At 66.6% G+C, this 54728-nt stretch carries 56 protein-coding genes; 37 read left to right on the forward strand and 19 right to left on the reverse strand.

All coding sequences use genetic code 11. The features are described from left to right. Positions 1 to 340: 340 nt before the first annotated feature. The gene (gene nikR / locus AC07YH_RS19880; RefSeq protein WP_494748690.1) at positions 341 to 799 is read right to left on the reverse strand and encodes a nickel-responsive transcriptional regulator NikR; all 459 of its coding nucleotides are present in this window, start codon (positions 797 to 799) and stop codon (positions 341 to 343) included. Between the two features lie 147 nt (positions 800 to 946). Here nikR and AC07YH_RS19885 point away from each other — a divergent pair, with 147 nt between their 5' ends. After that, complete coding sequence (locus AC07YH_RS19885) at positions 947 to 2998, forward strand: TonB-dependent receptor (protein WP_494748691.1); 2052 nt, start codon at positions 947 to 949, stop codon at positions 2996 to 2998. On the opposite strand, the gene AC07YH_RS19890 is transcribed toward AC07YH_RS19885, so the two are convergent. Together AC07YH_RS19890 and AC07YH_RS19895 are read right to left on the reverse strand one after the other, a co-directional pair. Beyond that, positions 2995 to 3630, reverse strand: a complete 636-nt coding sequence (locus AC07YH_RS19890) for a ChrR family anti-sigma-E factor (protein ID WP_494748692.1) — start codon at positions 3628 to 3630, stop codon at positions 2995 to 2997. The two genes, AC07YH_RS19885 and AC07YH_RS19890, sit on opposite strands and share 4 nt — an antisense overlap. Before the next feature lie 2 nt (positions 3631 to 3632). After that, entirely contained in the window at positions 3633 to 4193 is a 561-nt protein-coding gene (locus AC07YH_RS19895; protein ID WP_494748693.1) for a sigma-70 family RNA polymerase sigma factor, read from the reverse strand. Between the two features lie 1646 nt (positions 4194 to 5839). On the opposite strand from AC07YH_RS19895, the gene AC07YH_RS19900 reads away from it, so the two are divergent. The 3 genes from AC07YH_RS19900 to AC07YH_RS19910 all read left to right on the forward strand — a co-directional run bounded on the left by AC07YH_RS19900 (position 5840) and on the right by AC07YH_RS19910 (position 7216). Continuing rightward, positions 5840 to 6268, forward strand: a complete 429-nt coding sequence (locus AC07YH_RS19900; protein WP_494748694.1) for a hypothetical protein — start codon at positions 5840 to 5842, stop codon at positions 6266 to 6268. Between the two features lie 67 nt (positions 6269 to 6335). Beyond that, on the forward strand, positions 6336 to 6521 hold the full coding sequence (locus AC07YH_RS19905) for a DUF3008 family protein (protein ID WP_494748695.1): 186 nt from the start codon (positions 6336 to 6338) through the stop codon (positions 6519 to 6521). Positions 6522 to 6553: 32 nt separating this feature from the next. Next, complete coding sequence (locus AC07YH_RS19910) at positions 6554 to 7216, forward strand: extensin family protein (protein ID WP_494748696.1); 663 nt, start codon at positions 6554 to 6556, stop codon at positions 7214 to 7216. 12 nt (positions 7217 to 7228) lie between these two features. Here AC07YH_RS19910 and AC07YH_RS19915 read toward each other — a convergent pair whose 3' ends face one another. Next, positions 7229 to 8179: an NADP-dependent oxidoreductase gene (locus AC07YH_RS19915; protein WP_494748697.1), complete on the reverse strand. Its 951-nt coding sequence runs from the start codon at positions 8177 to 8179 to the stop codon at positions 7229 to 7231. Positions 8180 to 8308: 129 nt separating this feature from the next. Between AC07YH_RS19915 and AC07YH_RS19920 the strand changes: the two genes are divergently transcribed. Further along, complete coding sequence (locus tag AC07YH_RS19920; protein ID WP_494748698.1) at positions 8309 to 10363, forward strand: ATP-binding protein; 2055 nt, start codon at positions 8309 to 8311, stop codon at positions 10361 to 10363. A gap of 18 nt (positions 10364 to 10381) precedes the next feature. Here AC07YH_RS19920 and AC07YH_RS19925 read toward each other — a convergent pair whose 3' ends face one another. Continuing rightward, positions 10382 to 11059, reverse strand: coding sequence for a ferritin-like domain-containing protein (locus tag AC07YH_RS19925; protein ID WP_494748699.1), 678 nt, complete (start codon positions 11057 to 11059; stop codon positions 10382 to 10384). Between the two features lie 182 nt (positions 11060 to 11241). Here AC07YH_RS19925 and AC07YH_RS19930 point away from each other — a divergent pair, with 182 nt between their 5' ends. After that, a complete protein-coding gene (locus tag AC07YH_RS19930; RefSeq protein ID WP_494748700.1) occupies positions 11242 to 12186 on the forward strand; it encodes a cation diffusion facilitator family transporter in 945 nt (314 codons plus the stop codon). A 10-nt stretch (positions 12187 to 12196) separates the two neighbouring features. Here the strand turns inward: AC07YH_RS19930 and AC07YH_RS19935 are convergent, their stop codons facing one another. After that, the gene (locus AC07YH_RS19935; protein ID WP_494748701.1) at positions 12197 to 12475 is read right to left on the reverse strand and encodes a hypothetical protein; all 279 of its coding nucleotides are present in this window, start codon (positions 12473 to 12475) and stop codon (positions 12197 to 12199) included. Between the two features lie 283 nt (positions 12476 to 12758). On the opposite strand from AC07YH_RS19935, the gene AC07YH_RS19940 reads away from it, so the two are divergent. Both AC07YH_RS19940 and AC07YH_RS19945 read left to right on the forward strand, forming a co-directional pair. Beyond that, positions 12759 to 13166, forward strand: a complete 408-nt coding sequence (locus tag AC07YH_RS19940; protein WP_494748702.1) for a DUF2231 domain-containing protein — start codon at positions 12759 to 12761, stop codon at positions 13164 to 13166. After that, positions 13163 to 14461, forward strand: coding sequence for a PQQ-dependent sugar dehydrogenase (locus AC07YH_RS19945; RefSeq protein ID WP_494748703.1), 1299 nt, complete (start codon positions 13163 to 13165; stop codon positions 14459 to 14461). The genes AC07YH_RS19940 and AC07YH_RS19945 overlap by 4 nt, the downstream gene beginning before the upstream one ends. A gap of 132 nt (positions 14462 to 14593) precedes the next feature. Here AC07YH_RS19945 and AC07YH_RS19950 read toward each other — a convergent pair whose 3' ends face one another. Further along, positions 14594 to 15103 carry a pyridoxamine 5'-phosphate oxidase family protein gene (locus AC07YH_RS19950; RefSeq protein ID WP_494748704.1) on the reverse strand — a complete coding sequence of 170 codons (510 nt, stop codon included), beginning with the start codon at positions 15101 to 15103 and terminating at the stop codon, positions 14594 to 14596. A 60-nt stretch (positions 15104 to 15163) separates the two neighbouring features. Continuing rightward, on the reverse strand, positions 15164 to 16378 hold the full coding sequence (locus AC07YH_RS19955) for an NAD(P)/FAD-dependent oxidoreductase (protein ID WP_494748705.1): 1215 nt from the start codon (positions 16376 to 16378) through the stop codon (positions 15164 to 15166). 171 nt (positions 16379 to 16549) lie between these two features. Here AC07YH_RS19955 and AC07YH_RS19960 point away from each other — a divergent pair, with 171 nt between their 5' ends. From AC07YH_RS19960 to AC07YH_RS19975, 4 genes are all read left to right on the forward strand, one after another. Continuing rightward, positions 16550 to 17176 carry a chemotaxis protein CheC gene (locus AC07YH_RS19960; protein WP_494748706.1) on the forward strand — a complete coding sequence of 209 codons (627 nt, stop codon included), beginning with the start codon at positions 16550 to 16552 and terminating at the stop codon, positions 17174 to 17176. 117 nt (positions 17177 to 17293) lie between these two features. Next, positions 17294 to 17815: a hemerythrin domain-containing protein gene (locus AC07YH_RS19965; RefSeq protein ID WP_494748707.1), complete on the forward strand. Its 522-nt coding sequence runs from the start codon at positions 17294 to 17296 to the stop codon at positions 17813 to 17815. Beyond that, positions 17815 to 18225 (forward strand): low affinity iron permease family protein, encoded by a 411-nt coding sequence (locus tag AC07YH_RS19970; protein WP_494748708.1) that lies wholly within the window; start codon positions 17815 to 17817, stop codon positions 18223 to 18225. Before AC07YH_RS19965 ends, AC07YH_RS19970 begins: the two co-directional genes overlap by 1 nt. Further along, positions 18222 to 18773 (forward strand): DUF1003 domain-containing protein, encoded by a 552-nt coding sequence (locus AC07YH_RS19975; RefSeq protein WP_494748709.1) that lies wholly within the window; start codon positions 18222 to 18224, stop codon positions 18771 to 18773. Before AC07YH_RS19970 ends, AC07YH_RS19975 begins: the two co-directional genes overlap by 4 nt. 8 nt (positions 18774 to 18781) lie before the next feature. On the opposite strand, the gene AC07YH_RS19980 is transcribed toward AC07YH_RS19975, so the two are convergent. Then, positions 18782 to 19153 carry a response regulator gene (locus tag AC07YH_RS19980; RefSeq protein ID WP_494748710.1) on the reverse strand — a complete coding sequence of 124 codons (372 nt, stop codon included), beginning with the start codon at positions 19151 to 19153 and terminating at the stop codon, positions 18782 to 18784. Positions 19154 to 19299: 146 nt separating this feature from the next. On the opposite strand from AC07YH_RS19980, the gene AC07YH_RS19985 reads away from it, so the two are divergent. From AC07YH_RS19985 to AC07YH_RS20010, 6 genes are all read left to right on the forward strand, one after another. Beyond that, the gene (locus AC07YH_RS19985) at positions 19300 to 19644 is read left to right on the forward strand and encodes a hypothetical protein (RefSeq protein WP_494748711.1); all 345 of its coding nucleotides are present in this window, start codon (positions 19300 to 19302) and stop codon (positions 19642 to 19644) included. Between the two features lie 48 nt (positions 19645 to 19692). After that, a complete protein-coding gene (locus tag AC07YH_RS19990; protein ID WP_494748712.1) occupies positions 19693 to 20400 on the forward strand; it encodes a hypothetical protein in 708 nt (235 codons plus the stop codon). Positions 20401 to 20557: 157 nt separating this feature from the next. Continuing rightward, positions 20558 to 21655, forward strand: a complete 1098-nt coding sequence (locus AC07YH_RS19995) for an extracellular catalytic domain type 1 short-chain-length polyhydroxyalkanoate depolymerase (protein WP_494748713.1) — start codon at positions 20558 to 20560, stop codon at positions 21653 to 21655. An 83-nt stretch (positions 21656 to 21738) separates the two neighbouring features. After that, positions 21739 to 22005, forward strand: a complete 267-nt coding sequence (locus tag AC07YH_RS20000) for a hypothetical protein (RefSeq protein ID WP_494748714.1) — start codon at positions 21739 to 21741, stop codon at positions 22003 to 22005. A 32-nt stretch (positions 22006 to 22037) separates the two neighbouring features. Then, entirely contained in the window at positions 22038 to 22241 is a 204-nt protein-coding gene (locus AC07YH_RS20005; protein ID WP_494748715.1) for a hypothetical protein, read from the forward strand. Then, positions 22238 to 22534, forward strand: coding sequence for a hypothetical protein (locus AC07YH_RS20010; protein ID WP_494748716.1), 297 nt, complete (start codon positions 22238 to 22240; stop codon positions 22532 to 22534). The genes AC07YH_RS20005 and AC07YH_RS20010 overlap by 4 nt, the downstream gene beginning before the upstream one ends. A gap of 69 nt (positions 22535 to 22603) precedes the next feature. Here AC07YH_RS20010 and AC07YH_RS20015 read toward each other — a convergent pair whose 3' ends face one another. Both AC07YH_RS20015 and AC07YH_RS20020 read right to left on the reverse strand, forming a co-directional pair. After that, the gene (locus AC07YH_RS20015; protein WP_494748717.1) at positions 22604 to 23695 is read right to left on the reverse strand and encodes an alpha/beta hydrolase; all 1092 of its coding nucleotides are present in this window, start codon (positions 23693 to 23695) and stop codon (positions 22604 to 22606) included. Positions 23696 to 23795: 100 nt separating this feature from the next. Next, positions 23796 to 27131 (reverse strand): DEAD/DEAH box helicase, encoded by a 3336-nt coding sequence (locus AC07YH_RS20020; protein WP_494748718.1) that lies wholly within the window; start codon positions 27129 to 27131, stop codon positions 23796 to 23798. Between the two features lie 184 nt (positions 27132 to 27315). Between AC07YH_RS20020 and AC07YH_RS20025 the strand changes: the two genes are divergently transcribed. Then, entirely contained in the window at positions 27316 to 28533 is a 1218-nt protein-coding gene (locus tag AC07YH_RS20025; protein WP_494748719.1) for a DUF2252 family protein, read from the forward strand. A gap of 38 nt (positions 28534 to 28571) precedes the next feature. Next, complete coding sequence (locus AC07YH_RS20030; RefSeq protein WP_494748720.1) at positions 28572 to 28814, forward strand: hypothetical protein; 243 nt, start codon at positions 28572 to 28574, stop codon at positions 28812 to 28814. Positions 28815 to 28844: 30 nt separating this feature from the next. Here the strand turns inward: AC07YH_RS20030 and AC07YH_RS20035 are convergent, their stop codons facing one another. The 4 genes from AC07YH_RS20035 to AC07YH_RS20050 form a co-directional block, all read right to left on the reverse strand. Next, on the reverse strand, positions 28845 to 29861 hold the full coding sequence (locus tag AC07YH_RS20035; RefSeq protein WP_494748721.1) for a glycine zipper 2TM domain-containing protein: 1017 nt from the start codon (positions 29859 to 29861) through the stop codon (positions 28845 to 28847). A 422-nt stretch (positions 29862 to 30283) separates the two neighbouring features. Further along, positions 30284 to 31189, reverse strand: a complete 906-nt coding sequence (locus AC07YH_RS20040) for an NAD(P)/FAD-dependent oxidoreductase (RefSeq protein ID WP_494748722.1) — start codon at positions 31187 to 31189, stop codon at positions 30284 to 30286. A 19-nt stretch (positions 31190 to 31208) separates the two neighbouring features. Next, complete coding sequence (locus tag AC07YH_RS20045; RefSeq protein WP_494748723.1) at positions 31209 to 31601, reverse strand: DUF3597 family protein; 393 nt, start codon at positions 31599 to 31601, stop codon at positions 31209 to 31211. Positions 31602 to 31669: 68 nt separating this feature from the next. Continuing rightward, entirely contained in the window at positions 31670 to 33856 is a 2187-nt protein-coding gene (locus AC07YH_RS20050; RefSeq protein ID WP_494748724.1) for a catalase, read from the reverse strand. 261 nt (positions 33857 to 34117) lie between these two features. On the opposite strand from AC07YH_RS20050, the gene AC07YH_RS20055 reads away from it, so the two are divergent. From AC07YH_RS20055 to AC07YH_RS20095, 9 genes are read left to right on the forward strand one after another with little or no spacing between them, the layout of a single operon-like run. After that, entirely contained in the window at positions 34118 to 36040 is a 1923-nt protein-coding gene (locus AC07YH_RS20055) for a methyl-accepting chemotaxis protein (RefSeq protein WP_494748725.1), read from the forward strand. Then, positions 36037 to 37461, forward strand: coding sequence for a chemotaxis protein CheW (locus AC07YH_RS20060; RefSeq protein ID WP_494748726.1), 1425 nt, complete (start codon positions 36037 to 36039; stop codon positions 37459 to 37461). The genes AC07YH_RS20055 and AC07YH_RS20060 overlap by 4 nt, the downstream gene beginning before the upstream one ends. Beyond that, positions 37458 to 38549 carry a chemotaxis-specific protein-glutamate methyltransferase CheB gene (gene cheB, locus AC07YH_RS20065; RefSeq protein WP_494748727.1) on the forward strand — a complete coding sequence of 364 codons (1092 nt, stop codon included), beginning with the start codon at positions 37458 to 37460 and terminating at the stop codon, positions 38547 to 38549. The genes AC07YH_RS20060 and cheB overlap by 4 nt, the downstream gene beginning before the upstream one ends. Beyond that, on the forward strand, positions 38546 to 39379 hold the full coding sequence (locus AC07YH_RS20070) for a CheR family methyltransferase (protein WP_494748728.1): 834 nt from the start codon (positions 38546 to 38548) through the stop codon (positions 39377 to 39379). The genes cheB and AC07YH_RS20070 overlap by 4 nt, the downstream gene beginning before the upstream one ends. Further along, positions 39376 to 41259: a chemotaxis protein CheA gene (locus AC07YH_RS20075; RefSeq protein ID WP_494748729.1), complete on the forward strand. Its 1884-nt coding sequence runs from the start codon at positions 39376 to 39378 to the stop codon at positions 41257 to 41259. Before AC07YH_RS20070 ends, AC07YH_RS20075 begins: the two co-directional genes overlap by 4 nt. Then, a complete protein-coding gene (locus AC07YH_RS20080; protein ID WP_494748730.1) occupies positions 41256 to 41501 on the forward strand; it encodes a hypothetical protein in 246 nt (81 codons plus the stop codon). The genes AC07YH_RS20075 and AC07YH_RS20080 overlap by 4 nt, the downstream gene beginning before the upstream one ends. Positions 41502 to 41555: 54 nt before the next feature. Continuing rightward, positions 41556 to 41939, forward strand: a complete 384-nt coding sequence (locus AC07YH_RS20085; protein ID WP_494748731.1) for a response regulator transcription factor — start codon at positions 41556 to 41558, stop codon at positions 41937 to 41939. Continuing rightward, entirely contained in the window at positions 41936 to 42574 is a 639-nt protein-coding gene (locus AC07YH_RS20090) for a chemotaxis protein CheC (protein ID WP_494748732.1), read from the forward strand. The genes AC07YH_RS20085 and AC07YH_RS20090 overlap by 4 nt, the downstream gene beginning before the upstream one ends. Positions 42575 to 42619: 45 nt before the next feature. Continuing rightward, complete coding sequence (locus AC07YH_RS20095; RefSeq protein WP_494748733.1) at positions 42620 to 45397, forward strand: PAS domain-containing protein; 2778 nt, start codon at positions 42620 to 42622, stop codon at positions 45395 to 45397. Between the two features lie 90 nt (positions 45398 to 45487). On the opposite strand, the gene AC07YH_RS20100 is transcribed toward AC07YH_RS20095, so the two are convergent. Continuing rightward, positions 45488 to 46111: a TetR/AcrR family transcriptional regulator gene (locus tag AC07YH_RS20100; RefSeq protein ID WP_494748734.1), complete on the reverse strand. Its 624-nt coding sequence runs from the start codon at positions 46109 to 46111 to the stop codon at positions 45488 to 45490. Positions 46112 to 46166: 55 nt separating this feature from the next. Here AC07YH_RS20100 and AC07YH_RS20105 point away from each other — a divergent pair, with 55 nt between their 5' ends. The 3 genes from AC07YH_RS20105 to dusA all read left to right on the forward strand — a co-directional run bounded on the left by AC07YH_RS20105 (position 46167) and on the right by dusA (position 48771). Continuing rightward, the gene (locus tag AC07YH_RS20105; RefSeq protein WP_494748735.1) at positions 46167 to 46976 is read left to right on the forward strand and encodes an SDR family NAD(P)-dependent oxidoreductase; all 810 of its coding nucleotides are present in this window, start codon (positions 46167 to 46169) and stop codon (positions 46974 to 46976) included. A gap of 371 nt (positions 46977 to 47347) precedes the next feature. Continuing rightward, positions 47348 to 47596 carry a helix-turn-helix transcriptional regulator gene (locus tag AC07YH_RS20110; RefSeq protein WP_494748736.1) on the forward strand — a complete coding sequence of 83 codons (249 nt, stop codon included), beginning with the start codon at positions 47348 to 47350 and terminating at the stop codon, positions 47594 to 47596. 170 nt (positions 47597 to 47766) lie between these two features. Continuing rightward, entirely contained in the window at positions 47767 to 48771 is a 1005-nt protein-coding gene (gene dusA / locus AC07YH_RS20115; protein WP_494748737.1) for a tRNA dihydrouridine(20/20a) synthase DusA, read from the forward strand. A gap of 4 nt (positions 48772 to 48775) precedes the next feature. Here the strand turns inward: dusA and AC07YH_RS20120 are convergent, their stop codons facing one another. Next, a complete protein-coding gene (locus tag AC07YH_RS20120) occupies positions 48776 to 49285 on the reverse strand; it encodes a TIGR02281 family clan AA aspartic protease (RefSeq protein WP_494748738.1) in 510 nt (169 codons plus the stop codon). A gap of 279 nt (positions 49286 to 49564) precedes the next feature. On the opposite strand from AC07YH_RS20120, the gene AC07YH_RS20125 reads away from it, so the two are divergent. Next, positions 49565 to 49897 (forward strand): hypothetical protein, encoded by a 333-nt coding sequence (locus AC07YH_RS20125; RefSeq protein ID WP_494748739.1) that lies wholly within the window; start codon positions 49565 to 49567, stop codon positions 49895 to 49897. A 3-nt stretch (positions 49898 to 49900) separates the two neighbouring features. Here AC07YH_RS20125 and AC07YH_RS20130 read toward each other — a convergent pair whose 3' ends face one another. Continuing rightward, the gene (locus AC07YH_RS20130; RefSeq protein ID WP_494617752.1) at positions 49901 to 50125 is read right to left on the reverse strand and encodes a DUF1289 domain-containing protein; all 225 of its coding nucleotides are present in this window, start codon (positions 50123 to 50125) and stop codon (positions 49901 to 49903) included. Positions 50126 to 50212: 87 nt separating this feature from the next. Between AC07YH_RS20130 and AC07YH_RS20135 the strand changes: the two genes are divergently transcribed. From AC07YH_RS20135 to AC07YH_RS20150, 4 genes are all read left to right on the forward strand, one after another. Then, positions 50213 to 51094, forward strand: coding sequence for a nicotinate-nucleotide--dimethylbenzimidazole phosphoribosyltransferase (locus AC07YH_RS20135; RefSeq protein WP_494748740.1), 882 nt, complete (start codon positions 50213 to 50215; stop codon positions 51092 to 51094). A gap of 150 nt (positions 51095 to 51244) precedes the next feature. Further along, positions 51245 to 52459 carry an acyl-CoA dehydrogenase family protein gene (locus AC07YH_RS20140; protein ID WP_494748741.1) on the forward strand — a complete coding sequence of 405 codons (1215 nt, stop codon included), beginning with the start codon at positions 51245 to 51247 and terminating at the stop codon, positions 52457 to 52459. Positions 52460 to 52588: 129 nt separating this feature from the next. Further along, positions 52589 to 53728 carry an acyl-CoA dehydrogenase family protein gene (locus AC07YH_RS20145; RefSeq protein ID WP_494748742.1) on the forward strand — a complete coding sequence of 380 codons (1140 nt, stop codon included), beginning with the start codon at positions 52589 to 52591 and terminating at the stop codon, positions 53726 to 53728. A gap of 368 nt (positions 53729 to 54096) precedes the next feature. After that, positions 54097 to 54234, forward strand: coding sequence for a hypothetical protein (locus AC07YH_RS20150; protein ID WP_143324462.1), 138 nt, complete (start codon positions 54097 to 54099; stop codon positions 54232 to 54234). Between the two features lie 84 nt (positions 54235 to 54318). Here the strand turns inward: AC07YH_RS20150 and AC07YH_RS20155 are convergent, their stop codons facing one another. Continuing rightward, a complete protein-coding gene (locus AC07YH_RS20155; RefSeq protein WP_494748743.1) occupies positions 54319 to 54633 on the reverse strand; it encodes a CC_3452 family protein in 315 nt (104 codons plus the stop codon). Positions 54634 to 54728: the final 95 nt, after the last annotated feature.

The following is a 54728-nucleotide window of genomic DNA, read 5'->3' on the forward strand; positions in this document are numbered from 1 at the left end:
GTGGGGGCGGCGGCTTGGCCGAAGCGGGGGTCTCCGAGGCGATCGCGGCGGCGGTCGAGGCCGGACCATCGATCAGCGACACATAGGTGACCGGCGGTTCGGTCAAGGCGACGGCGGGGGCGCGGGCGTAGACGAAAATCACCAGAAAGGCGGCGTGCAGCAGAAGGCTGATCGCCACCACCATCGCCTGTCGTCGCCAGCTTTTCATGCCGCGACCTAATCACCTGATGAAAAACCAGGGAAGCCGGTGATCTAAAAACTTCGCGGATCCGTATTCGTTTTTTGACGGAAGGAACGCGAATTATTCGCGCGCTTCATTGCGCCTATTTCTTTGAGATATTCAGGCTGACGTCTCGCTCTGCACTTCATCGTGAGAGTGATGGTGATGGGCTCCGTCGCTCGGATTGAGCGCGATCAGGTTCAGTTCGCCGAAATGGACGCCGCGCTCGGCCCAGAGGTTTTCGGCGAAGGCGCGCACCTTGGCCCTGTCGCCTTTCAGGACGGCCGTTTCCAGGCAGGTCTCATGGTCCAGATGGACATGCATCGTCGAGACCAGCAACTCATGGTGATCATGGCCGATCTCGGTTATCCGCTGAGCCAGCGCCCGGGTGTGGTGATTGTACACATAGGACAGGCTAGCGACGCACGGACCGTCGATCTCATCCGAGGCGCGCGCTTGCACGGCCTTGCGCATCACGTCGCGGATCGCCTCCGACCGGCTCGTATAGCCCTGCTCGGCGATCAGGGCGTCGAAGGCCTCGGCCAGTTCCTCTTCCAGCGAAATCGTTACGCGTTGCATCGAACTCTCCTGTCGGCGCGCCGATAGGAGCCCAGCCCTCCGGGAAAAGAAACCCGTTCTCCGGTGATCCGCGACCGGCGTGTGAACGTAGTGGGAATTGTTCATACGCAGCGGCGCCCCAAGCGATCGCGGTTGGAGGGGGAAGTCATGAGCCAGCGTTATTGGGTGAGCCTTGTCTGTGGCCTGACGATCGCGTCCCCTACGAGCGCCGCCGTGGCCGCCGAGCGGGCGGACGACGACGCGCCGGTCGCCACGGCGACGATGGACGCCGAGGTTGCTCCGCTTTATGTCTGGGGCAAGCGCGAAGGGCTGATCGGGAAGGCCAACTCGGCCAGCGAGGGCGAGGTGTCCTTCGCCGCCTATGCCGACCGTCCCATGCTGCGGCCTGGCGAACTGGCCGAAGTCATTCCGGGCCTGGCCGTGACCCAGCACTCCGGGACGGGCAAGGCCAACCAGTACTTCCTGCGCGGCTTCAACCTGGACCACGGCACCGACTTCTCGGTCAGCTTCGACGGCGTGCCGCTGAACCTGCGGACCCACGCCCACGGCCAGGGTTACCTGGACCTGAACGGGATCACGCCGGAATTCGTCGAGACCATCGACTACCGAAAGGGACCCTATTCGGCGCAGGTCGGCGACTTCTCCGCCGCCGGGGCGGCGGACTTTCGCGCCTTCGCGACGCTGCCGGACAGTTTTCTAGAAGCACAGGGCGGCCAGCACGGTTTTGGCCGGCTGGTCGGCGGGCTCAATCTCCCCGAGGAGATGGGCATGATCGGCGTCGATCTGCAGGCCGGCGACGGCCCCTGGGTCAATGACGAGCGCCTGCGCCGCGCCAGCGTCTTGGCCAGGGCAGGGAAGGGCGCCTGGTCGATCAGCGCTCTGGCTTATGGCGCCCGCTGGCGTTCGACGGATCAGGTCCCCCAGCGGGCCATCGATGCGGGGGTGATTTCGCGTCTGGGAACGATCGACGATACGGACGGCGGCAAGACCAGCCGCTTCATCGTGGCCGCGCATTGGCGCCCGGACACCGACACCCAAGCCATGGTCTATGCCCAGAAATACCGGGTGAACCTGTGGTCGAACTTCACCTACTTCCTCGACGACCCGGTCCATGGCGACCAGTTCGAGCAGGCCGAGGACCGCTGGGTCCTGGGCGGCTCGGCCTCGCGGGCCTGGACGCTGAGCGACGATTGGACGGTCAAGGTCGGCGGCGAAGCCCGCTACGACCGCATAGGCAAAATCGGGCTCTACCGCACCCAGGCCCGACGGCGCCTTTCCACCGATCGCGAGGATCGTGTCGACGAGCTTTCCGGCGGGGTGTGGAGCGAGGCGACCTGGTCGTCGGGGCCAGTGCGCGCGACCTTCGGTCTCCGCGCCGACGCGATCGGCGTGGATGTCCAGTCCGATACACCGGCCAACTCCGGGTCGCGGGCCCAGGCCTTCGTCAGTCCCAAGCTCGCCCTAGCCTATCGAGTCTCGCCGACGCTGGAGCTCTATGCCGACGCCGGGCGGGGCTACCATTCCAACGACGCGCGGGGAGCCGTCGCCACCGTGGCGCCCGTCACCCTGGACCCGATCGATCCGGTGTCCCTGTTCGCGGCCGCGACCGGCGGCGAGGTCGGCGCGCGCTATGAGCGTGGTGGGCTGAACGCCAGCCTCGCGGTCTGGACGCTGAACCTGAAATCGGAGCTGGTCTATTCCGGCGACGGCGGCGACACCGAGGCAACAGATGGGACCCGACGCCTTGGCGTCGAGGCGCTGATGAACTGGGTCGTACGCCCGGGGCTCAATCTCGATATCAGCGGGGCGTTGACGCGTGCGCGTTACAGGAACGCCGCGGGCGGCGCCGATCGGATCCCCAACGCGCTCGACTATGTGCTGACCGCCGGCGCCACGGTCGCGCTGACCGCCGCCAGCAGCGTCCAGGTCACGGTCCGAAGGCTGGGACCCGCCGCGCTCATCGAGGACAACAGCGCCCGATCAAAGCCGGCCACGGTGGCCAACCTGTCCTACGGCTATCGCCTTTCCCGCGCCAAGCTTTCCCTGGAGGTGCTCAACGTCTTTGACAGCGGCGACAACGACATCACCTATTTCTACGCATCGCGCCTGCCTGGCGAGCCCGCCGAGGGCGTCGAGGACTATCACCTGCATCCGATGGAGCCGCGCCAGGTGCGCGCCTCGGTGCGCTACGCCTTCTAAATCCCCAGAAGAGGGCGGATCATTCGCGACCAACCACGCCATTGGACCCGGCCCTGCATGGCGATCAGGCAGGCGCACGGCCCATCGGCGGACACGCGCAGTTCATGCTCGGAGTGCGCGACGCTCTCGACGAAATCACCGGCGCTATAGAGCTCGCCGTCCATGAAGCTGCCGGAGAGCACAGCGATCAGTTCCCCACCGCGGTGTCCGTGCGTGGGGACCACCGATCGCGCCGGCGCCCGCAGCAGAAAGGTCCGCCATCCATCGTGAACCGCTGCGTTGACGGGCGCGGCCCAAAGGCCGGGGCCCAGCCATCGGCGCGGGCCAAGGCCCGCCCGCGCGGCTGCGAGGGGAATTTCTACGTCCCCGACGGTTGTCTTCGAGATGATCGGCGCATCGGGGCCGGGATCGTCCATGCGCGCCATGACGCGCTCCAGAGCGTCGGGGGCCATTTCGCTCGGCGGCAGGGCCGCGAGCATGCGGCCTTCAGCTTCCTCGATTTTGGAAACGAGCGCTCGGCACGCCTGACAGGTCTCCAGGTGCGCCGCGACCACGATCGAAGCGGCGAGCGGGAGTTCACCCGTGGCGTAGCTTGCGAGGCGGTGAGGGGAAACGTGATGCGAGGTACGCAAACTCAATCATCCAGGAGCGACCGAAGATAGGCGGCCGCGAGCCTGATACGCGATTTCACAGTTCCTAGGGGTAAGCCAAGATGGTGAGCGATCTGTGGATGCGTTTTTTCCTCGAAGAATGATAATCGAAGCACAGTCGACTGCTCGACGGACAAAGTCCCCATCGCTGCCTGCAGTCTCATTTCGCCCTGTTTGGCGCGAAGCTCTTCCTCGGGTGTGCTGGGCTGGTCGGGGTCGTTGTCCGCGGGCCGGTCGTCTGGATGGCGTTCCCGCCTCAGATAGTCGACGCGCAGATTGCGAGCGATCGTATAGATCCAGGCCGAGGCGGTCGCCCTCTGCGGATCGAATTGATCGGCTTTGCGCCAGACGTTCAGGAAGGTTTCCTGAGTGAGCTCCTCGGCGATCGCGTTGCTCATGCCGTGGCGGACCAGATAGGTCTTTATCTTTGGCGCGAAGTAGCGATAGAGCGCCACGAAGCTCCCGCGATTACGGTCTTGCGCGATCGCGACGATCCAGGCCTCGGGAGAAACGGCTAAGGGCAATAAAACCACGACCTCACTCATCAAGGTTCGCCTCCGAATGAGAGGTCCTTGGAACGGCGGGCCAGGAAGCCAAGGCGTCCAGCCCTCGCCGAAAGGTACGTTGCCAGGGTCGCGAGCGGATGCAGCTGTAGGGCGTTCGGTTTGTCGCTTTAAAAGTCATAAAGATCCGCCGCCCCGCTCGATATCCGAACGCGGTGGTGGGCGCTTTGTTGCCACAATAGGATTAGTTACCGCCGCGAACTTCGCGCGCAGACGCAATTGACCAACCTATCGCAAACTGGGCGGTAGGGTCGTCTATGCCATCGCGGATTTGCAGGCTTGGGCCGACGCAGGAACGAAGCGCCATACGGCTGACCCCCACGGTGGACATTCAGCGCCGCTAAGCTCGACGAGTAAGCGTCCCCGTCCTGTTCGCAAATAGACGCCTGGCGTGTACACTGCGTGTACAGTGAGGGTGGCTTTGGGCGTGTTTTTCGCACCTCGGACTCAGCTAACTCATTGAAATCATTGAATCGGATTTCTGTCGGTCCAATTATCCAATAGGGCAATTGGCGTAGAAATTATTGAATAAAATCAGAGACTTATGACGAAATTTTCCGTAGCGCCCATGATGGATTGGGGTGATTCTGTATAAAATCCAATAACTTATGATTTGTCGTGTGCGCAAATTGCACACGAAATTGCCATTCCTTTCCGTTCCTTTTCCATTCTTAGTGTGCGCGGAAATGCATCGGACCGGCAGTCGCAAGCGGTTGCTTAAGGTCCGTGAGGCTCTGATCCATTTCATACGATAGGTTGAGTGGACTTGAGCGAGGCGGCTCTAGCCGCAAGATTTGCCTAATCGCCTCCGTTCGGTTTGCTTCCTGGAAACCCCTCGGGGCATTAGGGCCCGTAGGGGCGGGAGCTCATCTTGAGTGATCGCCGCTACGACGACATCGTGGCTGATCTCTAAGGCCACGCCGCGCGCATAAAGCTTCAAGCCAACGAGCAAAGGCTCGGAAGGCGCTTCATTGTATCGGCCCGGCTTGCCTTCGAGGTCATCGAGGGACAGGCCTCGACCTTAGCCTGGGCTGAGGTTAGCCATCGGTCATGGAGTTCTGTCGAGAAGGCTCGACTATCTGCGCTGGGCGCCTGCGCTCTCACTAAGCGTTTAGACGACTATCTTGCGCTTTGCGTGGAGATGGACCGGACACTGCACCGGGAGTATGTGCGTCTGGAGCCTGAGGCTCGCGAATATAGCGTCGCATTTCGTAGCCGTAGCTTCCAACTGGCCTATTACGGCTTTGGTGCAAAAGCGCTGGGCTTCGACTATATGGGTCATTCGAATGGGCGATCTCGCGATCGCAGCTTGGCTTCTGGCGGTCGAATCAAGGAGGTCGAAGCCCTAAGCTCTGGCCAATTGCATTTTGTGCTTGAGAACCGGTACGCGCTTTACCCTCAAGAACACGGGGAAGTCTTCGGAACCAATAGGCTTTGGCGTGGCGAAGCCGCCTCGATCCGACGTCTTATGCTTAAATTCTGGCTGGTAGCTGCATGCCCACCACAAGCGCTCCGGTTTCCGTGCTGAACCCGGCGCCGCCCTTTGGTGTTGTCATTGGATGACATCATCCTCGCTTCTCCCCTCGGCCTTGATCGGCGCTGTCGCATCGGCCCGTTCCATGACGCCCATGGCGGCTCTCGCCACGGCGCGCTTGGCGGGCCGCGCCACGCCTGGGCGGCTCGTGCTGCTGGATCATCCGCTTTTCAAGTTCGGCGCGCTCGCGATGGGCGTTGGAGAGCTGTTCGGCGACAAGATGAAGACGGCGCCCGACCGGACCGTCTTCCTGGGCTTGCTGGCCCGGGTGATGAGCGCCGGCATCGCTGGCGCGGCGCTGGCGCCGAAGGGCAAGGAACGCGCGGGCGCGGTGGTCGCTGTGGGCGCCGCGGTGCCGCTCGCCTACCTCACCCTGGCCGGACGCAAGCGTGGCATGGCACGCGTCGGCCAGACGCGGAGCGGGCTTATCGAGGACGCGATCATCGTCGCCGCCGGAGCCGCCGTCGTGGCCTTGGCTGTCGGCCGGCGGCCTCTCGGTTCGGTGGGGCCGTTCCTGCGCTGAGTGGCGGGCCGTCCCTAGACACCAATTTGGCGATGGCGCGTTGACTGGCGAGCAGAGGAGTTTTGCCATGCCCGCCAAGTCAGCCGCCCAGCAGAAAGCCGCTGGAGCCGCCCTGTCCGCCAAGCGCGGCGACACGCCCAAGAGCAAGCTGAAGGGCGCGTCCAAATCGATGCTGTCGATGAGCGAGAAACAGCTCGAGGAATTCGCCCACACCAAGCGCAACGGTAAGCCCGAGCACGTCGGGGAACGGTGAGGCCACCGCGTCTTCATCTCGCTGCGCTGACATTGCTGACGGCCTGCGCGGCCTGCCAGCCGCTGTCCGAACTCGGCTTCGATCGGCGTCCCGTCCATATCACCGAGCCCATCGACGGTACGACCCGTGGCCGTCTGCTGAATGCGGTCGAGACGTCCCCGGCCTGCGCGGCTTGGCTGGCCGGCGCGGGCCTGACCTTCCGGCCGGTCGCCGACCGGACCGAGGACACCTATTGCCAGGTGACCGGAGCCGGGAACTTGGTCGACGCCACGCCCAGGATTGATCCGGCCTTGTCGCCGGCGCGGCCGATGATGGCCTGTGATCTCGCCGCCGCCGTGGCGGTCTGGCGCCGACAGTCGGTGGGACCGGCCGCTCGCGAGCTCCTAGGAACAGACGTGCGGCAGATCGACCATCTGGGCGTCTATGCCTGTCGCGGCGTCGGCGATCCGGTCACGGGCCGGCCCAGCGCCCACGCGCGCGCCGAGGCCATCGACATCGCCGGCTTCCGGCTGGCCAATGGCCGGCGCATCTCTGTCGAGAAGGACTGGAACGGGCAGGGGACCGAGGCGGCCTTCCTGCGCCGCGTGCGCGACGACGCCTGCCGCGTGTTCGGCGTGACCCTGTCGCCGGACTACAACGCCGCCCACGCCAACCACCTGCATCTGGAGACGGGGCGTGGCGGGCTATGCAGTTAAGGCATCAGAACGTTAGTCGATGGTCAGCACGATCTTGCCGCGCACATGGGCTTCTTCAAGCTGCTGGTGGGCGGTCTTGATCTCGTCGATCGGATAGGTCTCCGATACCACGACCTTGACCTTCCCGGCGTCGATCAGATCGGCGATCTCTTTCAGCTGGGCGGCATTCGGCTGGGCGGTATAGCGCGGCGCGGTGCGGGCCTTGTGGGCGGCGGCCTTAGCCTTGTCGGGTTCCTGCAGGGTGGAGACCATGATTCCGCCTTCGCGCAAGACAGCCCAGGAGCGCTCCTGGGTTTCGCCGGCAATGAGGTCGAAGACCACGTCGATGTCGCTGGTGACGTCCTCGAAGCGCTCGTTCTTGTAGTCGATGGCCATGTCGGCCCCGAGCTCGCGGACGAAGTCCAGATCGTGCTCCGAGGCGGTGGTGAAGACGCTCGCCCCCTTGGCCTTGGCCAGCTGGATGGCGAAGTGGCCGACCCCGCCGGCGCCGCCATGGATCAGCACCTTCTGGCCGGCCTGGAGGCCGCCGTAGTCGAAGAGGCCTTGCCAGGCGGTGATCGCCGCCAGCGGGACGCCCGCGGCGTGGATCAGGTCGATGGATGTCGGCGCGGCGACCAATTCGACGGCCTTGACCATCACGAACCGAGCCTGGGCGCCGCGATCCTGGCCGATGAAGGCGAAGACCGGGTCACCCTTGCTGAGCATGTAGTGCGCGCGCGTGCCCACTGCCTCAATCACCCCGGCCAGGTCGCGGCCCAGGGTGACTGGCAGGTCGCCTTCCTTGACCGCCGGATACTTGCCTTCCCGGATCTTGTGATCGACCGGATTGGCGCTGGCGGCGGTCACCCGCACCAGGACCTCGTCGTCCTGCGGCTGGGGAATGTCGATGGTCTCGATCACAAGCACGTCACGGTCGCCGAAGCGGTTCAGTCGCACGGCCTTGTTCGTCACGCTGTCGCTCATCGCGGGTCTCCAGGGGGATGAACCCAAAACCGCCGACGAAGCGAGACGATCCCGACGACGTCGCTTTGTCGTCTGAGGTCCACGCCGGCAGAGCTTGCAGGTCTTGGCCGCCCAAGGCACGAAAGGGGGATGAACACGATCGTCGGCGGGCGGCAGCCGCAATCAAGGCAGACCGACGCCCTGCTCAAGGAGCTGGGCGCGTCCGACGCCGTCCACGCCATCCTGGAGATCGTGTGCCGCACGACGGGACTGGGCTTCGCGGCCATCGCCCACGTGACGGACAGCCGCTGGGTGGCCTGCCAGGTTCGCGACGAGATCGCCTTCGGGCTTGAGGCCGGCGGAGAGCTGCCGGTCAAGACGACGCTGTGCGACACCGTCCGGGGCTCGCGGGACTCGATCGTCATCGACGAGGTCGCCGTCGATCCGATCTACCGCGACCACCACACGCCGGCCACCTATGGCCTGCAGAGCTACATCGCCTATCCGATCATCCTCTCGAGCGGGGAGCTGTTCGGCACGCTCTGCGCCATCGACCCCAAGCCCCACCGCGTGGACACCGTCGAGATCCGCGGCATGTTCACGCTGTTCGCCCAGCAGATCGCCGCCCACATCGAGCGGATCCGCGCCTCGGCTGAGGCGGCCATCCTCGAGCACCGGGTCGCCGACGTGCTGGCCGAGAAGAAGGTCTATGCCGATATCGTGGAGACCTCGACGGCGGCGATCACGGCCCTAGGCCCTGACTGGGCGATCCTGGCCATCAACCGGGCCAACGTCGAGGCGTTCGAGCGCGCCTATGGCAAACGCCCAAAGGTCGGCGACGATTTCCAGGCCCTGTTCGAGGACATCCCCGACCAGATCGAGCAGCAGCGGGCGATTTGGACGCGCGCCCTGGAAGGTGAAACCTTCGTGGTGGTCGGCGAGTTCGGCGACGGTGCCTTCGAGAAGCGCAATTACGAGGTCCGCTTCACGCCGCTGCTGAATAGCCAGGGCGAGCGGATCGGCGCTTCCAGCACGTCCTACGACGTCACCGCGCGCGTCCAGGCCGAGGTCCAGTTGGCCCTGGCCCAGGAGCAACTGCTTCAAGCCCAGAAGATGGAGGCCATGGGGCAGCTGACCGGCGGCGTGGCGCATGACTTCAACAATCTCCTGACCCCCATCGTGGGCAGTCTGGATTTGCTGCAGCAGCGCGGCGTCGGCGGTGAGTGCGAGGCGCGCCTGATCGAGGCAGCTCTGCAATCGGCCGAGCGGGCCCGCACCCTGGTCCACCGTCTCCTTGCCTTTGCTCGCCGCCAGCCCCTGCAGCCCAAGGCCGTCGATATCAGCGCGCTGGTCCGGGGCATGGGCGATCTCGTCACCAGCACGGTCGGTGCTCGCATCCGCCTGGAGATCGACCTGGCCGAGGGCCTTCCCCATGCTCACGCCGATCCCCACCAACTGGAGATGGCGCTGCTGAACCTCATCGTGAACGCCCGCGACGCCATGCCGGACGGTGGGATCCTGCGCATCGTCGCGCGTCACGAGATCATCGGCGCCGGGCACGCGGCTGTCGTCCAGCCTGGCGACTATGTCCGGATGTCGGTCTGCGACACCGGCGCGGGCATGGACGAGGCCACCTTGGCCAAGGCGATCGAACCGTTCTTCTCCACCAAGGGCGTGGGCAAGGGCACGGGCCTGGGCCTCTCCATGGTCGAGGGGCTGGCCCGGCAGCTGGGCGGCGCGGTGATGATCCGCAGCCAATTGACGGTCGGCACCGAGATCGATCTTTTGCTGCCGGTCAGTCAGGCCACGCCTATCCTGGTCGATGCTCGGCTCGTCGAGGGCGCGCGCGGACCGAGGCGCGCTGGCGTGGCGCTGATCGTCGATGACGAGGACGCCGTGCGGCTCAGCACCGCCGAGATGCTCGCCGACCTCGGCTATCTTGTCGTGGAGGTGGCCTCGGCCGAGGAGGCGCTGGAGAAGATCCGCGGCGGCGTTTGCCCGCAACTGGTGGTGACCGACCACATCATGCCCGGTCTCAGCGGCACCGAGCTGGCGCTGACCTTGGCGAAGGAATGTCCTGAACTCCCCGTGCTGATCGTTTCGGGCTACGCCGAGGAGGACGGTATCCCCGTGGGCTTGGCTCGGCTCACCAAGCCGTTTCGCCGTGTCGAACTGGCCGCGAGCCTCGGCAATCTGCTGGGTTAGGAATGGGCGGATTGGCGATCAGGCCGCCGAAAGGGCCGGTTCCGGTGCCATCTCGCCGTCGTGCTGATCGGGCCAGGTCGTGCGGCGGCGCAGAGCGGGAGCGAGGAACAGCACCGGCAGTTTGAACAGCAGCAATTCACCATGGACGAAGCTGTCTATGGTGCGCTCGCGCCAATTGGCCTGACGTCGGCCATGGTCGATGAGCCAAGCGTCATAAGGGGCCCAGTGACTGGGTTCGTCCTGCTCGATGACCTTGAAGATCTTGATGAGCTGGCTGTCCTTGGCGACTTTCGGATCGCGCAGCAGCGCCTCGACCTGGCGATGGCCGCGCTTCTCGGTCAGGGAGATGACCCGGCAGAGCCGTTCGAAGACGTCCTCGCGGCCGATCTGGTGAGTGTCCAGGGCATCGATCGGCGAGCCGAACACGATCTCCACGAACCGGTCGATGTGGCCGCACGCCCGGTCGATGTCGAAGGGCATGATCCCGCGCCGTTCGAACCAGCGGCGGAACATCAGATAGTGCTTGCGCTCGTCCGCCCTGTGGCTTTCCACCCGCGTGATCAGCGCCTGATCGTCGGGCCAGCTTACCTGGATCGCCGCCAGCATGCGGTCGATGGCTGTGTAGCCGCGATGCTCGTTGTAGAGATAGATCGAGCAGAGCAGCTCCAGAAACCGATGGTGAAACCCCTTGGCCATCTTGGCTTCCCCTGGCTCGGGCGGCTTGGACGCCGAGCTCTGCTGCTAACTTGGCTATAACGGCGGCCGACGCGGCTTGTTCCGGATACGAACCTTGGCGCTTGGCCTCTTTGGCCGCGCCGTTCCGCAACGACACTGCAAGCGATCCGGAACGGCCAAAGGACGGGCGACGTTGAGGCCCCATGGCCGCCACCGGACCCCGCAACAGTTCCGCGACCGTCGTCTACGCCGCGCTGGCCGGAAACCTGGCCATCGCCGTCACCAAGTTCGTTGCTTTCGGCCTGACCGGATCTTCGGCGATGCTGACCGAGGCGATCCACTCGGCCGTGGACACCGGCAATCAAGGCCTCCTTCTGCTGGGTCTCAAACGTTCGGCGCGACCGCCCAGCCAGACCCATCCGTTCGGCTACGGCATGGAACTCTACTTCTGGGCCTTCGTCGTGGCGCTGCTGATCTTCGCTCTGGGCGGGGCCTTCTCGATCTACGAAGGCTGGCTGAAGGTCCTGCGTCCCGAACCGATCGACCACGCCTGGATCAACTTCGTGGTCATCGGCCTGGCGATGATGTTCGAAGGCGGCTCGTTCCTGGTCGCCTGGAAGGAATTCAAACGCTCGCGCGGCGACACGCCGTTCCTCACCGCCCTGCGGCGCAGCAAGGATCCCTCGGTCTTCGCCGTATTGCTCGAGGATGGCGCGGCCCTGATCGGTCTGGTCCTGGCCGCACTGGGCGTGGCGGGCAGTTCGCTCGGCGTCGCCTGGGCCGATGGCGCGGCCTCGATGGCGATTGGGGTTCTGCTGTTGATGGTGGCGATCTTCCTGGCCAACGAGACCCGTAGCTTGCTGACAGGGGAGGCCGCTTCGCCCCGCATCGTGGCGGCGGTCAACGCGACCCTGACCGCCGACCCTCGCGTCGAGACCGTCATCGAGGTGCTCTCCATGCACCTGGGGCCGCAGGAAATCCTCCTGGGCGTCACCCTGGACTTCAAGGACGCTCTGACCGCCGGCGAACTGGAAGACGCGGCCGACACGTTCGCCGACGCGATCCGGACGGTGGACCCGCGCATCACCCGGGTCTTCATTCGCTCGGGCCGAGCCCGGCAGGCCTATGCCAGGCCGCTGCCGGCGTAAGGCCCTGGTGTCAATGAAACGCCGTGCTGGGCCAGTGCTTATTGGCGAACTCGCCGATCCATATCCTGATGAACCGCTGGGCGTCCGCGTGCGACACCGGGATCGGACGAGCCCGTAGCGTCTCGACCAGGTCCAGGACGCCGGCGCGGAGATCGTCCCACTGCGCGAGCGTCTCGGCGTCCGCGACGCCGCTCTCCACGGCCTGACGTATCGTGGTCAGACGTTGGAAGACAGGATCGGCGTCGCCGGACGACGTGTCGAAGCGAGCGAAACGATAGGGTTGATCCATGGCGTGCGCGTCCTAGCGCCAGTTGGCGGCATGGGCGGTCACGCTCGCTAGCACAGCGGCGATTATCGCGGCCCTGACCGTGTCAGCGCGTGTCATTTGTCCATCCTGAAAGCCCGCAAACCAACGTTCTGGCTAGGCCGGATGTTCCCGCCACACTTGGCGAACCGGCGCCCATTCCGCGCGGCGTCATGAAACCTATCGTACGCCCAGGAATTGCTCCGCTAGCGCCACCGGCGGCGCGCGTGCGGAGTCTTCCATGCCAACGTCCAGAGGGATCGGCGCAATGCCGCTCCATCCCCTTCACGCCATTCTGCTGGCATTTCCGTTGGCTCTGTTCTCGTCGGGTCTGGCCTCCGACATCGCTTATCTCAAGAGCGCTTTCGTCCAGTGGACGAACTTCTCGGCCTGGCTGATCGCCGGCGGCTGCTTCTTCGGTGGGCTGGTCCTGGCCTGGGCCATCGTCGCGGTGGTGTTCCCGGGACGCACCACGCGCGGACGGGCTCTGGCCTATCTGGCGGCGGTGGCGGTGATGTTCATCTCGGGCCTGATCAATTCTTTTCAGCACAGCCATGACGGCTGGAGCTCGGTGGGATCGTTCGGCCTGACCCTGTCGATCTTCTCGACCGTGGCGGCGCTGGTCGCCGGCGTGATCGGCTATTCGGAACAACGCATCGAAGGGATCGCCCGATGAGCGCGCGCTGGCTTCTCCTCGCCGCTTCGGTGCTGGCTCTGCAGGGCTGCGGCCGCAGCGATCCGGGCCTAGACCAGACCGGGGCCGGCAAGCCGCCGCTGCCCGATCAGCAGCAGACCCTGCTGCCGCCAATGAAGATCGCCAAGCCGGCCGGCTGGGACAATGCGACTCCGACCGCGCCCAAGGGCTTCACCGTCACGGCCCTGGCCACCGACCTGAAGGTCCCGCGCCAGATGCTGGTCCTTCCCAACGGTGACATCCTGGTGGCCGAGGGCGCGGGTGGGGCGCAGGCGCCCAAGGTCCGACCCAAGGACATCATCGCCGGCTACATCAAGGCGACGGGCAAGACCAAGGTGAAGGGCGGCAACCGGATCACCTTGCTGCGCGACGCCGATGGCGACGGCCGGGCCGAGGTCAAGGAGACTCTGGTTGAAGGGCTAAACGCACCTTATGGCCTGGCCTTCGTCGACGGACAGCTCTACGTCGCCAATCAAGACGCGTTGCTGCGTTTCCCGTTCCAGCCCGGCCAGACCAAGATCACCGACAAAGGCGTCGAGGTCACCAAGTTGCCCTCGCGGATCAACCACCACTGGACCAAGTCGCTGGCCGCCAGCGCCGACGGGACCAAGCTCTATGTCGGCATCGGCTCCAACAGCAATGTCGGCGAGCGTGGCCTGGACGTCGAGGAAGACCGCGCGACGGTCTGGGAGATCGATCGCCTGACCGGCGCGCATCGTGCGCTGGCGCAAGGCATCCGCAATCCGACGGCGCTGGCCATCGAGCCCACGACCAATACTCTCTGGGCTGTGGTCAACGAGCGCGACGAACTGGGCCCACAACTCGTGCCGGACTACCTGACCGCGGTTCGTGACGGGGCCTTCTATGGCTGGCCCTACAGCTATTGGGGCCAGAACGTCGATCCGCGCGTGCATCCGCAGAAGCCGGACATGGTGGCCAAGGCGACCGTGCCCGACTATGCCCTGGGCTCGCACGTGGCGGCGCTGGGCGTCAGCTTCGCGCGCGACGGCGGCTTTGGCGGCGACTTCCGCGAGGGGGTGTTCGTCGGCCAGCACGGTAGCTGGAACCGCCAGGACCTCTCCGGTTACAAGGTCGTGTGGATCCCGTTCGCGGGCGGGCGTCCCAATGGCAAGCCGGTCGATTTCGTCACCGGCTTCCTCGACGGTCAGAAGGCGCGCGGCCGTCCGGTCGGCGTGGCTTTCGACCCTGCCAAGCGCATCCTGCTGATCGCCGACGACCTCTCCAACACCGTTTGGCGCGTAGCCCCGGCGAAGTGACCTAGCTCAGCCAGGCCGCGCCGGGTTCCCGGCGGGGCCTTTTCGCCAACCCACTACGGTCAGCACAGCGATGACAGCGCTGCGCGCTAGGCGCACGACGGCGGGGTTGGGGCGGTATCGCGATCGGAGTGGTTAGAGCGCCACCTTGGCGTTGTCGCCCATTTCCGGCGCAGCGCCGGTCACGGCCGCCACGACCATCTTCGCCAGCGCCACGGCCCTGCCCGGGCTGTCCCACAGTTCGCCGTTCTCGGGCGTGAACGTCACAAGCCTGATCGAAGGATCGGTCTCGTCCGCCCACCAAGCTTCATCGAACTTGGTCCACAGCTCGGCGATCTTGGTCCGGTCATCGCTCACGCGGGCCGTACCCATCATCACCACGTACTTGTAGTGGCTATTGTCGGCCCAGGCGCAGGAAACGCTGGGGAAGTGCTCGACCTGGCCGTTCTTGTCGCCTTCGACATCGACCAGGAAATAGATGGCATGCTCGTCGCGACGCACGCGCGCCGACAGCGGACGGCTGTGTTGCTGCTCGCCATCCCAGGTCGTGAACATGCAGATATCGATCTTCTCGGCCAACTCCCAGATGCGATCCTGCACCTCTTGGGGTGACTTGGGATTATCGTCGGTCCGTTCCTTGGCCATCGCCGTGTCCTCTTGAGTTGGACTTTGCAAACGCACCGACGTCCTGCCCGTTGCCGCTGGTCAGGGCCTGTAGAGATCGGCGTCCGGATCGCGTTCGCCCCGCACCTCGGCCGCGACGATCTGTGAGGCAATGACCGAGTAGGTGATGCCGTTACCGCCGAAGCCCATGACGGCCCAGGTGTGATCCATGCTCTGCACGGGGCCGATGCTGGGTAGGCCCGTCGTGCTCTCGCCAAAGGCGCCGGCCCAACCGTAGTCGTGCTCAAACGTCACGTAGGGCAGTAGCCGCTGTAGCTTGGCGGCGATGATCTCGCCCTTGCGCTTCAGCTTCGCCTTGTCCTCATGGGCGCCTGCGGAGGCTTCGTCCTCGCCGCCGACGATCAGCCGACCGTCACCGCCCATGCGCAGATAGAGGTAGGGATCAGACGCTTCCCAGACCAGCATGTCCCTCAGCCAGTTTGGGCAGCGCTGGCGCGGCTTGGAGGCTATCGCCCAGGTCGAGATCACCTCCGCTTGCGGCGTCGGGACGCTCTTGGGGAACTCGTAGCCGCAGCAGAACACCACCGACCTGGCCCGCACCGCGTGACCGGTATCGGTCAGCAGGGTCACCCCGTCGGGATCGCTGACGGCCTGCACCACCTCGACCGGCGACCAGATCCGCGCGCCCCGCGCATGGGCGCGCCTTAGCAGCGCCGCCGCCAGCCGAGCCGGATCGCCGCTTGCCGAACCGCTTGAGAGGATAGCGCCGGTCCGTTCGATCCCGAACCGGTCGCGCAACAAGGCTGCGTCCATATACTGGCTGTCGAGGCCGATCTCGGCGCGGGCCAGCGCCTCGGCCTCCAGCGCGCGGTGGCCATAGGCGTCGCCCGCCAGGTAAAGCGACGACTTGTCCTTCAGCCCGCAGATAATGCGTTCTTCGGCCACGATCTGTTTCAGCGCGTCCACGGCCTGACGGGATCTGAGATAGGCCCGCCGAGCCTTGGCCGCGCCGATCTTCTTCGCGAGCGCTGTCAGCGGAAGATCGATCTCCCATTGCAGCAGCGCGGTCGACGCCAGGGTCGATCCCATCAGCGGCGCGCGTCGATCCAGCACGGCGACCGAGTGATCCTTCGACAGCTCATGGGCCATGAAGGCCCCGCTGATCCCGGCGCCCACGATGGCGACATCGACGCTGATCGCGGCGCCCAGCGGACGCGCCGGCACGCCCAAGCCAGGACTATCGGCCCATAGCGATCGACCGGTCCGCAGGTCGCGTTTGATCGTGACGCCGGTCATCAAGACATCCTCTAGAGCGGTGGCTTAGCTCTTGAGGTCATTCGCGGTTCCTCGGGACCCGTGCCAAGGCGGAGATTGTCCTTGGTCGGTACAGGTTTGACGCGCATGGTGACGGGGTGACCATTCTCATCGTCGACTTCACGCTAACTCTGGGTCGAGGCTGAGATCAGCGTGGCAATCGATAGTCTTTCCGAGCTCGAACGCGACGCCCTGACGGAGCTGGTCAATATCGCCGTCAGCGGCGCGGCCACGCGACTGCGCGCCATGATCGGGTCGGAAGTGTCCCTGAAAGTCCCGGTCGTTGAGATCCATGAAGCCGGAGACGCGACGCGAGCGCTTGCCAGCTTCAACGGCGAGGCGCTGACGGTCGTGCGTCAGGAGTTTTCCGGGCGGCTGAACGGCCAGACCATGTTGCTCTTCAGTCCCGACGACGGGAGCACCCTGGCGCGCGCCGTGCTGGGTGAAGGCTATTCCGAAAAAGATTATGCGGACCTGCTGGACGATACGCTGGGCGAGGTTGGCAATGTTCTGCTGCTAGGGCTTCTGGCCACCATCGGCTCGATGCTGGGCGTGACCTTCAAAGTGGCCATACCGACGGTCTCGATCTTGGTGGCGGACGAGTTGTTTCCGGCCGAAGACGGTCGCGTGGTTCTGTTGATCCACGTCGACTTCAACGTCCGTCAGATCAATGCGCGCGGCTATTTCGCGCTTGTCCTGGGGCTGGGCAGTTTTGCCGCTCTGCATGAAATCATCCGCGCCTTTCTGGCCAATCTGCTTGAGCCAGCGCCAGCCGAGTAGGTGGCGTGGGTGGGTATTCGCGAACGTATCGCAAGTCGTTCTGGCGGTGGAACGACGTGTCGAGCGCTCCGTTGCTTGTCTCGACAGTCTCCCTGGCTGTTCATGGAGACTAAGACAATGGCTGACGCCCCCAAACTCGACGCCGTGGCCCTGCTGAAGGCCGATCACCGCAAGGTCGAGGACCTGTTCGCCAAGTTCGAAGCCGCCAAGGGCGACGGCAGGAAGAAGGCCCTGGCCGAGCAGATCTGCATGGAGCTGACCGTTCACACCAAGATCGAGGAGGACATCTTCTACCCGGCCTGCGAGGGCAAGGTGGACGAGGGCCTCCTGAAGGAAGCCTATGTCGAGCACGACGGCGCCAAGGTGCTGATCGCCGAGATCGAGGCTGGCGGGCCGGACGACGAATTCTACGACGCCAAGGTCAAGGTGCTGTCGGAGATGATCGAGCACCACGTCAAGGAAGAGGAACAGCGCGTGGAAGGCATGTTCAGCCAGGCCCGCAAGGCCGGCCTCGACATGGACGCCCTGGGCGAGCAGATGGCCGCCGAGAAGGCGCAACTGATCGCGACCTACAAGGCCGGCGGTCTACCGGTCCCCGAGACGCCGACCCTGCAGGGCACGGTGCTCGCGGCGCACTGATGGACAAGCTGTTCGCGAAGTTCGCGAACGCCACGGCGAAGGCGACGGGCAGCCCCGTCGCCTTTCTGCTGTGCGTCGCATCCGTGCTGATCTGGGCTATCACCGGCCCGATCTTCAAGTTCTCCGAGACCTGGCAGTTGGTGATCAACACGGGAACGACCATCGTCACCTTCCTGATGGTGTTCCTGATCCAGAACACCCAAAACCGCGACGGCGTCGCCCTGCAGACCAAGCTCGACGAACTGATCCGCGCATCCGACGCCGAGGACGAGTTCATGGGCATCGAGAAGCTGACCGACAAGGAGTTGGCCGCCCTGCATCTGCGCTGCCAGCGCGCTGCCGAGCGCAGCGCAAGGATCGCCGCCAAGGCGCAGGCCGAACGCGCGTCGCGCACCGCGGCTGCGCCATGAGTCAGCTCGAAAAGGATGGAAGCGGGGCCGATCTGGCCGACCACGTCGCCGAGTCTGTCGAAGCGGTCGCCAACTTCCACCGAGAGCACTATCGCAGCGCCAGCGGCCTGCAGCGCGCGATCGATGCCGTCACCGACCGCTTGGGCCGTCCGCTGGCGGTGATTGTGTTGGTAGTCGTCGTCGCGGCCTGGGCTGGCCTGGCGGCATACCGAGGCGGTGGCAGGGTCGATCAGCCGTCCTTCGCCTGGCTCGAGCTGGCGGCGACCGTCGCCGCGCTGCTGGTGTCGTTTTTGATCCTGGTCACCCAGCGGCGCGAGGACCTGCTCGCCGACCGGCGTGCGCAGTTGACCCTGGAACTGGCGCTGCTGGCGGACAAGAAAAGCGCCAAGATCATCGAGCTGCTGGAAGAGCTGCGTCGCGACGAGCCCAGCCTGGCTGACCGCTCGGATCCGGAGTCGGAAGACATGGCCAAGCCGACCGACGCGGCCGCGGTCGCCGCCTCGATCGAGGCCAACGCCAGCGACCCGCGCCAAGCCGGATCTGCGTAGCCGTCAATTCAGCTCAGGCGCAGGGCGACCGACGTGACCGTATCGACCATGTCGTTGAGCCTGTACGGCTTGGCCATGAAGCGGCCATCGTCTGGCACCGGAGCCTGCAGGGCCTGTCCCGAAGTGACGACAAGCTGGATGTCAGGCCAAAGCTCATGGACGAGCTTGGCCAGTTCCAGACCATCGAACGCGCCGGGCATGTTGACGTCGGTGAACAGCACGCCCACGTCGGCCCGCGACTTGAGGATATCCAGGGCCTCCTGGGCGCAGTCGGCCTCGATAACCTGGAAGCCGGCGTCTTCGAGACTTTGGCAGGCCACCATCCGAACAACGGGCTCGTCGTCGACCAGCAGAACGAGGGTGTGATTAGGATGGGTCATGGGACGGCAACTGGCGACAGGTCGCAAGGTTCCCAAGTGAATCGTTCCGCAAGAATTTGAATTTATTAATAAAGATCTGGCCTCGCGAGCCTCGGAACCATGTCGTGGTCGAGGGCTTCCTTTCCCACCTCTGGGAGATCCAAGACATGTTGAGACCGATGATGGGCGTCGCGCTGGCCGCGATGCTGATGGCCGCGTGCGGCCAGAAGAACGCCGACCATGACAAGGTCGAAGGGCCGACCGTGTCGGCCGCCGCCGCGCCGACCAATGTCGCCGTCGACACCAAGCCCACCACTGGAGAGAGCGGCCCGACGCCGGGCGCCAGCTCCTACACCGCCGATCAAGCGCGGATGGCGATCGAGAAGGCCGGCTACACCGAGCTCGGCCCGCTGAACCAGAACGCCAACGGTCTGTGGCAGGGCGAGGCCATGAAGGACGGCAAAAAGGTCAGCGTCTCGATCGACTACAAGGGCGCGATCACCGCGCTCTAAGCCTCGGCACGACCTCCTTTCCAATCACATCACGCCAGGACATTCATCATGAGCAAGACGATCAGCCGGCTGTTCGACAGCCATACCCAAGCCCTCGACGCCATCTCCGATCTGGAGGCTCGCGGCATCGACCACGACAAGATCAGCCTGGTCTCCAACAACGCCGACAAGTGGCACGATGGTCACAAGCATGCCGATGGCGACAACGACACCGCCGAGGGTGCGGGGAAGGGCGCGGCCACCGGCGGCCTGTTTGGCGGCGGCGCGGGTCTTCTGGCCGGTCTCGGCATGTTGGCCATTCCCGGTCTCGGTCCGGTCGTGGCGGCCGGCTGGCTGGCGGCCACCGCCGTGGGCGCGGCGGTCGGCGCGGTCGCCGGCGTGGCCACGGGCGGTTTGCTCGGCGCGCTGAAGGACGCGGGCCACAGCGATGACGAGGCCAATGTCTATTCCGAAGGCGTCCGTCGCGGCGGCAGCCTGGTCAGCGTCAAGGCGCATGACGATGAGGTCGCCACGGTTGAGGGCATCCTGAACGACCGTCGCGGCGTGGACGCGGCGATGCGGGGCGACGCCTACCGCCAGACCGGCTGGACGGGCTTCGATCCGGCTGCCACGCCCTACAGCACGGACGATATCGGCCGTGAGAGGGCCCTGTATGGCGAGCCGCGCTCGTTCTCGCCGACCGACGATGTCGCCGTCGATGACGACACGCGTCGCGCCGAGCGTCCGGCGACGGACCCGATCCGCCCGGGCTACTGACTCGAACGCCCCGCTTCCCGAAGGCTCCGGGAGGCGGGGCGAGAGACGTGATCAAGCGTGATGTCACGTTTGCTGCATCGCAGCATTATACTGCGATGCAGCATTTCGCTGCGCTGATCAGGATGACGTCATGTCGGGCTTAGGTGACACCACCGCGATGCTGGCGCGACTGCGCAAGGCGTCGCCCCTCTCTTCCGGATCAGGCCAATCGCTGGAACGGACCCAAGCCTTTGGCGCCAATCCAGGCCAGCTGACCATGCTGAGCTATCGGCCCGAACAACTGGCGCCGGACGCCCCGCTGGTGGTGGTCCTTCATGGCTGCGCCCAGACCGCCGAAGCCTATGCCGCCAACGCCGGCTGGCTGACCTTGGCGGATCGCTTCGGCTTCATGGTCCTGGCGCCGGAACAGCCGTCGTCCAACAATCCCAATCGTTGCTTCAATTGGTTCTTGCCCGGCGATATTCGCCGCGGGGAGGGCGAGGCCGCCTCGATCGCGTCTATGGTGGCGCATCTGGCCGCAGCCCATGATCTCGACGCAGAGCGGGTCTTCATTACCGGTCTGTCGGCGGGCGGCGCGATGACCGCGGCCATGCTGGCGGCCTATCCGGATGTCTTCGCAGGCGGCGCGGTGATCGGCGGCTTGCCCTATGGTGTCGCGCGCAATGTCCAGGACGCCTTGCGGGTGATGAGCCGCGCCGACGGCCGTGCGGCGCCGGAACTGGGCGCTCTGGTCCCGAAGCCGCTGGGCGTACGCGCGCCGCGCCTGTCCATCTGGCATGGCGAGGCGGACTTCACCGTTCAATCAGGAAACGCGCATGACCTCGCCCAGCAATGGAGCGCGGTCCACGGCCTGCCCTCGGCCCCGCATCGCGTGGAGCCGCACGCCTTCGGAACACGGTCGCTCTGGCGATCGGCAGCGGGAGAAACGCTGGTCGAGTTGAACCTCGTGCGTTGCCTGGGCCATGGCACGCCGCTGTCGACCAAGGGCGATGATGCGCTTGGCAAGCTCGCGCCCTTCATGCTCGAGGCGGGCGTCTCCTCGTCCCTCGAGATCGCCCGGTTCTGGGCGATCGATACCGTGGCCGAGCGGGCGCGGTCGGTCCAGTCTGTCAGCGAGGTCGTGGCGCGGCAGACAGCGCCGGCGGTCGCGGAAGGCGGCCTGGGGCAGGGGGTGATGAACGCGGTCAGCGCGGTTCCATCCGCTGTTCAGGAGACCATCGCCAAGGCGCTGCGAGCCGCCGGTCTGTTGAAATAGCGCAGACTGCGGCGTGGTCCGACTGGCCGACGGAACGGAGCCGGGCGCCAGCCGTTAGCCGCCCTGCCGCGCATCCAGCGGCGTTGTTCGGCCTCGTCATGCCCTTGATGATCTATCACGTCGTTCCGTCCGCCCAGGGCTGGAAGCTCTCGCTCGACGATGGCGCGCTGGTCATGGAAGCGGTGACTTTCGAGCAGGCCGAACGTCGCGCGCGGTTCCTGGCCGTCCGCGCCGCGGTTCGCGATGTGGCTTGCGAAATCCGGGTCCATGACGCCAGCGGCGCTGAAATCGGTCGCTGGTGCGGCGAGTGCTTTGAAGCGACTGAGCTTATGACGCGCCTGGCCGCCTGATCGCCACATCCGCATCTCTTCAGGAAGACCCGATGCTCCTTACCGCGACCGAGATCGCCGATGACGGCCTCACCTTGCCGACCGCCGCGTTCGCGGGCCCCAAGGTCCTGCTGTCCGGACCCGTCGACTATGCGATGTACGATCGCTTCCGCGCCCAGCTGGGCCAGGCCCCGGAGGCCGGTGTCTGGTCTTCCTGGGCAAGGCGGCGATCTATTCGGCCGGCGCGACGTTCATGAGCTTCTTCGTCCAGGCCAATCGCTACCTCACGCGGGGGACGCGGCTCATGATCCACGAGCGCAAGATGAACACCACGCTGCAGGTGAGCGGACCGCTGACGACCTGCGTAGCGTCGGTCAAGGCTCTGCTGCATGAGATCGAGCACTCGATCGCCATCCAGAACGAAGGCTTCGCCAACCTGATCGCGGGCTCCGCGGTGACGATGGATGAGGTCCTGACCCGCGCGCCATCCAACTGGTACATCGAGGCCCAGGAAGCCAAGGCCCTGGGGCTCATTCGCGGCGTGATCTGAGTTTCTTGAGCTCTACGATTGGCGGTAGAAACGAGAAGCCGGAGCGGCCAAGCCGCTCCGGCTCTTGTCTTACAGGCCGAAGGCGGCCTTGAGCTTGCTGGCCGCGTAGTCCTCGGCGTCCTTGGCCTTGGCAACGACCGAGCCCATGCCGAAGAACTCGTGGGTCACGCCGGCATACTCCTTGAGATCGGTCTGAACGCCGGCGGCCTTGAGCTTGTCGGCCAGATTGACGCCGTCGTCATGCAGCGGGTCGATCTCGGCCAGGATGATCGTGGTCGGCGGCAGGCCCTTCAGGTCGGCGCCCACCAGGTTCAGGCGCGGGTCGAAGGCGTCGCCGGGCTTGGCCAGGGTGTTGGTGAAGAACCAGGCCAACATCGGGGTGTTGAGCGGCTTGGCGGCCGCCTTGTTGACCTTGGAGCCGGTGGCCATGTTGCTGTCGGCCACCGGATAGACCGCGACAACGGCCAGCGGCGCCTGGAGCTTGTCGTTGCGCGCGGCGATGGCGACGTTGAGCGCCATGTTGCCGCCGGCGCTTTCGCCGACCACGGCGACCTTGGTCGGATCGCCGCCCCAGGCCTTGGCGTTGGCCAGCACCCACTTCCAGGCCGCGACGCTGTCGTCGTGGGCGGCGGGGAACTTGGCCTCGGGCGCGTGGCGGTACTCGATCGAGACGACGATGGCGCCGGTGGTCTTGGCCAGGGCGCGCGGGCTGGAATCATAGACGTCGATGTCGGCGATCACCCAGCCGCCGCCATGGATGTAGAGCACCACCGGCGCATTGGCGGCCACGCGGGCCGGCGTGTAGATTCGCGCCTTTTGCATGCCTGCGCCGGCCGGATAGGTGACGTCCTTGGTCGTGACGCTGGCGTCGGCCGCGACGCCCTTGTCGGTCATCACCGCCTTGACCGCGTCGGCCGGGGTCGGTTGGGCGCGGGCTTCGGTGGGCGAGAGGGTCTCAATCGGCTTGCCGCCCAGCGACGCCAGCTTGTCGAGCACGGCTTGCATGTCGGCGTCGGGCTTGCCCGCTTCGGTGGCCTGAGCCGAGGCGGCGGGCGTGTCGCCAGTCGTCTTGGCGCCGTCGGTGCTCTTGGAGCAGGCGGCCCCGACCAGAGCGAAGGCGCAGACCGTGCCCAGCAGGGCGAGCGTGTGGCGAGATTTCATTGATGTTTCCAAGGCTTGCGAGCGTCGGCTCGCAATGATGTTTCCCCTGCGAACTCAACGAGGCGCTGGAGGCGAAGTTCCGCCTCGCTCGCCTGAGGCTTCACGCCGCCAGGGCTATTAGGAGGCGCTCCACCAACAGCCGGCGGGCGTCGCCGTCATCGGTCGAAGCGGCGATCAGCAGCCGGTTGTCCTCGAGCCGCGCCTGTGGGGTTACGCGCGCCGTTCGGTCAAGCGCTGTGGCGGCGTCGGCTGGGTCGAGGGTCAGGGCCAAGCCCTTGGGACCCGCGCTGACATGACGGACATTGGCCGCGCGGGCCAGGACCTGCAGACGCGTCAGGCCCAGCAGGTTCACGGTCGCCGTCGGCACGGCGCCGAAGCGGTCGTCCAGCTCCTCCTCGAAGGCGTCGATCTCGGCCAGGCCTTCCAGCCGCGCCAGTCGCGCATAGAGGTTGATCCGGGTGACGGGGTCGGGGACGTAGTCGAGCGGGATCGCGCCGGCTTCCCCCAAGCTCAGCACCGGGGTCCATTCGGCGGCGTGGATGGCCCCACGCGCCACGCGCACCGCGCGTTCGAGCAGGCGTTGATAGAGCGCCGCCCCGATCATCCGGATGTGGCCGCCCTGTTCCTCCCCGACCAGATCGCCGCCGCCGCGCAGATCGAGGTCGCGGGCGCTGATCGCCAGGCCGGAGCCGAGCCGGTCGAAGGCCTCCAGCGTCGAGAGCCGAGCGCGGGTTGCCTCGGACATGTCGTCATCGGGATCGGCCAGCAGGTAGGCGACGCCTTGGACGCGCCCGCGCCCGACCCGGCCCCGCAACTGATGCAACTGCGACAGGCCGAACCGGTCGGGACGCCAGACGAACATCGTATTGGCGCGCGGCACGTCCAGGCCGCTCTCGATGATGTTGGTGGCCAGCAGGACATCGCCCTGGCCGTCGGCGAAGCCGACCATTACCGCGTCGGCGTCCTCGGGCGAGAGCCCGCCATGGGCGACGAGCACGGAGAGTTCGGGCGCCAGTTGCGCCAGTCGCTCGCTTAGCAGCCCGATGTCCTCGATGCGCGGGGCGACGAAGAAGCTCTGGCCGCCGCGCCGCTTCTCGCGCAGCAGGGCGGTGCGCAGGCTGGCGGGATCGAACGGCGCCAGGAAAGTGCGGATCGGCCGGCGCCGCGCGGGCGGGCTGGCGATCAGACTGACGTCCTGGATGCCGACCATCGCCGCCTGCAGGGTGCGCGGGATCGGCGTGGCGGTCAGGGTCAGCAGATGGCCGTCCTGGGCCAGGTCTCGCAGCTGGGTCTTCAGCGCCGCGCCGAACTTCTGCTCCTCGTCGATGATCATCAGGCCCAGATTGTCGAAGGCGACGTTCTTGCCGGCCAGGACCTGGGTGCCGATCACCACCCCGATCTCGCCACTGTCCAAGCCCTGCTTGACGGCGCGGGCCTCGGCCGGGGTCACAAGGCGCGACAGATGGGCGACGCCGATTCCCGTGCCGGCGAAGCGGCGGCGGAAGGTCTCGAAGTGCTGCCGCGCCAGCACCGTGGTCGGGGCGGCGACGGCGACTTGGCGTCCACCCAGGGCCACGGCAGCTGCGGCGCGCAAGGCCACCTCCGTCTTGCCGAAGCCGACATCGCCGCAGACCAGCCGGTCCATGGGCCGCCCCGACGCCAGGTCGGCCAGCACCGCTTCGATGGCGGCCGACTGGTCGGGCGTCTCCGGATAGGCGAAGCGCGCGGCGAACTTGGCATAGGCCGTTTTCGGCGGAACGATAGGCTCGCAGGTCCGCGCCTCGCGAACCTTAGCCAGGGCGACCAGTTGCAGCGCGGCCTCGTCGACCTGGCGGCTGACCTCGGCCCGGCGCTTTGGCCAGCCATCGCCGGTCAGACGGTCCAAGGTGACGGCGGTGTCCTCCGCGCCATAGCGCCAGATGAGGCCGATCTCCTCGACGGGCGCCAAGACGCTGGCCCCGCCATGGTATTCTAGCTGCAGGGTGTCGCGCTCGAGGCCGTCGATCTCCACGCTCTTGAGGTCGCGTAGCACGCCGACACCATGATCCTCGTGCAGGACGACGTCGCCGATCCGCAGATCGGGCTCGGCCAGCAGATCCGAGGCGCTGGTCGCGCTGCGGGCGGCGATACGCCCGCCGACCACGTCGCTGGCGGCGATGACCGCAAGACCGGCGGCGGCGTCGATGAAGCCGGTGTCCAGGTCCAGTTGCAGGCTGACCACCTCGCCGAGGTCGCTGGCCAGGGCGGTGGCCCAGTCGGCGACCGGCGTGGGCTTGAGGTCCAGGCCCCGCGCCAGGGCCTTGGCCAGCGGGCGTTGCTCGTGCTTGAGGCCGGTCAGCACCACGCGGCGATGCGCCTGGCGTTGCGCCTCGACCAGATCACAGAACGCCCGACCAGGATTGCGTTGGGTCGCGAGGTTGGGAATGGACGTGACGTCGTCCAGATCGAGGACCCGAGCCGTCCAGCTGGCCAGTCCAACCACCAGCGCCTCGCCGAGCAGGTAGAGACCTGTGGGCGCGGGCGGCGTCTGGCCGTCGATTCCGCCCAGGCTTTGCCGCGCCTCGAACGCTTCCACGATGTGCAGTTCCACGTCGGCCAGCCGGGCAGGGGTCTTGTCGTCCTGCGAGACGCGGACCTTGGGCAGGATGTCGAACAGGGTTTCGAGCGCGCCGTAGCGTTCCGTCAGTCCGTGCTCCAGGCCCTGCGGGCGCGACGACGAGGCCTGATCGCCTGCCTGCGTCTCGTCGATCCATTCACTGGCCGGTCCCAGCAGCAGTGCGTCGGCCTGGCCCTCGGAACGCTGGGTCAGTGGATCATAGAGGCGGATCTCGTCGACAGCGCCGTCGGCGTTCAGCACGATGCGCACAGGACGGGCGGCGTCGGCGGGGAAGATGTCGGTGACCTCGCCGAGGAAGGCGATCTCGCCGGGCTCGTCGATGCGGTCGTCCAAGACATAGCCGGTGCGGGCGGCGAACCGCGCTAAGGCCTCGAGATCGAGGGGCGCGCCGCGCTCCAGCGCCATGAACGCCGTCTCCAAGATCGGCCGAGGCGGAAGCTTCTGGACCAGGGCTTCGGGCGAGGTGACGACAATGCGGGGGCCGGCGGCCTTGGCCGCCAAGGCGCGTAAGGTTCGCATCCGCCGTCCCATGACGTCGCGCGAGGGGGAGGCGCGATCGTAGGGCAGGCAATCCCAGGGCGGCAGGACCAGAACCTCGACGCCGACGGCCAAGCCGGCCAGCGCCCGGCCGATCTCCTCGGCCCGGCGCTCGCTGGAGGCGATGTGAATGCTGACACCGCGCCCGGCGCTGGCGGCCAGTGCCACGGCGACCGCGGCGGCCGGCGCCTGGACCGCGGTGTGGATGCGCTGACGTTCAGGTCGCGCGCCGGGGGTGAGAATATCGCCGATCGGCGGTTCGACGTCTTCGGTCCTGGGCATGAAATCCTTCCCCCGTGCGAACCTCCGAATGGCCGCGCAGGGAGCAAACACCGCGCGTTCCAGGTCGTTGCACCGCGGTTCGGCGCACATTTGTTCCGTGGAGTCGCCGACACAGGAACGTGGCCGCGCGCCCGCCGTTGTCGTCTTCCGCGCGTCTCGCTCAGAGGGCGTCAGGGGATCGATCATGGGGCAATCGCAACCGGGCAAGGCCAGCAAGGCGCCGCGCCCTTCCGAACGCGGACCCGTCCTCACGCGCATGCGCAATCTGAAGATGGCGTGTTCGGCCCACGCCTATGTGCGCGGCAGCACCGTCAAGTTCTATGATTGGCTGGAGGCGAGCGGCGGCAAGCTGCCCAGCGGTCCGCCGATCTGGATTTGCGGCGACTGCCACATCGGCAATATGGGCCCGCTGGCCGACGCCAAGGGCCGCGTCGACATCCAGATCCGCGATCTGGACCAGACCGTGATCGGCAACCCGGCCCACGACCTGATCCGCCTGGGCCTGTCCCTGGCTTCGGCGGCGCGGGGCTCGGATCTGCCGGGCGTGATCACCGCCCGCATGCTCGAAGGCCTGATCGAAGGTTACGAGGACGCCTTGGCCGAGGACTTCGACGCCAAGTCGCGCCATCCGCCGATGATCGGCGCGGTCCTGGGCGAGGCGTCCAACCGGACCTGGAAGCACCTGGCGGCCGAGCGCCTCAACGGCAGTCGGCCCGAAATCCCGATCGGCAAACGCTTTTGGCCCGTGAACCGCAGCGAGCGGCGAGAGCTGGAAACCTTGTGTCTCAGCCAGCCGATCCGCGACTTGGTGATGGCCCTGAAGTCGCGCGATCGCAACGCCGAGATCCGCATGCTTGACGCGGCCTACTGGATGAAGGGCTGCAGCTCCCTGGGCCGTCTGCGCTACGCCGTCCTGCTCGAGGTCGACGGCGGCGACGGCGCGCCCGACATCTGCTTCCTGGACCTGAAGGAGGCGGTGAAGGCCGCCGCGCCGCGTGATCCCAAGGCCGACATGCCGCGCGACAATGCCGAGCGCATCGTGGCCGGCGCGCTGGCGCTGTCGCCGAACCTGGGCGAGCGCATGGCCGCCTGCCGCCTGCTGGGCAAGTCGGTAATCGTCCGCGAGCTGATGCCGCAAGACATGAAGATCGAGCTGGTCGGCCTGACGCCGGACGAGGCGATGGCCGCGGCCCAGTCCCTGGCGCGCGTGGTCGGTGACGCGCACGGCCGGCAGATGGACGAGAAGACCCGCCTGGCCTGGGTGGCCGAACTGGCCCGCAATCGCTCGGGCCTGCTCGACGCGCCCTCATGGCTATGGTCCAGCGTCGTGGAGCTGACGGCGGCGCACGAGGCGGCCTACCTCGAACACTGCCGCCGCCATGCTCTGGGTCTGGATCTGTAGATAAGGCGACGCCGACGCGCCGCCTGGCTCAGCGGGCCTTGAACGATGAGCGCCCCGACTTTGTCCGCCGAGGTTCGTTTCCGGCCCAGGCGGGCGCGAAGAGCTTGCAGAGCGGAGCCATCAAGGCCGCCACAACCAGCAAGCCCGCCGAGAGTTCGAAGAGCCAGATCATTGGATTTTCCAAAAGGCGCCAAGCAAGAGGCGCGTTGACGGCGACGCCGTGGGAGATCGGCGACCGTCCGGAGGCGGAGATCGTAGGTATCGAGGTCACGAGCGCGTGACGTCCGTCCCGCGCTCGCAATCGTACAGGGTCAGTAGATGTCGCGGACGTCGACCCTGAGGCTTTTGCTCAACCCGTCGAGCCTGGCCATGATGATCGCTTGTCCCTTGGGACCGAGATAACCCTGGCGGGTGCGCAACGATTGCTCCTGGCGCTCGATGGCGACGAGCGTGCGTCTGGCTTGGCTGACCTCCGCCCGGCTCAAGCGGCCGTTCTGCGCGCCACGATTGATCCGTTCCGCCAGTTGCGCTTGGCGTTCGTCGACGCTGAGCGCGGCGGATCCCCCGCGAGGGCCGCCTTGGGGCATGTTGACGGGTTGGATTCGCCCGTCGGTGGCGATCCATTGGCCGCGCGTGTCGTAATAGCCGACCGCCTCGCCGCGGACCCAGCGGCCCTTGTCGTAATAGCCCGGCTGAGGATCGGCGATCCAGGCGCCGTTGGCGTCGCGACGTCCGCTGGCCTGACCCTCCATCCAGTGGCCGTCGGCGTCGTAACGGCCCGTGGCGGGGCCCGATATCCACTGCCCGGACCGGTCATAATAGCCTGACGCGGCGGCGATCCAGCGTCCGTCCTGGGCGTAGTAGCCGCTGGCCGAAGCCGGGACCCAGACGTTGTTGGCATAGTAGCCGCTCGCCGAGGCGTCCGCATTGGCCTGCACCCAGCGTCCGTCACGCCCGTAGTAGCCGCGCGGCGTGCCCTCGACCCAGCCGCCATCGCGGTTGAAATAGCCGGTGGCGTCGCCGCGGGCGACGGTGTTGGCGTGCCAGGCGCCCTGGTTGTCATAGAAGCCATAGGCGCGGGCGCAGTCTTGCTTGCCCTTCGTCGCCTGATTGCCGATCAGGGCGCCAGCGACGCCGCCAACGACCGCGCCTTCATTGCGATTGCCATGGCCAGCGATAGCGCTGCCGGCGAGCGCGCCGATACCAGCGCCAGCGAGTGTCCCGACAACGCGGCCGCCTTGCCGCTGCTCGCAGGTCTGCTGTGCGAGCGCAAGGGTGGGGATCAGGGCGGCGGCGCAGACGCCGGCGACCAGGGTTTGAATTCGCATTTTGTGGGGGTTCCTCGGGAAGAGGCGTACTCTTCCCAGGAAGAATATATAGCAATTTCTATTTTTATATTCAAGGATATAAAGAAAGTAATTATAAGTGGAACTAAGTTGAATATGTAATTATCGAGGTTTTGAAATGGTCTCGGTGCGCGAATTTATGGTTTTGATTGTGTATCCAGCCGAAGTGTAGCCGATCCTGCGGGGGTAATGTCCCATCCCTGAGCATTCCGCTCCGCGAGGCCGAGGTCGGTTAAAGCCCGGGCGCTGGAAATGTTGATGTAGGGGACCTCTTTGCCTTGGCGCTTGCGCTCCAAGTTTTCGAGGGCGTTTTGTTGAGCGTCGGTCAGGTTCATAACCAATCAACGCGCGCCGAACCGCAAAGACCCATTTACACAGGCGTCTTCAGAAGAGCCGATCCTCTTTCAGCGCAGCAGGGGACTATCAGCCGCCAGGTCATTGCGCAGGGTGGTGGCCGCCACGCCGGCCTCGCCCATGGCGTGGCTGATCTGATCCAGGCCCAAGACGACGTCGCCAGCGGCGTAGAGGCCGGGGATGCTGGTGCGCTGATGGGCGTCGACCTTGATGCAGCCGTCCTCGGTGACCGCCGCGCCCAGGGCCCGGGCAAGGTTGGAATGGACGTCCGATCCCAGCGACGGATAGACGGCGTCGAAGCGCAGACGTCCCGCCGTGCAGGTCACGACCAAACCATCGCGTTCAAGTTGGAAGTCACGCACCGGGCCGGCGAAGCGTTTGACGCCAAGGGTGTCGAGATGCGAGCGATCAGCCTCGTCCAGCCCATCTTCGCCGGTCAAGCCGATCAAGCTGATGTCGGCGGTGTAGCTGCGCAGGAACTCGGCCTCCCGAGCCGCTCGTGGACCAAGGCCGACAACCGCCACAACCTGATCCGTGACCTCGTAACCATCACAGACCGGGCAGTAGCGCAGGCGGCCTTGCCGAAGCGCCTCGGCGTGAAGGTCGTCGTCCATGAACGGCCGGCGGTTGGTCACGCCGGTGGCTAGCAGGACGGTGCGGGCCAATATTTCGCGATCCGCTAGAGTGGCGAGGAATCCTTCACGGCCGCGCTTCAGGTCCGTTACGCGGCCGGCGACCAGCGCCGTCCCATAGAGGGCCGCCTGTTGACGCATGCGCTCCAGCAGCGCCACGCCGGAGATCCCTTCGGGAAAACCGGCGTGGTTGCGGGTGAGCGGGATTTGCGCGGCGCGGCTGTCGCCGGCGTCGACCACCTGTACGGACAGGTGGAAGCGCGCGGCGTAGATCGCGGCGGTCAGGCCGGCGGGCCCTCCGCCGATGATCAGGCAGTCGATCATGAGGGGCCGCTTGCCGCGCCTAATCTTTCAGGCTGGCCGGAACGTGGCCGCCGTTCTCGGCCAGCTTGGCCCACACCGCCTTTTGCAGGGCGATGTTCTGCTCGGCGCTGCCGTCGGCACCGGCATGGACGCCCAGCTCTTGGCCCAGCTCCGTGCGCGCCTGAAGGCTGGAGTCCAAGTCCAGCAGCTTCAGCAGGTCGACGATCGAGGTGCGCCAGTTGCCGCCGCCGCTCTTCTGCGCCGCCAAGTCGGTGAGCACGGCCTCGACGTCTACGGGAGTGGACGGCGCTGGGGCTGGAGCCGCCGCCGCCGGGGCGCTCGCCGTCGGCGCGGTCTGCGGCGCCGGCTGCGGGGCCGCGGGGGGCGGATTGCGATGGAAGATCTTATTCAGGATGCTGCTGAAGATGCTCATGAGGTCCTGTAATGGGTCTGTGATAGAGTGGGCTAATCCCCGCCAGATGGACTTCGTTCCGGGCTTGCTCAGGCCGCCGCCACCAGCGGCTTGGGCGGCGGACGCACCAGGGGCTCGCGCGCCCAGATGCGACCGGCCGAAGCCGCGGCGATGAAGTCGTCTAGGCTGGCGTCGGGCAGGGCGATCAGGCCCACGTCGTCATCCGGTCCGACGTCGGTGATCCCGCCCGCCGCGAACAGCGGTGCGGCCGAGGGCAGGTAGGCGATGACCTTCAAGTGGCCATAGGCGTCGCGCAGGAAGTTGACCGCCGCCGCCTCGATCGCGAGCTGCTCGCCGCCGTCCTCGGACGGCAGGATCGCTACCGCGTCGAACAACACCGAAGGCCCGCCGTCGATCTTGTGATCGACCGGCAGCGTCGCGCCGCTGGCGGTGGTCACGCCATAGATGGTCGGGCCGATGATCTGCAGCTTCGCGCCAGCCGCTTCGACGGCGGCCTTCAGCTTGGCGACCAGCTTGTCGTCGCAGCCGTCGCTGACGAGGGCGCCGATCTTGCGGCCCTCCAGAGTCGGCGCGGCCTTGGCCAGCAGGCTGAGCATGGGCGAGGGCTCCATGTCCTTGGCCGCGATCGGGGCCGGGGCGGGGACGATCTTGCCCGGGAAGCCCAAACCTTCCGCCACCGACTGGGCCAGGAAGGCGTCGATGTGGATCAGTCGGGAGAGCACGGCCTCGCGAACACGCGGCGTCACGCACTTGCTGAGCTCGAAGACCAGGGCCGCGACGATGTGGTCTTGCTCGGGCTTGGTCTGGCTGGCGAAGAACAAGCGGGCCTGGGTGTAATGGTCGGCGAAGGTCTCGGGACGCAGGCGCAGCTGCTCGCCGGCCTCGGGATTGGGGAAGGTCTGGTAGCCGGTCTCCAGCGACTCCCGCGCCACGGCGGCGCCCAGGCTGGAGGGTTCGTAGTTCACCTGACCCTTGGGGACGCCCATCTGCACGTGGCCATCGCGCTGCAGGTTGTGGAACGGGCACTTGGGCTGGTTGATCGGGATCTGGTGGAAGTTGGGCCCGCCCAGGCGTTTCAACTGAGTGTCCTGGTACGAGAACAGCCGGCCCTGCAGCAGGGGGTCGTTGGTGAAGTCGATGCCCGGCACCACGTGCGCGGCGCAGTAGGCGACCTGCTCGGTCTCGGCGAAGAAGTTGTCCGGGTTGCGGTCCAGCACCATGCGGCCGACCACGCGCAGGGGGATGACCTCCTCGGGGATCAGCTTGGTGGCGTCCAGCACGTCAAAATCGAAGCCGTCGGCCTGTTCCTGGGTGAAGGTCTGCAAGCAGAACTCCCACTCGGGGAAGTCGCCGCCTTCGATCGCCTCCCACAGGTCGCGGCGGTGGAAGTCGGGGTCGGCGCCGTTGATCTTCAGCGCCTCGTCCCAGACCACCGATTGCGCGCCCAGCTTGGGCCGCCAGTGGAACTTCACGAAGGTGCTGTCGCCGGCGGCGTTGACCAGTCGGAAAGTGTGGACGCCGAAGCCTTCCATCATGCGCAGCGAGCGCGGGATGGCCCGGTCGCTCATCGCCCACATGATCATGTGCATGCTCTCGGGCGTCAGGGAGATGAAGTCCCAGAAGGTGTCGTGGGCGGTGGCCGCCTGCGGGAACTCGCGATCGGGGTCCTGCTTGGCCGCGTGGATCAGGTCGGGGAACTTGATGGCGTCCTGGATGAAGAACACCGGCATGTTGTTGCCGACGAGATCAAAGTTGCCCGCTTGCGTGTAGAACTTGACCGCGAAGCCGCGCACGTCGCGCGGCAGATCGGCCGAGCCCTTGTTGCCGGCCACGGTCGAGAAGCGGGTGAAGACCGGGACACGCTCGCCGGGACGCTGCAGGAAGTCGGCGGCGGTTACATCGGCGCAAGAGTCAAGGCATTCGAAGAAGCCATGCGCGGCCGAGCCACGGGCGTGGACCACGCGCTCGGGGATGCGCTCGTGGTCGAAGTGCATGATCTTTTCGCGCAGGATGAAGTCCTGCAGCAGCACCGGACCGCGCGCGCCGGCCTTCAGCGAGTTTTGGTTGTCGCCGATCGGCACGCCTTGATTGGTCGTCAGCTGGGTGTCAGGGCCATCTGCCTGCTGATGGGTCTCGCCGCCAGGCGCGACCAAGACTTCGCCCTCGGTCGAGGGACCGGCGGGCTGCGGGATCTTGGGTGCGGTCGAAGGCTTGGCGCTGGCGCGCGTGGCCTTGGTCTTCGCCGGGGTGGCCATGAGCGTCTTCCGATTGGATGGATGTGCAGGCCTAACGTCGGCCGCAAGTCGAGGTTGCGGTCGTCAAGTCGACACAGGGCTCGGATCGATCTGAAAAACACGCTTAGCCGTCCGCTACCGGCCACATGCACTTCAGGAAGCAGAGCGATTGGCGGCAGGCCGTGTTGAGCGGTGTGACACATCCATGCTTGTATGACCGTTCTTCAGCGCTGATCGCGACGGGCGCTCGGGTGGGCTGAAGAGTGTTCCAGGATTGACCAGATGGCGCTTGTGAAGACGACGAGGCTGGCTGGTCGCGCCAAGACGGGTGGAACGCCGGCCGCACAAGATGAGCAGCCCGCCGTCAAACGCGCCCCGGCCCGCAAGCCTCGCGCCTATCGGGAGGGCGCCGAGGGCCGGATCAGCGCCGCGGTGCTCGAGCTCAGCAGCGGGTTGGCCGAGGCCGCCAGCGCTGTCGAGGAATTGCGGCGCGCCCTGGCGCAGATCTCCAGCGGCGCCGAGGAAGCCGCCGGGGCGGCGCACGAATCGCTCGCGGCCACCAATGCGATGACCGAGCAGTTCCGGGAGGGGCGGGAACGCGCCGAGGCGGCGCGTCAGCGGGCCGAAGCGCTGCAAGGCATCCTGACCGAATTTGGCGCGGCGGTCGGCGCGTCCATCAAGGCCGTGGCGGCCAACGCCCGGCGCCAGTTGATGACCGTCGACGTCGTGGCCCAATTGGACCAGCACGCGGCTCGGATCAACGAGATCACGGTCGCCGTTTCCGACATCGCTGACCAGACCAATCTCCTTGCGTTGAACGCCGCCATCGAGGCCGCGCGGGCGGGCGACGAGGGGCGTGGCTTCGCGGTCGTCGCCGACGAGGTGCGGGCCTTGGCCGAGGCCGCCGAGGCGAGATCCGGGAACATCAAGGACTCCGCCGGGCGCATGACAACGATGGTCCGCGACGTCGGTGGACGTCTGCGCCGAGCCGCGACGACGGCCGAGGCCGAGGCGGCCTCGGCGACAAGGATCCTGTCGACGCTGGAGACGATCCGCACGGAGATGGCTCGGCTCAGTCAGGACAGCCAGATCGTCCTGATCGCGGCCGTCGAAGCCGCATCGGCGACGAACGAAATGCGACGCGGTTCCGAAAGCATCTCCAGCGCGGCCGAGGAACAGGCTGCGGCCGCTACGGAAGCTCAGCGCTCGATCCAGCAGCAGGGGCAGTCCCTGGACCAGAGCCAGAGCGCGGCCGAGTCCTTGAGCGAACTGGTCGAGACCGGGACCACGGGTACCGGCGCGGCGGCCGCGGCTACCGAGACCGCGGCTGCGGCGGAAGAGCTTTCTGCGGCCATCCAGGAACTTTCCGGGTCGGCGGACGAGATTCTCGTCGCCATCGACCAGATCAGCAGAGGTGCGCAGATCCAGGCTGCGGCGACCCAGCAGGCCAGCGCCGCGATGACCGAGATCGAGCGGGCCGCGCGATTGTCCAGCGTCAACGGCGCCGAGAGCGCGACGCGGGCTGAGACGATGCGGGGGCTGCTGGAGGAAAGCCGTCAGGCGATCTCGTCGCTGGTCGAGAATGTGGAGGCGGCCACGGCCGAAAATCGCTCGGTGCTGGACGCCGTCGAAGCTCTGGAATTGGAAAGCGCGGCGACCGCCAAGCTGGTGGACGGGCTCTCGCTGATCGCCGTCCAGACTACCATGCTGGCCACCAGCGGCGCGGTCGAGGCGGCCAGGGCGGGCGAGGCCGGTCGCGGCTTCGCCGTGGTGTCCGGCGATATCCGGACCCTGGCGCGAGACGCGTCGGGAAACGCCGAGTCTGTCAAAGACCTGATCGCGGCGATCTCGGTGCAGATCGGCAAGGTCCGCCGCGAGGTCGACCAGACCGTGGCTGTCGCTGAGGTGGAAGTCGATCGCAACCGCGCGATCGAAGAGCGGCTCGGGGCCGTGGTGCAGGAGGCCGAGGCGCTGCGCGCGGGCGCGCATGATATCGCCGAGGGCGGCGAGGCCATTCTCTCGGCCTGCGCCCAGGTATCGGCAGGCGTGAGCCAGATCGCGGTCGCCGCCGAGCAGGCCAGCGCCGCAGCGAGCCAGGCCGCTGTCGCGGCCCGTCAGCAGTCCCAGGCGGCCGAGGAGTTGGCCGCCGCGATCGAGGAAATTGCTCTCCTGGCCAGCGAGCTCCAGCGCGTGGCCGAGGCATGAGCGCGGACCACGGCGCTCGTCGGCGGTTGACCGTCCGAGCGGCCGGCGCCCGGATGTCGCTGCCCGCCCAGGCCGTTGCCGAGGTGATCAAGCGCCCCCGCCTGACCCGCGTGCCGCATGCGCCGCCCGGTCTGCTGGGCGTGGCGCATCTGCGTGGGACCGTTCTGCCGATCGTGTCGTTGGGACAGATGCTGGGCCTGGACGGTGAGGATGGCGACCGCGTCGTCGTGCTGCGGCGCGACCCGCCGGTCGGTTTAGTTGTCGACGGGGTCGAGGCCCTGGCGTTCGCCGACGGCGAGGGGGAGGACGGCGATACCCGGCTGCGGCTCTCGCGCGCCGACGGGACGCCTTGGCTGGATTTGGACGAAGCGCTGGACGCCAAGTTCGCCGTTGATCGGGGGCGTCGCCGGGCGGTCGCTCTCGAGGCGGCGCGTCCGACGCCTCAGCAGGCGAGCGAACCCGATCTCGCCTTTCTGGGGTTCAGCCTCGCGGGGCAGAGCTACGGCCTGCCGCTGGACGCCGTCGTCGAGGTGGCGGCCGTCCCGAAGGCCATCGCCGAACTCCCGCGCACCGAGGCGGTGCTGCTAGGCGTCAGCGACTATCGCGGCCAGGTCCTGCCAGTGCTGTCGGCGCGAGGCCTGCTAGGCCTGGCGGGTGACACGATCAACGGACGCCTCGTGGTGGTGCGCGTCGGCGGTGAGCGGGTTGGCCTGGTCATCGACGAGGTCAATGCGATCGTGCGGGCCTCGGCCGACCGCCTGGGCAAGGCGCCCAGCCTGTTCAACCGCGGTGGCGGCGAGGCGCGCATCGATACGGTGCTGCGGCTGACCGATGGCCGTGGCGTCCTGGCGATCCTGACCCCGGATCGCCTGTTGAGCGACGAGCGTGTAGCCCAGTGGCTGGCGCTCGGAAGTGGTTCCAAGGAGGCCGATATGGCCGAGACCCGACAGGCGACGATCCGCGAGCGCTTCGTCATCCTTCGGCTCGGCGACGAGCGCTACGGTCTGCCGATCGCGGCCGTAGACGAGGTCGTGCGCACGCCGGACCAATTCACCCGGCTTCCCAAGGCCCCGGCGTATGTTCGGGGTGTCATGAACCTGCGCGGCAAAACCCTGCCGGTGATCGACCAGCGCCTGCGCTTCTCGGCGCCCGGTGAGCCGGCCGCCAACGGCCGCGTGGTCGTCGTCACGGTGGACGGCCTGCAAGCCGGCTTCGCGGTGGACGGCGCCAGCGAGATCCTGGAAATCAGCGCGGACGAGCTGCTGCCCGCGCCGGAACTCTCGGGAGACCAGGCCCGTTTGTTCGATCGCGCCGTGGAGCGCGGGGGTGAAGTCATCTTGCTGGTCGATCCGAAAACACTGCTCGCGCGGGCCGAGGCCGACCTGCTGCGCGATCTGACCCGGGCGTCACCCACTTCGTGACAAAGGTCCTTGTCGTCGACGACTCGGCTCTGATCCGGCGCGTCCTGAGCGAAATCCTCTCCGAAGCCGGTTTCGAGGTCGCCATCGCGCGCGATGGGGTCGAGGCCTTGGCGAAGTTGAGCAGCTTCCTGCCCGACGTGGTGACCCTCGACGTTCAGATGCCGAGCATGAGCGGGCTGGAGTGCCTGGATCGGATCATGTTGCAGCGGCCATGTCCGGTCGTGATGGTCTCTTCGCTGACCGCCGCCGGCGCCGAGGAAACATTGACCGCTCTCGAACTCGGCGCGGTCGATTTCGTGCCAAAGCCCGATGGCGTTATGTCTTTGGCCGCCGGCGAACTAGCGCCGGTCCTGATCGAGAAGGTCCGGGCCGCCGCGACAGCGCGGGTCGGGCGCGCCCATCGCCTGGTCGAGCGCCTGCGCGCGCGACGCGGCGAGATCAAAAGTCCGACGCAACCACCGCCTCGCCCGATCCGAACCGCACAGGCGGTAAGCGTTAAGGCGGGGAAAGAACCAAAGGGGTTGGTCGTGGTCGGTGCGTCGACGGGCGGACCCGCCGCGCTCGAGACCGTGCTCTGCGACATCCCTGGCGACTTCCCGTGGCCTATCCTTGTCGCCCAGCACATGCCCGCGACCTTCACCGGCTCGCTGGCCTCGCGGCTGAACGGGCTGAGCGCTCTGACCGTCAGCGAGGTGACGGCGCCTACGCGTCTGGAGACGGGCGGCATCTATATCGCGCGTGGCGGCGCGGACATGGTGGTCAGTCGCCGCGTGTCCGGTCTCGTGGCCCTGCCGGCGCCGGCCGACGAAAAGTATCGCTGGCATCCGAGCGTCGATCGACTGGTCGCCAGCGCCATGGCCCAGGTCCCGCCCGAACAACTGGTCGGCGTGCTGATGACCGGCATGGGCGATGACGGCGCGCGCGAGATGACGGCGCTTCACAAGGCTGGTGGCCTGACGATCGCCGAGGCCGAGGACACGGCCGTCGTCTGGGGCATGCCGGGATCGCTGGTTCGGGCCGGCGGCGCGAACGCGGTCGAACCGCTGGAAGCCATAGCCGGCCGTCTGGTCGCGATGGTGCCACGATGACCGCGGCCTTCACAGACGACGAACTGGAACGGTTGCGGGACTATCTCTATCGCGAGACCGGCATGTGGTTCGGCGAGGCCAAGCGCTACTATATCGAGCGCCGCTTGAACGATCGGCTCGCGCATGCCGGCGGGGACTTCGCCAGCTACATGTCGCTGCTACGTATCGACAGCGAAGAGCGCCAGGCCCTGATCAACGCCTTCACGGTCAACGAGACCTATTTCTACCGCGAGGAGCATCAGTTGGCCTGCCTGGGCCGCGAGTTGCTGCCCGATATCGTTTCGCGCCGACGGCCCGGCGACAAGGTGCGGATCTGGTCGCTGCCGTGTTCGACCGGCGAGGAGACCTATTCCATTGCCTTGTGGCTGCTGGAAAACTGGCGCCTGGTCGACGCCTACAACATCGAGATCGTCGGATCCGACATCGACACCCATGCGCTCGACGCCGCCCGCGTGGGGCTCTATGGCGAGCGCGCCCTGTCTCGGCTGCCGGAGGCCGTGCGAGAGGGCTATTTCGAACCGGCCAAGCGCCATCGCCGCAAGATCATCGACGATCTGCGCGAGTCCGTGACTTTCACCCAAGCCAACCTGATCGACGGCGTGCGCCTAAAGGAGCAGGGCGCGTTCGACGTGATCTTCTGCCGCAACGTGCTGATCTATTTCGACGAGGCCTCGCGCCTGACGGCCGCCCAAAACCTCTATGACCGACTAACGCCGGGCGGTTATCTGTGTCTGGGCCACACCGAGTCCATGAGCCGGATCGACGAGCGCTTCCTTGTCCGTCGGTTCGAGGACGCGGTGGTGTTTCAGCGCCCGGAGGACGCGCGGTGATCGACGAACTCCTGGCCCAGTTCCTGATCGAAGGCCGCGAGCAGGCGCTGGAGGCCAGCGCCGACCTGGCGGCCCTGCAGCGCGCGCCGCGGGACGCCGCGCGGCTCGATAGCTGTTTTCGCGCGGTCCACACCCTGAAGGGCTCGGCCGACCTGTTGGGCTTGAAGCCGCTGGGACGCGTGCTGCACGTGGCCGAGGACCGGTTGGGCGCCTTGCGCGGCGGGAGGGAGGTCGCCCGGGACTTCACGCGCCTCGTCGCGGTCGTGGACCAGGTCGAGCGCTGGCTGGACGCGCTTGAAACGACGGGCGTCTTGTCGGCCGACGCGGACGCCGTCGCCGAGCGGTTGCTGACCCTGCTGGGATCGGCCGAAGGCACCACGTCCAGCCCGGTTGCCTCCAGCGGCGCGCCGTTCGTGGGCAAGGCTGGGACGGCCATCCGTTATACGCCGCGTGCCGATTGCTATTTCGCGGGCGACGATCCGATCGCCATCATCTCGGGAGTGCCGGGTCTGACCGAACTGCGCGTGGACCTGCGCGAGCCCGTCGGTGATCGCGCGCTCTATGATCCGTTCACCTGCAACCTGGTGATCCAGGCCCTGTCCACGGCGGACTGTAGTCTGGTCGAGGCATCTCTGCGGCTGGTGCGCGACCAGATCGAACTGACAAGTCAGGCGCCGGCGCCTGTCGAACCGGCGGCGCCGATCGAGACGGACACGGGCCGGCGCACCCTGCGCATCGACGCCGCTCGGATCGATCAGCTGGCCGACATCACCGACCAACTGGTGGTCGCCAAGAGCGGCTTTGGCGACCTTGCCGCCCAGGCCGACCGGCTGGAAGGCGGGCAGGGGCTTGGTTCGGCCTTGCGGGCGCGCCAGGCCGAGCTGGATCGCCTGGTCGCCAGCCTGCATGCCACGGTCGGCCGCGCGCGACTGACGCCGCTGACGCCTCTGTTCGGACGCTTCCCACGTTTGGTCCGCGAGATCGCCGCCGGTCTCGGCAAGGCCGTGTCGCTGGAGGTCGAGGGCGGTGACGTCGAGGTCGATAAGGCCGTGGTCGACGGCCTGTTCGAACCCTTGCTGCATGTGGTGCGCAACGCCGTCGATCATGGTGTCGAAACCGAGGCGGCCCGTCTGGCGGCGGGCAAGTCCGCCCAGGCCGTCGTCAAGCTCTCCGCCCGCGCCGTCGGCGACCAAGTGGTAGTCGAGGTCGCCGACGACGGCGGCGGCGTCGATCCAGCGCGCATCCGCGCTCGAGCCCTGTCGCGCGGCCTGATCGACGAGGTGATGGCGCTGAGCGAGGCGGAGCTGATCGACCTGATCTTCCAGCCTGGCTTCTCGACCGCCGACACCGTCAGCAGCGTCTCCGGACGCGGGGTCGGCATGGACGCGGTGCGGTCGGCGACGGCGAAGCTGGGCGGCCGGGTCGAGGTCGTTAGCCAGCTCGGGCGCGGCTCGACGATCCGCCTGGTCCTGCCGATCCGCATGGTTCTGGCGCGGCTGCTCGTGGTGGCCGCCGGGGCCGAGCATTTCGGCTTGATGCTGGAAGACATCGTCGAGGTCACGCGGGTGTCGACGAGCCAGGTCGTCCCGGTCCGCGCCGGCCACGCGTTCGTCCTGCGCGACGCGGTCGTGCCGCTGGTCTGGCTGGAACAGACCGTGGGCGGCGCGGGGGGAGCGCTCAGCGCTGTCGATCGCGTCGTGGTGGCCTGGGTGGACGGCGAGCTGGTCGGTTTCGCGGTCGACGCGGTGCTTGACCGGACCGATGCGGTCGTCAGGCCGATGAGCGGGCTGCTTTCCGGCGTGGCCGGCGTGGTCGGATCGACCCTGACGTCCGACGGTGATGTGCTGCTGGTCCTGAACCTGGCGGAGCTTCTGGCATGATGGCCTCCCGCGACGGCGACGTCGTCTATTTGACTGGCCACTGTCGGGTGGAAGACGCAGAGACGCTCGCAGCTCTGCTACAGCCATCCGAAGGCGTTATTGTCGACATATCGGGGTGTGACAGCCTCCATGCCGCTGTCGTACAGGTATTGCTGGCATTCGATGCGCCCGTGGTCGGCGCGCCGGTCGAGCCGTTCCTACGGGATCGCCTTTTTCCAGCGCTCGTCCGGAAGGCGGATTAGACCGAGACTATTGTGTTCGCCGCCTTGCGAAGGCGGCAAGGTTGGAGGGGTTTCATGGGTACGACGGTTCTGATCGTCGACGACAGCAAGCTGGCCCGCATCGTGGTCGGCAAGGCGATTGCGGCCCTGCAGCCCGAGTGGCGGCGGATCGAGGCCGGCAACGCCGATGAGGCGGTGGCGCTGTTCGAGAACGAGAAGATCGATCTGGTGGTCCTGGACTTCAACATGCCGGGTCGCGATGGCCTGGAGCTGGCCGAGGAGCTGCGCGGACGGTTCGCCGACATGCCGATCGCCGTGGCCACGGCGAACGTCCAGGACGAAATCATCGCGCGAGCCCGCGCGGCCAACGCCACCTTCATCGCCAAGCCCGTCACCGAGGACGGCATGCGCGGCTTCATCTCGGGCGCGGCTCTGCGGCTGCGGTCGAACGGCCAATGACGGTTCAGTCCATCTTCCTGGAAGAGCTGGAGCGCGACGCCCTGACCGAGCTGGTCAATATCGGCGTCAGCCGCGCCGCCAGCAGCCTGCGAAAGATGGTCGGCCAGCAGGTGCTGTTGTCGGTGCCGTCGGTCGAGGTCATGACGCGCGAGAGCGCCGCCACCCTGATCCGCGAGCGCGAGGCGGGTGAACTGGTCGCCGTGCGCCAGGACTTCGAAGGCGTGTTCTCCGGGCGCGCCCTGCTGATCTTCCCCCAGACCAACAGTCTCGCCCTAGTCCACGCGGTGACCGGCGGCGCGCTCTCGGCGGGCGAAGCGTTGGAGATGGAAGACGAGGCGCTGGCCGAGACCGGCAACGTGGTGCTCAACAGCTGCCTGGCGACCATGGCCAACATGCTGCAGAGGCCGCTGCAGATGTCGCTTCCGGAGGTCATGCGCGGCGATGGCGCGGCGCTGTTCAGCCTGTCGGCCAAGCACGCCGACGGCGGCGTGGTTCTGTTCCTCTACATCAACTTCGCGATCAACGACCGCGACATCCGTGGCTATATCGCCATGTTGATGGATCTGCCGTCGCTGCAGGCGCTGCGGACGCTGATCCACGATTTCATCGAGCGCGTCGCGGGTGATGTCGCGTGATGCGCCCGCTGAACCTATTGTCCAGCTTGGCGTTGTAGCGAGGTCATGAGTGACATCGTCGATCCAGCGATCCGCCGAGTGAACCGGGGGGCGGCCGCGGACCTGGACGCCTTGCGCGCCCTGGCCGGTCCGCTGTTCGATGCGTTGGTCGGTTCGGGCATGGCGGTCACCGTCAGTGACCCGCGCCGCAAGGACGACCCTATCGTCTTCGTTAACGCTGCCTTCGAGGCCCTGACCGGCTACGACGCCGCCGAGGTCGTCGGCCGCAACTGTCGCTTCCTGCAGACCGCCGAGACTGACGCCGACACGGTCGCGCGGATCGCCGCCGCCCTGGCCGCGGCCGGCGCAGCCAACGTCGACCTGCTGAATGCCCGTCGGGATGGCTCCAAGTTCTGGAATCGTCTGAACATCACCACCGTCACGGATGCGGCGGGGCGCCCGGCGTTCCGCATCGCCACACAGGCTGATGTGAGCGGCGAGTACCGTAACGAAGATCTCGGCCGCGAACTCAACCTGACGCGCCAGCGCCTGATCGAGGCCAAGGAGCGGCTGCGGGTCGCCCAGGCCGTGGCCGGCGCGGCCGGCGCCTGGGAGTGGGATATCGCCAGCGGCCGTCTGGTCGCCGACGCGCGCTTCGCCAGCCTCTATGGCTTGGATTCCGTCGCGGCCTCACAGGGACTGCCCACCTCGGTGTTCTTCGACACCGTCTTCGCGCCGGACCGCATGCGCCTGAAGATCGCCGTGGCCGGGGCCCTGAACGGCGCCGAGGTCTTCGCGCGCGACTACCGCGTCGTGATCGACGGCGAGGTGCGCTGGGTTTCGGCGCGCGGTCGGACCTTCCTGGACGAGCAGGAGAACCCGGTCCGGTTCTCTGGTGTCCTGGCCGACATCACCGACCAGAAGCGCGTCGAAGAGCGGCTACGGATCGCCCAGACCGCCGGCGGCATCGGCAGTTTCGAATATCTGAGCGGCTTCGGCACGGCCGAGGTTTCCGACGAGTTCTGCCGATTGCTTGGCCTGCAGCCCGCGCGCAGCCTGCCGATCCGCACGATCAATTCGGTCATGCATCCCGACGACCCGCCGCTGATCAGCGGGCGCGAGCGCGAGACGGACATCGGCGCGGCCTTCCACGAATTCCGCATCCGCCGCGCGGATACCGGCGAAGAGCGCTGGCTTGTCTGCCGAGGCGAATACCAGCAGGCGCCGACCGGTGGCGTCAGCTTTATCGGGGTGCTTTACGACAGCACGGCCACCAAACGTTCGGAGGCGCGCCTGCGGACCTTGGCGGCGGCGCTCGAGGAGCGGGTCGAGGTCAGCCAACAGGAGCGCGACCGGATCTGGAACCTGTCGCGCGATCTGCTCAGCATCGGCGACCGTGCTGGCGTCTATCGCGCGATCAACCCGGCCTGGAGGGACCTGCTCGGCTACGACGCCGCCGATCTCGTCGGCGTGCCTATGGGGGGGCTGGTCCATCCCGACGACAAGGCCCATGCGCTCGAACGCGCAGCGGGACTGCTCGCCGGCGACGCGGTCGCCGACTTCGATTGTCGTGTTCTGGCCAAGGACGGCGCCTATCGTTGGATCAACTGGACCGCGGTGCCCGAAGGCGATGTCGTCTATGCCGTCGGCCGTGACATCACCCAGCGCAAGCTGTTGGAAGACCAGCTGCGCCAGAGCCAGAAGATGGAGGCCGTCGGCCAGCTGACCGGCGGTCTGGCCCACGATTTCAACAACATGTTGACCGGCATATTGGGCGGCATCGACATGGTCCGCCGCCGGATCGGCGAGGGCCGTGTCGCAGACGCTGATCGCTTCCTGGAAGCAGCGATGCAGTCTGGGCTGCGCGCGGCGGCGCTCACCCATCGTCTGCTGGCCTTCTCGCGCCGCCAGTCCCTGGACAGCCGACCACTGGACGTCGAGACGCTGGTCGGATCGATGGAGGACATGCTCAGGCGGACACTGGGCGAACAGGTCCGCCTCGAGACCACCGTCGCCAAGGATGTCTGGACGGTCGTCGCCGACGACAATCAGCTGGAAAGCGCCATCCTCAACCTAGCGATCAACGCGCGCGACGCCATGCCCCAAGGCGGGCGGCTGACGATCGCGTCGCGCAACGTTTCGCTGTCGGCCGAGCGGCTGGCCAAGAGCGACCGCGCAGAGCCGGGTGACTATGTCGAGCTCAGCGTCTCCGACACCGGCCTGGGTATGTCGCCCGACATCCTGAACAAGGTCTTCGACCCGTTCTTCACGACCAAGCCGTTGGGGCAGGGCACCGGACTTGGCCTGTCGATGATCTACGGCTTCGTCCAGCAATCGCGCGGCCATGTCGAGATCGAGAGCCAGGAAGGTGTCGGTACGACCATCCGCCTCTATCTGCCACGTCACCACGGCGACATCGCCGAGGTGGAGGCCGATCTTGAAGACGCCACCCACATCGGCGCCGGTGAGACAGTGCTGGTCGTCGAGGACGACCCGTCGGTCCGGATGCTGGTCATCCAGGTGTTGGAGGAGCTCGGCTATCGCGCCATCGAAACCGAAGGCGGCCGCGACGCCACGCCGATCCTGCAGTCGCGGCGTCCGATCGACCTAATGATCAGCGATGTGGGGCTACCGGGAATGAACGGCCGCCAGCTCGCGGAGATTGCCCGGGAGAGCCGGCCCAACCTGCCGATTCTGTTCATGACTGGCTATGCCGAGCAGGCCGCCGACCAGGCCGCGTTCCTGGCTGAGGGCATGGAGATCATCACCAAGCCCTTCGCGATCGACCACCTCGCCCGCAGGATCGGCGCGATCCTGGAGCGGGCGGACGGTCCCGTCTCTTGACCTGCGTGATGGTCCTGGCTTGAGTTCGCCTTCCGATTTCAAGTCGATGTGTGAGAGTGGCGCGTAGTCGCGCCTCAGCGCATTCGACGCTTACGAGCTTCGGTCTTCGCGCACGGGGAAGTTCAGCATTGCGATCCGCGCCACGGCCTCCAGCTCTTCCCGCGTCGCGCCGTCCCGCGCCAGGATCGACATCCCGCTCTGGACCGTCTGAATAAAGCGAGCGAAGGCGTGAACGTCGATTCCGGCCCGAAGCTCGCCGTCCACGGCACCTCGGCTCAATCGCGCCTTGAGCCGCTCAAGACTGCCGAGGCGCGCCGCGCGAACCCTCTCGCCCAGAACAGCGTGGCCTTCGTCGCCGACCATCGACAAAGTCACCATGCAGCCCCGGGGCATGTCGCACAGCGAACCGGTCAAAGCGGCGGCGGAGTCCAGCAGCCACGCCGCCACCGCGTCGCGCGCCGTTGCGCCGGCCCGAAACCCGCCCCAGCCCATCTCGTCGTAAGTCCGGCGATAGTACTCGAGCGCTGCGTCATACAGCGCTTCCTTCGAGCCGAACGCCGCGTAAAGGCTGGGCGCGCCGATCCCCATCGCTGCGGTCAGGTCGGAAATGGACGTGGCCTCATAGCCCTTCTCCCAGAACAGCCGCGTCGCCTGGGCCAGCGCTGCGTCGCGGTCGAACGCACGCGGGCGGCCGCGTCCGCGCCCGGCGGGCATTGCACCACTTTCCGTATCTCGTCCTGAATTCTGCATCGATCGATAGATAAGTCCCTTGAACCGGCCCGGCAACCTGCCCAACTATTTGTGTATCGATCACTCTAGAAGCGGACTGCGGACCGACATGACGAATTTGGCTGGCAAGCGCGCCCTGGTGACAGGCGCCTCCCGAGGCATTGGGGCCGCAATCGCCCTGGAACTGGCCGAGCAAGGGGCGGACGTCGCCATCACTTACGAACGCGCCGCCGATAAGGCTGCGGACGTCGTTGGGGCTATTGAGGCCAAGGGCCGCAAAGCCGTCGCCATCCAGGCCGACAGCGCCGACGTCGCGGCGGTGAAGCGGTCGGTGGACGAGGCGGCCGCTGCGCTCGGCGGTCTCGACATTCTAGTCAACAACGCCGCCATCGCCCGTTACGCCCCATTCGCCGAGATCAGCCAGGAGGATGTCGACGCCTTGCTGGCGGTGAACGTGCGCTCGCCGATTTTCGCGGCCCAGGCGGCGATCCCGCACCTGAAAGCCGGCGGTCGCGTCATCACAATCGGCTCGGCGGGCGCCGACCGCATCGTGGGCGATGCGGGCGCGGCCTACTACATGACCAAGTCGGCGCTGCAGTCGTTCAACCGGGGCCTCGCCCGTGAACTTGGTCCGAGCGACATCACCGTGAACCTGGTCCAGCCGGGCTCTACCGACACCGACATGAACCCAGCCGATGGTGAGTTCTCCGATTTCCAGCGCTCGCTGATCCCGCTTGGCCGCTATGGCAAGCCTGAAGACGTGGCCGCCGCGGTCGCGTTCCTGGCCTCGGCTGCCGCGCGTCATATCACCGGGACGATCCTGAATGTCGACGGCGGAGCGCTGACCTAAAACAATGCGGTAGAGGGCGTGAAAACGCCCTCTACCGACCCCCGCAGGCCGACTTGGGCGGCTTTCTTCGCGCCTGCACCCTTTGAGATAGGCGTGCTTCGGACCGACGTGGGCGGTCGGTGCGCCTCTGCCAAGGTCGCATTTCTGGAGGGGCTCTCATGTCTGCAGTTGGCGCTATCCAGCTGGCGACACAGACCTTTGGGCCGGCTGGGGAGGGGGATCGCCTCGCTTTCGTCAGGGGCGGTTATGGAACGGTGAAGTCGCCAGCCGCCATCCTTTCACGCCGCTGTAGGCCGCCTCAAACAACCAGACTTGCGACACCATGGAGTGTTATAATATAACACTGCCGTTGAGTTGGTCGGACGGTTGTAATGACTGAGCTTAGCGATAATGGACCTACCCAGAAATTCCTCCGCGCCAATGAGGCAGGAGCATTCCTGTGCTTGTCCCCCAGCACGCTAGCTAAGTTGCGAGTGACCGGTGACGGGCCCGTCTATCGCAAGCTTGGCGGCCGGGTGGTGTATGCACTTTCGGACCTTCAAGCCTGGGCGGACGCCGGGGCCAAGCGCTCAACCGCAGAGCCAGGCGGCCATGCAGCGCCCTCGCGCTGGCGGAAGTAGCCAGCCTCGTCGGCAGACTGCACACGTCCGTCGTTCGTGTGCAGCCACGGCCAAAATTCGGCATGTAATTGCACACGAAAGTCCTCTAAGTAATTGAAATCACACGTCAGTCGGTCCAGTCCGCCATGGGCACGATTCTCAAGAAATTTATCTAATAAAATCAAATACTTATGACGAAATTTTCTGTTGCGCCTATGATGGACTGGACCGATCGGCATTGCCGGTCGCTGCATCGGGTCATGTCGTCGCGCGCGCTGCTCTATACCGAGATGGTGACCAGCGGGGCGGTGGTGCATGGCGATCGGGAGAAGCTGCTGGGTTATGACCCGGGGCAGCATCCGGTGGCGCTGCAGCTGGGCGGGTCGGATCCGGCCGAGCTGGCGCAGGCGGCGCGGATCGCCGAAGACTACGGCTATGACGAGGTCAATCTGAACGTCGGCTGTCCGTCGGACCGGGTGCAGAGCGGCCGGTTCGGGGCCTGCCTGATGCGCGAACCCGACCTCGTGGCCGAGTGCATGGCGGCGATCAAGGACGCGGTGAAGGTCCCCGCCACGGTGAAGTGCCGGATCGGGGTCGATGACCAGGATCCGGAAGAGGCGCTGTTCACCCTGGTCGATCGCAGCGCGGCGGCGGGGATTGACAGTTTCGTGGTCCACGCCCGCAAGGCCTGGCTGAAGGGCCTGTCGCCCAAGGAGAACCGGGACATTCCGCCGTTGGACTACGAGCTGGTCTATCGGCTCAAGCGCGAGCGGCCGAACCTGACCATCGCCATCAATGGCGGCGTGCCCGGCGTCGATGCGGCGCTGGAGCATCTGGCCAATGGCGTCGATGGCGTGATGCTGGGTCGCGCGGCCTATCACGAGGCCGGCTTGCTGGGCGAAGTCGATCGGCGGGTGTTCGGCCTGGATGTCGCTGATGTCGACAGCTTCGAGGCGGTCGAGCGCTACAAGCCGTACTTGGCGCGTGAGCTGGCGGCGGGCGTGCATCTGGCGGCCATGAGCCGGCACATGCTGGGCCTGTTCCACGGCCTGCCGGGCGCGCGGGCGTGGCGGCGCATCCTGACGGTCGAGGGCGTCAAGGCTGGCGCGGGCCTGGATGTGGTGGATCGGGCGCTGGACGCCGTGCGCGCGGCCTTGGCGGCGCGCGAGGAGCGGATCGAGGCTCCTGCCGTCTAAAGCCCTACGGGTGCAGGATCAGCGAGGTCGGGGTCGCTTCGAAACGCGACAGGCGGCCCAGATAGCTCATGCCCAGCAGCGAGTTCTCGAGACCCTTCTCGATGACCAGGGCGTCGACGTCGCGGACGCGTGCGCCGGCGATGGCGACGCTGGCCAGCTTGACCGAGGCGGCGCGGGTGCGGCCATCGGCGGTGATGACGTTGTAGTCGTAGTTCAGCTTGCTGGTGTCGATGCCCAGGCGCTGGGCGTCGGCCATGCTGAGCGAGACGGCGGTGGCGCCGGTATCGACCAGGAAGCGCACGGCTTTTCCGTCGACATTGCCCTGGGCCCAGAAGTGGCCGTCACGGTCCTTGGTCAGCTGGGCCGCGCCGCCTTCGGCGCCGCCGAGCGTGGCCGCCGCGGCCGACGGGGCGCGCAACTCCGGACGGCGCAGATCATCGAGGGAGACGACGGCCTTGGCCGCGCCCACCGCCGAGAGGGCCCCCACGAAGGCTATCGCCGCGAACCTCAACATAAAGACACCCTGCCATCTCGGCCGCTTCTGCGTCCGTTGCCTAAATCATTAGCGGGCAGGCGTTTTCAAGGCGTGAATCAGCAATGCGATTTTCACGTCATGGTTACCAATATCATAACAAGCATAGATCTGTACTAGGCGTTGTTCGCATTACAGGGTTTTAATATTCTACATTACGTCTGCGTAATGCTTTTCATGTCTTGGAATTAACTTCAGGAAGCTTTCGCTGGGCGGTATCTCTGTCGGCCATAGAACAAATGGCTACAGAGGGATCACGCCATGAAAGCCGTCCTTATCGCGCTCGTCGCCGCAGGCTCCATCGCTGGCGTTGCTCACGCCGGTTCGTCCGACAAGCAGTTCGTCGAGGCCTCGCGCTGCAGCGCCCTGGCCGCCTCGGAGAACCTGGGCAAGCTGGACACCACGGCCGTCGAGGCCTTCCTGCGCGGCGCGGCCGCCGAGCAGAAGCAATCGACCCGCATCGAGGCCGTCACCAAGATGAACAACACCCGCAAGAAGGCGGACTCGGCCAACGGTAACGCCAAGCTGAAGCTGATCGCCGAGCGCGACCAGATCTGCGCGCCGTACATCGGCTCGGCGCAGGCTTCGCGCTAAGACTTAAGACCGGGTCTGGGTGGCCGCCATCAGGGCGATCATCGGATCCGGACGGTCGGGGAGGGCGGTCATGATGGCCGCCCTTTCCGCGTCCGACAGCTTCGCCCAGCCGGCGATTTCCGGCAGGGTCCGACGGCAGCCCAGGCAATAGCCGCTGGCGCCGTCGACCGCGCAGACCTTCACGCAGGGCGTGACGATCGGGCGGGGCGGGGCGGTTGGCGTGCTCATCCTTTCGAACATCGTAGCTCAGGCGGCGGCGCGCAAGCGTGGGCTCTAGGGGTTGCTTTGAGCGCGGACGGGTTTAAGTCCCCGCCCATGACCGCTTCTCCTTTCGCCGACATCCGCCAGCTCGCCGTCTCGCCGCCCGCGCCGGGACCGTCTCCGGCGCTGGAGCAGGGCGGACGCCTGGCCGAGATTTCCGCCTGGCTGACCGCCTGGAGCGGCAAGACTCCGCCGGCCGTCAATCGCCCGGTCGTGGCGCTGTACGCCGGCGCACGCCAGGGCGTCGGTCCGCGCGGCTATGCCCGCGATCGGCTGGAGGCCATCGCCTCGGGCGGGGCGACCGTTTCGCGCCTGGCCGGCGTTCAGGGCGCGGGCCTGGAGGCCTTCGACCTGGCCATCGACCGCCCGTCGCCGGACTTCATCGGGCAAGCTTCGATGAGCGAGAAGGAAGCCGCCGCCACCATGGCCTTCGGCATGGAGGCCCTGGCCAAGCAGCCCGACCTGCTGATTCCCGGCGTCATCGTCGCCGAGGCCGCCCGCACGGCCGCCGCCGTGTGCCTGGCGCTGTTCGGCGGCGAGGCCTCGGACTGGTCGGACGATCCAGAGCGCGTGGCCGCCGCTGTTGCGCGGGCCCAGGCCGAGGGCATGGGCGATGATCCGCTGGAAATCCTGCGCCAGCTGGGCGGCCGCGAGACCGCCGCCGTCGTCGGCGCGATCCTGGCCGCTCGCGTCCAGAAGGTGCCGGTGCTGCTGGACGGTTACGCCGCCTGCGCCGCCGCCGCCGTGCTGCGGGCCGTCGAGCCGACCGCCATCGACCACTGCCTGGCCGCCCATGTCAGCCCGGCCAAGGGTCACGCGCGCCTGCTCGAAATCCTCGACAAGCGTCCGCTTCTGGCGCTCGATACCCTGGACGAGGAAGGGGTTGGCGGCGCCTCGGCCCTGGCCCTCGTCAAGCTGGCCTGCGAGGTCCGCTAGGGTTTTTGGAGCGGCTCAAGTGAACGCGGATAACATTCACTTCCGTTGACGCTAACGTCATCTTTCCAAACGCTCGTTCGACATCTATCGTGGCGCCTGAAACTCAAATAACGGCCTCCCGCAGAGGGGCCGATTGAACGGGAGCCCGCCATGAATCTGGACTTCTCGCCCGAGGACCTCGCCTTCCGAGACGAGGTTCGCGCCTTCATTGCCGAGAACTATCCGGCGGGCCTGCGGGAGAAGCAGGAAGAGGGCGAGGAGATGGCAAAGGAGGACTTCCTCTCCTGGCATCGCACCCTCGCCAAGAAGGGCTGGGTCGCGCCGGCCTGGCCGGAGAAGTTCGGCGGTCCGGGCTGGACCTCGGTGCAGCGCTATATCTGGTCGGAAGAGACCGCCCGCGCCGACTGCGTGCCGATCCTGCCGTTCGGCATCAACATGGTCGGCCCGGTGATCTACACGTTCGGGACTCCCGAGCAGAAGGAACGCTTCCTGCCGCCGACCCTGTCGGGCGACATCTGGTGGTCGCAGGGCTACAGCGAGCCGGGCGCCGGTTCGGACCTCGCCAGCCTCAAGACCAAGGCTGAGCGCTTCACCGGCGACGACGGCAAGGAATACTACCTGGTCAACGGCCAGAAGACCTGGACCACCCTGGCCCAGCATGGCGACTGGATCTTTTGCCTCGTCCGCACCGACCCGGCCGCCAAGATCCAGGAAGGCATCTCGTTCCTGCTGATCGACATGAAGTCGCCGGGCGTGACGGTGCGTCCGATCATCACCCTGGGCGGCGAGCACGAGGTCAACGAGGTCTGGCTCGAGAACGTCAAGGTGCCGGTCGAGAACCGCATCTACGACGAGAACAAGGGCTGGACCTGCGCCAAGTTCCTGCTGGCCCACGAGCGTAGCGGCATCGCCGGCGTCGCCCGGTCCAAGCGCGGCATCGAGCGCATCCGCCAGATCGCTTCGGTCGAGCTGTCGGACGACGGCGACGCGCTGATCAAGGATCCGATGTTCAAGCGCAAGGTCGCCGAGCTGGAGATCGACCTGACGGCCCTGGAATATACCGAACTGCGCACCCTGGCCGGTGAAGCGGCCGGCAAGGGCCCCGGTCCGGAATCCAGCGTCCTGAAGATCAAGGGCACCGAGATCCAGCAGCGGATCACCGAGCTGGTGCTGGAAGCGGCCGGCCACTATGGCGCGCCGTATTTCCGCGGCTTCCCGAAGGACGGCGACAACGCCCATCCGATCGGCCCCGACTTCGCCCACCGCGCGGCGCCGACCTATTTCAACGTCCGCAAGACGTCGATCTACGGCGGCTCCAACGAGATCCAGCGCAACATCATCGCCAAGATGGTGCTGGGGCTCTAACGCGCCGACCTGTCATCCCGGACGCGCCGGAGGCGCGATCCGGGACCGCCGAATTCAGTGACTTTGACGATCCCGGCTCTTCGCTTCGCTGCGGCCGGGATGACAATCAAAAAGAACGGAAACCCAGGGATGGATTTCAACTTCACCGAAGAGCAGTCGATGGTCCGCGACACGGTCGCGAGCTTCCTGCAGGACAAGTACGACTTCGAGACCCGCCGCAAGATCGTCAGCTCGGACGCCGGCTGGCGCGCCGACTACTGGAAGGCCTTCGCCGAGGAGCTGGGCATCCTGGGCGCCGCGTTCAGCGAAGAGCTGGGCGGCCTGGGCGGCGGCGCCATCGACAACATGATCATCATGGAGGAGTTCGGTAAGGCGCTGGTCATCGAGCCTTACCTGGGCACCGTCGTCATCGGCGGCGGCTTCATGAAGCACTCGGGCTATGCGGGCGCGGCCTCGGTGATCGAGGGCATCGTCGGCGGTACGACCACCGTCGCTTTCGCCTATGCCGAGCCGCAGGGCCGCTACACCTGGCAGGACCTGAAGACGACGGCCAAGAAGGACGGTTCGGGATGGGTCCTGAACGGCCACAAGGCCGTGGTGGTCGGCGCGCCGTTCGCCAGCCACCTGATCGTCACGGCCCGCACGGGCGGCGCTCAGCGCGACGCCGGCGGCGTCGGCGTGTTCCTGATCGACAAGAGCCTGCCGGGCGTCGTCACCCGCGATTACCCGACCGTCGACGGCGGCCGCGCTTCGGAAGTCTATTTCGAGAACGTCTCGATCCCGGCCGACGCCCTGATCTCGGAAGACGGCCTGGACCTGGTCAACCAGGTGATCGACGAGGCCACCGTGGCCGTCGGCGCCGAGGCCGTGGGCGTGCTGCGCAAGCTGCACGAGGGCACGCTGGACTACGCCAAGCAGCGCAAGCAGTTCGGCACGTCGATCGCCAACTTCCAGGTGCTGCAGCACCGGATGGTCGACATGTTCATCGAGGTCGAGCAGTCGGTGTCGATGACCTACATGGCCACCATCAAGGTCGACGAGGCCGCCGCCGAGCGCGCCAAGGCCGCCTCGGCCATGAAGGTGCGCATCGGCCGCGCCTGCAAGTTCGTGGGCCAGAACGCCATCCAGATCCACGGCGGCATGGGCATGACCGACGAGCTGGCCATCGGCCACTATTTCAAGCGCGCCAGCCTGATCGAGGGCCTGTTCGGCTCGGTCGATCATCACCTGAAGCGCTATGAGTCGCTGTCGTTCGACGCCGCGGCGTAGCGTCCGGGGCGGTGACGCCCACGGAACATCGACCGAACCCAGAGGAAATCGCCTGCGTCACGCCGACGCGGGCGATTTTTTTGTTCGGCGGCCATCGTGACCCGCGACTCGCGCCTGAGGCGGTCTTCGGCGTTAACCCTTGTCCGAAAAGGCTTTGCGCATAAGGCGGAGGTGAAAAATAGATGCGTATACGGATTGAATAGAAAGTGCGCGGATCGGATTTGTCCGCAGGCTGATATGATCCTTATACGGACAAAAATCGCTTGCGAACGCGGCCATTGGGGCCATCTTGGATGTCGACGCGCTGACGACTAGGAGGGTGAAAGCCCCTGTAAGCCGCGCGCGTCTCCTGGTCCTAACGGCTATGTCTGGGAGACGCCGCCATGAACGTATCGAAGATGAACCACGCCATGTTTTCGTTCGCCCTGATGGGCGGCATGCTGGTGGGAGGTCGGCCAAGCTCGAAGCCGCCCAAGTCGCCGTCCACGAAGTCCGGACGGAAGTAACCGCGTCAGGGTCCCACGCCCTCAAGAAAAAGGCCTCCGCCAGTCTCTGGCGGAGGCCTTTGCTTTTTCAGCCCCGAAAGAGCCTTAGCTCTTCTTGGCGGCCGTGTTGCAGTCGGCGAGGCCGGCTTCGTCCAGCGACTTGCCGCGGTAGTTGAAGGCGGTGAGCTCACCCACCTGGCCCGCGATCCGGCGGCAGGCGCGGGCGATCGGCAGCGACGGCACGGTCAGCGACGAGCAGGCGTCGTCCTTGCAGCGCCAGACCGAGCCTTCGTGGATGAACTGCTCGGTGGTCGCGGCGGTCTTCAGCTTCAGGGAAGCGCTTTGGGTGTCGGCGGCATTGGCCGAACCGGCGAACATCAGGGCGCAGGCCGCCAGGCCCGCGAAAACAGCGGTACGCATATCCTTGGTCTCCTATCCCCGCGCCGGATGGGAGTTCCGGCGCATGAGCTCGCGCCGTTCAACGAACGGTGGCTCAAGGGCATAGTGCGTTGCTT

Source organism: Caulobacter sp. GW456-12-1-14-TSB4 (genome assembly GCF_059424195.1).

What these genes read in the sequence shown, in the direction of transcription:
- nikR (WP_494748690.1), bottom strand. Translation starts at nt 799, where the DNA reads ATGCAACGCGTAACGATTTCGCTGGAAGAGGAACTGGCCGAGGCCTTC.
- AC07YH_RS19885 (WP_494748691.1), top strand. Translation starts at nt 947, where the DNA reads ATGAGCCAGCGTTATTGGGTGAGCCTTGTCTGTGGCCTGACGATCGCG.
- AC07YH_RS19895 (WP_494748693.1), bottom strand. Translation starts at nt 4,193, where the DNA reads ATGAGTGAGGTCGTGGTTTTATTGCCCTTAGCCGTTTCTCCCGAGGCC.
- AC07YH_RS19900 (WP_494748694.1), top strand. Translation starts at nt 5,840, where the DNA reads ATGGCGGCTCTCGCCACGGCGCGCTTGGCGGGCCGCGCCACGCCTGGG.
- AC07YH_RS19905 (WP_494748695.1), top strand. Translation starts at nt 6,336, where the DNA reads ATGCCCGCCAAGTCAGCCGCCCAGCAGAAAGCCGCTGGAGCCGCCCTG.
- AC07YH_RS19915 (WP_494748697.1), bottom strand. Translation starts at nt 8,179, where the DNA reads ATGAGCGACAGCGTGACGAACAAGGCCGTGCGACTGAACCGCTTCGGC.
- AC07YH_RS19920 (WP_494748698.1), top strand. Translation starts at nt 8,309, where the DNA reads ATGAACACGATCGTCGGCGGGCGGCAGCCGCAATCAAGGCAGACCGAC.
- AC07YH_RS19925 (WP_494748699.1), bottom strand. Translation starts at nt 11,059, where the DNA reads ATGGCCAAGGGGTTTCACCATCGGTTTCTGGAGCTGCTCTGCTCGATC.
- AC07YH_RS19930 (WP_494748700.1), top strand. Translation starts at nt 11,242, where the DNA reads ATGGCCGCCACCGGACCCCGCAACAGTTCCGCGACCGTCGTCTACGCC.
- AC07YH_RS19935 (WP_494748701.1), bottom strand. Translation starts at nt 12,475, where the DNA reads ATGGATCAACCCTATCGTTTCGCTCGCTTCGACACGTCGTCCGGCGAC.
- AC07YH_RS19940 (WP_494748702.1), top strand. Translation starts at nt 12,759, where the DNA reads ATGCCGCTCCATCCCCTTCACGCCATTCTGCTGGCATTTCCGTTGGCT.
- AC07YH_RS19945 (WP_494748703.1), top strand. Translation starts at nt 13,163, where the DNA reads ATGAGCGCGCGCTGGCTTCTCCTCGCCGCTTCGGTGCTGGCTCTGCAG.
- AC07YH_RS19950 (WP_494748704.1), bottom strand. Translation starts at nt 15,103, where the DNA reads ATGGCCAAGGAACGGACCGACGATAATCCCAAGTCACCCCAAGAGGTG.
- AC07YH_RS19955 (WP_494748705.1), bottom strand. Translation starts at nt 16,378, where the DNA reads ATGACCGGCGTCACGATCAAACGCGACCTGCGGACCGGTCGATCGCTA.
- AC07YH_RS19965 (WP_494748707.1), top strand. Translation starts at nt 17,294, where the DNA reads ATGGCTGACGCCCCCAAACTCGACGCCGTGGCCCTGCTGAAGGCCGAT.
- AC07YH_RS19970 (WP_494748708.1), top strand. Translation starts at nt 17,815, where the DNA reads ATGGACAAGCTGTTCGCGAAGTTCGCGAACGCCACGGCGAAGGCGACG.
- AC07YH_RS19975 (WP_494748709.1), top strand. Translation starts at nt 18,222, where the DNA reads ATGAGTCAGCTCGAAAAGGATGGAAGCGGGGCCGATCTGGCCGACCAC.
- AC07YH_RS19980 (WP_494748710.1), bottom strand. Translation starts at nt 19,153, where the DNA reads ATGACCCATCCTAATCACACCCTCGTTCTGCTGGTCGACGACGAGCCC.
- AC07YH_RS19985 (WP_494748711.1), top strand. Translation starts at nt 19,300, where the DNA reads ATGTTGAGACCGATGATGGGCGTCGCGCTGGCCGCGATGCTGATGGCC.
- AC07YH_RS19990 (WP_494748712.1), top strand. Translation starts at nt 19,693, where the DNA reads ATGAGCAAGACGATCAGCCGGCTGTTCGACAGCCATACCCAAGCCCTC.
- AC07YH_RS19995 (WP_494748713.1), top strand. Translation starts at nt 20,558, where the DNA reads ATGCTGGCGCGACTGCGCAAGGCGTCGCCCCTCTCTTCCGGATCAGGC.
- AC07YH_RS20005 (WP_494748715.1), top strand. Translation starts at nt 22,038, where the DNA reads ATGCTCCTTACCGCGACCGAGATCGCCGATGACGGCCTCACCTTGCCG.
- AC07YH_RS20010 (WP_494748716.1), top strand. Translation starts at nt 22,238, where the DNA reads ATGAGCTTCTTCGTCCAGGCCAATCGCTACCTCACGCGGGGGACGCGG.
- AC07YH_RS20015 (WP_494748717.1), bottom strand. Translation starts at nt 23,695, where the DNA reads ATGAAATCTCGCCACACGCTCGCCCTGCTGGGCACGGTCTGCGCCTTC.
- AC07YH_RS20020 (WP_494748718.1), bottom strand. Translation starts at nt 27,131, where the DNA reads ATGCCCAGGACCGAAGACGTCGAACCGCCGATCGGCGATATTCTCACC.
- AC07YH_RS20025 (WP_494748719.1), top strand. Translation starts at nt 27,316, where the DNA reads ATGGGGCAATCGCAACCGGGCAAGGCCAGCAAGGCGCCGCGCCCTTCC.
- AC07YH_RS20035 (WP_494748721.1), bottom strand. Translation starts at nt 29,861, where the DNA reads ATGCGAATTCAAACCCTGGTCGCCGGCGTCTGCGCCGCCGCCCTGATC.
- AC07YH_RS20040 (WP_494748722.1), bottom strand. Translation starts at nt 31,189, where the DNA reads ATGATCGACTGCCTGATCATCGGCGGAGGGCCCGCCGGCCTGACCGCC.
- AC07YH_RS20045 (WP_494748723.1), bottom strand. Translation starts at nt 31,601, where the DNA reads ATGAGCATCTTCAGCAGCATCCTGAATAAGATCTTCCATCGCAATCCG.
- AC07YH_RS20050 (WP_494748724.1), bottom strand. Translation starts at nt 33,856, where the DNA reads ATGGCCACCCCGGCGAAGACCAAGGCCACGCGCGCCAGCGCCAAGCCT.
- AC07YH_RS20055 (WP_494748725.1), top strand. Translation starts at nt 34,118, where the DNA reads ATGGCGCTTGTGAAGACGACGAGGCTGGCTGGTCGCGCCAAGACGGGT.
- AC07YH_RS20060 (WP_494748726.1), top strand. Translation starts at nt 36,037, where the DNA reads ATGAGCGCGGACCACGGCGCTCGTCGGCGGTTGACCGTCCGAGCGGCC.
- AC07YH_RS20070 (WP_494748728.1), top strand. Translation starts at nt 38,546, where the DNA reads ATGACCGCGGCCTTCACAGACGACGAACTGGAACGGTTGCGGGACTAT.
- AC07YH_RS20080 (WP_494748730.1), top strand. Translation starts at nt 41,256, where the DNA reads ATGATGGCCTCCCGCGACGGCGACGTCGTCTATTTGACTGGCCACTGT.
- AC07YH_RS20085 (WP_494748731.1), top strand. Translation starts at nt 41,556, where the DNA reads ATGGGTACGACGGTTCTGATCGTCGACGACAGCAAGCTGGCCCGCATC.
- AC07YH_RS20090 (WP_494748732.1), top strand. Translation starts at nt 41,936, where the DNA reads ATGACGGTTCAGTCCATCTTCCTGGAAGAGCTGGAGCGCGACGCCCTG.
- AC07YH_RS20095 (WP_494748733.1), top strand. Translation starts at nt 42,620, where the DNA reads ATGAGTGACATCGTCGATCCAGCGATCCGCCGAGTGAACCGGGGGGCG.
- AC07YH_RS20100 (WP_494748734.1), bottom strand. Translation starts at nt 46,111, where the DNA reads ATGCCCGCCGGGCGCGGACGCGGCCGCCCGCGTGCGTTCGACCGCGAC.
- AC07YH_RS20110 (WP_494748736.1), top strand. Translation starts at nt 47,348, where the DNA reads ATGACTGAGCTTAGCGATAATGGACCTACCCAGAAATTCCTCCGCGCC.
- dusA (WP_494748737.1), top strand. Translation starts at nt 47,767, where the DNA reads ATGACGAAATTTTCTGTTGCGCCTATGATGGACTGGACCGATCGGCAT.
- AC07YH_RS20120 (WP_494748738.1), bottom strand. Translation starts at nt 49,285, where the DNA reads ATGTTGAGGTTCGCGGCGATAGCCTTCGTGGGGGCCCTCTCGGCGGTG.
- AC07YH_RS20125 (WP_494748739.1), top strand. Translation starts at nt 49,565, where the DNA reads ATGAAAGCCGTCCTTATCGCGCTCGTCGCCGCAGGCTCCATCGCTGGC.
- AC07YH_RS20130 (WP_494617752.1), bottom strand. Translation starts at nt 50,125, where the DNA reads ATGAGCACGCCAACCGCCCCGCCCCGCCCGATCGTCACGCCCTGCGTG.
- AC07YH_RS20135 (WP_494748740.1), top strand. Translation starts at nt 50,213, where the DNA reads ATGACCGCTTCTCCTTTCGCCGACATCCGCCAGCTCGCCGTCTCGCCG.
- AC07YH_RS20140 (WP_494748741.1), top strand. Translation starts at nt 51,245, where the DNA reads ATGAATCTGGACTTCTCGCCCGAGGACCTCGCCTTCCGAGACGAGGTT.
- AC07YH_RS20145 (WP_494748742.1), top strand. Translation starts at nt 52,589, where the DNA reads ATGGATTTCAACTTCACCGAAGAGCAGTCGATGGTCCGCGACACGGTC.
- AC07YH_RS20155 (WP_494748743.1), bottom strand. Translation starts at nt 54,633, where the DNA reads ATGCGTACCGCTGTTTTCGCGGGCCTGGCGGCCTGCGCCCTGATGTTC.